Raw genomic sequence first — 48,928 nt, 5'->3', positions numbered from 1 at the left:
CTCCTCCGCCTTGCGATCCACGGCACCACGCGGACACCAGCCGCTGCCGCGGCGGGCGCTCCCTCATCCAGCCAGATCCAAACGAAAGACCCTAGGGCTTGTCGTCAAGGCGGCGCGGTCCGCCCGTGGGGGAGGGCCCGGTGACGGCGGGCATGGGCAGACGGACGGCGGGCGGATAGGGTCGAAGCGGCGCGACTGCCTGTTCGAGAGCAGAGGATTCGAAGTGACGGACGGAGCGGTAACCGAGGTCGCCCGCGTACTGATCGCGGCGGACAAGTTCAAGGGCTCGCTCACAGCGGTGCAGGTCGCGGAGCGTGTGACGGCCGGGCTGCACCGGGTCGCTCCCGAGGTGGCGGTCGAGACCCTGCCCGTCGCGGACGGCGGCGACGGCACGGTCGCGGCAGCCGTCGCGGCCGGTTTCGAACGGCGCGAGGTACGGGTCACAGGGCCGCTCGGCGACGAGCTGACCGCCGCCTACGCCCTGCGGGACGGCATGGCCGTCGTCGAGATGGCGGAGGCTTCCGGCCTCCAGCGTCTTCCGGCGGGGGTGTTCGCGCCCCTGACGGCGACGACCCACGGATCCGGCGAACTGCTGCGCGCCGCGCTCGACGCGGGCGCCCGGAGCATCGTCTTCGGAGTCGGCGGCAGTGCCACCACCGACGGCGGCGCGGGGATGCTCGCCGCGCTCGGCGCGCGCTTCCTGGACGCGGCCGGTCGGCCGATCGGGCCGGGCGGCGGCGGCCTGCGGGACCTCGCCACCGCCGATCTCTCCGGTCTGGACGGCCGTCTCGGCGCGACGGAGATCGTCCTCGCCAGCGATGTGGACAACCCCCTGACCGGGCCCAAGGGCGCCCCCGCCGTCTACGGCCCCCAGAAGGGCGCGAGCCCCGAGGACGTGGTCACGCTCGACGCGGCGCTCGCCCACTACGCCACGGTCCTGGAGACGGCCCTCGGCTCCCGGGCCGCCGATCTCGCGCTCTCGCCGGGTGCGGGCGCGGCGGGCGGAATCGGCTACGGCGCGCTGGTCGGCCTCGGCGCGGGCTTCCGCCCCGGCATCGAGGTGATGCTCGACGTACTGGGCTTCGCCTCGGCCCTGTCCCGGGCGACCCTGGTCATCACCGGTGAGGGCTCGCTGGACGAGCAGACGCTCCACGGCAAGGCTCCCGCGGGTGTCGCGGCGGCGGCCCGCGCGCGGAACATCGAGGTCATCGCGGTCTGCGGCCGGCTGGCCCTCCCGCCGGAGGCCTTGGGCCGCGCGGGGATCCGGCGCGCGTACGCCCTCACCGATCTGGAGCCGGACCCCGCGGTCTGTATGGCGGAGGCGGGACCGCTGCTGGAGCGCGTGGCGGCGAACATCGCCCGGGATTTCCTGGCCTGACCCGGCCGGCATCCACCAAGGGCGGGGAAAGGGGCGGGGGGACAGGGCTGTCCCCCTTGTCCCGCCCGCCCTCACGTGTGTCCTCTCCGGCCGTCGCGCGTGTCCGGACCCGCCCCCGCCCGTACGGCACGTATGACTAGAGGACTGCTGACCACAGGCCTGCGCGCCGAGCGAAGGAGCACTCTCCCATGGCTTACCGCCTGAAGACGATCAAACGTAAGGAACATCTGGCCTTCGTCGGAGCCAGACCCTCGATCAGTCCCATGCAGGTTCCCTCGTGGGGGGACGTGAAGCCGGACTGGCGGGCGGAGAGCATCGGATGGTTCGACGAGCGGGAGAGCATCATCGGCGCGGGGCTCGTCCTCTACCGGCCCGTACCGAAGATCAAGCGGTATCTCGCCTATCTGCCCGAGGGCCCCGCCATCGACTGGTTCGCCCCTGACCTGGCCCGGTGGCTCCAGCCGATGCTGGCCCATCTCAAGTCCCGGGGCGCGTTCTCGGTGAAGATGGGGCCGCCCGTCGTCGCCCGTCGCTGGACGGCGGACATGGTCAAGGCGGCCGTCGTGGACCCGGAGGTCCGTCGGCTGCGGGACGTCGAGCCCACCATGACCGACCCGCGCGCGCTCGCGGTCAGCGACCGGCTCCAGCGCATGGGCTGGCGGTGCAACGACGACGGCGCCGACGACGGCTTCAGCGCCGGACAGCCCCGGTACGTCTTCCAGGTGCCCTTCGCGGGGAGGTCGTTGGACGAGATCCAGCGCGGCTTCAACCAGCAGTGGCGGCGCAACGTCAAGAAGGCCGAGAAGGCCGGGGTGAAGGTGGAGCGGGGCGGCTACGAGGATCTGCCGGCCTTCTACGAGCTGTACCGGGAGACCGCGGAGCGCGACCAGTTCCTGCCGCGCCCCCTGACCTACTTCCAGGGCATGTGGACCGCGCTGACCAGCGAGGACCCCGACCGGATGCGGCTCTATCTCGCCCATCACGATGGTGAGGTCCTGTCCGCGGCCACGATGCTCACCGTCGGCGACCACGTCTGGTACTCGTACGGTGCCTCCACCGCCCGCAGACGTGAGGTGCAGCCGAACAACGCCGTCCAGTGGCGGATGATGTGCGACGCCCATGAACTCGGCGCCAGTGTCTACGACCTGCGGGGCATCACCGACACCCTGGACGAGAGCAACCATCTCCTCGGTCTGCTCCGTTTCAAGGCGGGCACCGGCGGTGAGGCCGCCGAGTATCTGGGCGAGTGGGACTATCCGCTCAACAAACTGCTGCACAAGGCACTCGACCTCTATATGGCCCGGCGCTGAACCGGACCCCGAGCCGGACCCCGAGCCGGACACCGCATCAGGCGCTGAACCAGAAGCTGGACGGCAGTGTGACGGAAGACCCTGGAGTCGGGGCCGTGCGGATACGGGCCGCGCGCCCCGACGAGGCGCGGGCACTGAGCGGCCTTGTGCTGCGCTCGAAGGCCCACTGGGGTTACGACGAGGCCTTCATGGCCGCCTGCCGCACGGAACTCGCGATCTCGGCGGCGGATATGACGGCCCGTCGGATGATGGTCGCGGAGGACGAGAGGTCCGGCGCCGCCCTCGGTGTCGCCTCGCTGGAGGGGAAGGCCCCCGACGGCACGCTCGGACTGCTCTTCGTCGAACCGCGCGCCTTCGGCCGGGGCATCGGCCGCACCCTGTACGCCCATGTCCTGGACGCGGCCCGGGACGAGGGCATCGAGCGGCTGACGATCGACTCCGATCCGCACGCGGTCGGTTTCTACCGGGCGCTGGGCGCGCGGCCCGTCCCCGGCGGCGCGCAGCCGCTGTCCCGGCTCCGGGTGGACGTACCCCCGCGCGCGAGCTGGGCACGGGCGTGGACGGGCGGTCGGCGCACCGTACAGCTCGGCAATGTCGCCGAGTTCCAGGCGCAGTTCATGTCCCCCTCCGGACGGCCGGAGACCGTCCGCCGGCCCGAGGTCTTCCGCCGCCCCGAGGTCTCCCACTGGCCCGAGGCCTCCCGCCGGGCGAGCGCCCACTACTCCTGTCTGGCCGCGCTGGGCAGCCCGTACCCCGCCGCGGTGGTCCTGCCCGGCACCGTCCCCGAGGGCTGGCTGGAGTTGCTGTCCCGCCAACTCGCATGGGAATCAGTGGAGTTGTACGACGGTCTCGGCACCGGCCCGGCGGGACTCACTGCCGAGATCCTGGACCGCCCGGCCCTCGTACGCTATCTGCGCGGCCTCGGGCTGCCGTTCGTACCGTGGGGCCGTACGGGTGCGACGGGCGAGCTGTCCGGGGAGCCGCTCCCGCCCGGGGCGCTGCGCTACGAGTCCAAGCGTGCGGCCAGTGTCCTCTTCCACGAGCTCGCCGCCGCGCATCCCGGGATCGTCGTGCCGGACCAGTGGCCGGTGGCCACGCGCCGCGCGGCGGCCCGGCGGATCCTGGCACGGGCCCGTTCCGGCGCGGGCAGTGTGGTCAAGACCGAGCACGGGGTGGGCGGTTCCGGGACCCATGTGGTCACTTCCGTATGGCGTCTGCTGCCGGTACTGCGCGCGCTGCCCCGGGGTCCGCTGCTCGTCGAGGAGTTCCTGAGCGCCGGCCCGGACGCCGTCCCGCGCGATCTCACCTACGACGGTCTGGTGGACACGGCGGGCGAGGTGCACGATGTCGGCGCCGCGCGGATGGATGTGGCGGGTACGGCGTACCAGGGAGCGAGCGTCGGTCCCGGCGCCGTCCCGGACGGGGCGGCGGCCGTTGCTCTGCGCTTCGGGCACGATGTCGGTCTGCGGCTCGCCGCGAGCGGCTACCGGGGCTGGTACGACGTCGACTTCGTGACCGCCCCGGCCGACCGGCCGGCACCGTCCCGGTCCGCCCCGCCGGACGGCCTCGCGCCGGCCCGGCTCGCAGCGGTCCGGCTCGCACCGACCGAGATCAATCTGCGGCTGACCGGCCCCTCGGTCGCCTTCGTCGTGAAGGCACGGCTGGACGAGACCCGGGGCGGCGACCATCTCGTACGCTCGCTGGACCGGGTCCCGCTCGGCGCCCGGCTCCCGGACGGCGAACTCATCACATGGCTCACCGGACTGACGGCCGACTGCGCGAGGACCGGGGCGGTGCTGGTGCCCTCGATCCCCACGGCGGCCTTCGACCCCGCCCCCTTTCTCGGGGTCCTGCTCGCCGCCCGTACGGCGGAACGTCTCGACGCGGCCGAGGCACTGGTCCGAACGGCGGGCGCGGACCTCGGCCGGCTGTTCGCCCCCGGCCGCCGGCCTCCGGCTACTCGGTCCGCCGCGCCGGTGGTGAGCCGATGACCGCCCAGACCACCACGATCCCCGCCGCGATCATCAGCGGCACATTGAACGTGTAGACGAGCGCGGCCTGTCGCGGCCAGTCCTGTCTGGCGGCCAGCCGGTAGAGATTGTCCTGCGGCCACCAGGCCACCAGCAGCCAGACGACCGCGAGATGGGCCGCGGTGGCCAGACCGCGCGGACCGCCCCGCCGCAGCATCGGTTTCCGTCCGGCCACCAGGAATCCGGCACCGGCCGCGAAGGAGACCACCTCGAAGGCGTAGAGGACGCCGAACAGTCCGTTCCACGGGCTCGGCACGCCGGTCAGATCGGTGGAGCCGGGCCAGAAGGTGTCGGTGAGGGCGGCGGCCAGGATGCCCGCGGCGATCGGCACCGCACAGCCGCCGACGGCCGCCGCCCTCTCCTCCCCGGTCATCCCGCCCTTGCCCGCGTGGCGCACGGCTCCGGGTACCGGCGGCAGCGGCAGCGCAGCGCGGTCCACCTTCCCGGCCGCGTTCCTCGGGAGCGAGGCGACCCGTACGACCGTTCCGGGGATATCGGCGGCCGGCACCAGACCGGTCAGCCGGGCCCGCAGGGACGCGGCGTCCGGCACGGCGCCAGGAGAGGTGTTCGGCGTGGCGCTCGGCGTGGCGCCGGGTGCGGCCTCGGCGTCCGATGCGGCGGGTGCCCTGCCTGACGGGGTGTCGGGGCCCGGTGCCACATAGGCGATCAGTGCGCCGCCGGTACGCCCGCGGTCCCCGGTGACGACGACCTCCCGGAGATCCGGATGGCCGGCCAGCGCCGACTCCACCCGGTAGGTGTCGACCGTCCTCCCGCCGATCTCGACCCGGTCGGCGATCCGGCCGCGGAACTCCAGCGGCCCTCCGCCGTGCCGCCGCCCCGCGTCGCCGGTGGGGACCGCGTCGCCGCCGTCCGGCGGAGTGAGCCAGATCCGCCCCTTGCGCAACTCCACCGCGCAGCCGGGGAACGGACGGCCGAGATACGCGGCGCGCTCCGGGTGCTCCACGGGCCCCGGCAACTGCTCGGGCTCGAACCAGGTACCGCATCCGACGACCTCCGCCGGACCGTACACACTCAGCACCCGGGCCCCCGGCACGGGCAGCAGCCCCTGGAGGCGTAGCTGTTCGTCGAGCCGCAGCGGTTCACCGCCCACCACCAGCAGCCGCAGGGCGGACGGTTCGCGCTCCGCCAGCCGGGCCGCGGCCGTCGGGTCCACCTCCGCGACGGTGACACCCTCCGACCCGGCCGCCCGTTCCGACAGCACCAGCGTGCCGCCCGAGCACAGGGCGCGTATCCAGCCACCGGTGAACTCGGTGGTCTCGGAGCCCGCCGTCACCAGCAGCCGGTCGTCCGCCGTCAGCGCGTAGACCTCGGCCCAGGCGGCGTACGCGGCGAGCCATCGGCCGTGCCCGGAGACAACCGCCCTCCGCTCACCCGTGGTGCCCGCCGTGAAGAGGACGGTGGCCCGCCGGTTCCCCGCCCCGCCCTCCGCGGGCGCCGCGTCGGAGTGGGCGGCGATCGCCTCCCCGTCGCCGTCCAGGCAGATCTCCGTACGGCGGCGGCCGTCATCGATCCGCGCCAGCAGCCTCCGATGGGTGATGACCACCTCCGCCCGGGTGAGCCCGAGCAGCCGGCGTGTCTCCTCGCGCGGAATCCCCGGCGCGACAACGGCGTACGCGTACCCCGACTTGAGCGCGGCCAGCATCGCCACCAGGGCGTCGAGCGGACGCTCCGTACAGATCGCCACGGTGGCACCGGACTCCGGCACCCCGGCCCGCGCGACGAGATACGCCGCCAGCCGGTTGGCCGAGCCGTCCAGCTCCTGATAGGTCAGCCGCGCGCTCTCGGTGATCACGGCGGTCCGGTCGGGTGCCTGCCGGACCTGATCTTCGAACAACTGATGTATGGATCCCCCGGTCATGACCGACGATCATTCCAGAGCCGGGCGACCGCCGACAGGCCGTCGGAACGAGCCGGGACAGGACCGTGACAACGCACGAGAGCCCGGGTGCGCCATGCACCCGGGCCCTCACGCTCAAGCCGTCAAGCCGTACTCAGGACGTGCGTCGGAACGGGACGTACTACGGAAGCTGCGCCGCCCGTGCCTCGCGACGGTTGTCGCGGAAGGTGTTCACCCGCCGGGCCGTGGCGAAGAGCGGAATGACCGCGCCCGTCACGACCTGGAGCGCACAGCCCGTCTGGAGCAGCAACTGACCACCGGGCGCGTCGAACGCCCAGGCCGCCAGCAGCCCCATCGCCGCCACGATCCAGCTCAGCATCGCCACCGCGAGAATTCCCCGCGGCTTCGGATACTCCACCCGGCTGACCATCAGCCACGCGACCCCGACGATCGCGAGCAGCGTCGGTACGAAGGGAAGCTCCAGCAGCACGATCGAGATGACCGTCAGCGCGCCGAAGGGGCTCGGCATGCCCTGGAACATGCCGTCCTTCAGGGTCACACAGGAGAATCTGGCCAGCCGCAGGACGACGGCCAGCAGCACCACCACCGCCGCCAGCGCCGAGACCCGCTGATGGGCGTCGTCCGCGACCATCCCGTACACCAGGACGAAGTACGCCGGGGCGAGGCCGAAGCTGATCAGGTCGGAGAGGTTGTCCAGCTCGGCGCCCATCGGTGAGCTGCGCAGCTTGCGTGCCACGAGCCCGTCGAACAGATCGAAGATCGCCGCGCACAGCATCAGGATCACGGCCGTCGCCGCGGAGTGCCGCGCCATACCGCTCTCGTCGCTGCCCGTGAGATGGGGGATGAGAATGCCGGTCGTGGTGAAGTAGACGGCCATGAAGCCGCAGGTGGCATTGCCGAGTGTGAGGGTGTCCGCTATCGACAGCCTCAGTGACAGCGGCATGTCCTCCGCGTCGTCCTCCGCTTCGGCCTCGGCCTCGGTGGCCCAGCCGGCTTGCGTATCAGGATCAATCACGGTCAATTCGAGTCACCCCTGCGGTCGTGGTCTGACCGACCTCGACAGCGACATCGACACCTTCCGGAAGGTAGATGTCGACACGCGAGCCGAAACGGATCAGGCCGATGCGCTCGCCCTGTTCCACCTTGGTTCCCTGGGGCAGATACGGGACGATGCGGCGGGCCACCGCACCCGCGATCTGCACCATCTCGATATCGCCCAGCTCGGTGTCGAAGTGCCAGACAACGCGCTCGTTGTTCTCGCTCTCCTTGTTGAACGCCGGAACGAATCCGCCGGGGATGTGCTCGACGGAGGTCACGGTCCCCGCGAGGGGAGCGCGGTTGACGTGGACGTTCAGCGGGCTCATGAAGATGGCGACCCGGGTGCGCCCGTCCTTCCACGGCATGATGCTCTGCACCACACCGTCGGCGGGCGAGATGACCCGGCCCTGCGTGATCTCGCGCTCGGGGTCGCGGAAGAACCACAGCATGCCCGCCGCGAGCGCGGTGGCGGGCACAGCGAGGACAGCGGCACGCCGGGAACGGCGCGCACGGACCAGCCCGATCGCCGCGGTGGCGACGGTGGGCAGGAGCCACGGCGATGCTCCGCGCGCGAGGCGGACCCGGCCGCGTGGTGCAGAGGTTTGGCTGTGGGGCATGGATGACCTTCGTAGCGGATGATGCCGCGCGGGTAACGGGGGACGGCGGCTTTCCAGCGATGGTATCGGTTGCGAGCAGCAACTGAGCAAGCCAGCAGCCGAGTCGAGCGGCTGGAAGCCGGTGGCACCCGTCGGCGGAGTGTGATCTACTTCGCGGCTAAACAAGATCAAAAGCGACAATCAGCCCTGCGAACGGTACTCCTCCAGCAGTCGGCGGCCAATGATCATTTTCTGGATCTCGGCGGTACCCTCGCCGATCAGCAGCATCGGTGCCTCGCGGTAGAGGCGCTCGATCTCGTACTCCTTGGAGAAGCCGTAACCGCCGTGGATCCGGAAGGCGTCCTCGACGACTTCCTTGCAGTACTCGGAGGCGAGGTACTTCGCCATCCCTGCCTCCAGGTCGTTTCGCTCCCCGGAGTCCTTTTTGCGTGCCGCGTTCACCATCATCGCATGGGCGGCTTCCACCTTGGTCGCCATTTCGGCCAGCTTGAACTGGATCGCCTGATGCTGCGCGATGGGCTTGCCGAAGGTATGACGTTGCTGGGCATATGCCACACCCAGCTCGAAAGCACGCTGTGCGACTCCACAGCCACGTGCGGCGACATTGACCCGCCCCACCTCGACCCCGTCCATCATTTGGTAAAACCCTCGGCCGGTGGTACCGCCGAGGACCCGATTGGCCGGAATGCGTAGTCCGTCCATGACCAGCTCGGTGGTGTCGACGCCCTTGTACCCCATCTTGTCGATTTTCCCGGGGATGGTGAGTCCGGGCCGCACCTCACCGAAGCCGGGTTCCTTCTCGACCAGGAACGTGCTCATCGACCGGTGCCGGGCCGTGCCCTCGGGATGGCCTTCGTCGGTACGGCACAACACCGCCACAAGGGTGGACGTACCGCCGTTGGTGAGCCACATCTTCTGGCCGTCCAGTACATACGTGTCGCCGTCCCGCACCCCCTTGGAGGTGATGGCGGAGACATCCGAGCCGAGAGCGGGCTCGGACATCGAGAAGGCGCCACGCACCTCGCCGGCCGCCATCCTGGGCAGGAAGGCGTCCTTCTGCTCCTCGGTGCCGTGCTGTCTGAGCATGTAGGCCACGATGAAGTGGGTGTTGATGATGCCCGAGACGGACATCCACCCCCGCGCGATCTCCTCCACACAGAGCGCGTAGGTCAGCAGCGACTCGCCCAGACCGCCGTACTCCTCGGGGATCATCAGTCCGAACAGCCCGAGTTCCTTCAGGCCCTCGACGATCCGCGCCGGATACTCGTCACGGTGCTCCAGCTCCGTGGCGACCGGGAGGATCTCCTTGTCGACGAAGTCCCTGACGGTCGCCAGGATCTCCCGCTGGATGTCGGTCAGCCCGGCTGTCTGGGCGAGTCGGCTCATGGCTCTGTCACTTCTCCCGGGGCTCGGGGCGGCCGGGCTGCTCGCCGCCGCGCTCCTTGACGTACTTCTCGGTGGGGACCATCACCTTGCGGCGGAACACACAGACGACCGTGGAGTCCTGCTTGTACCCCTTGGTCTCGACGTACACGATTCCGCGGTCGTCCTTGGACTTCGACGGAGTCTTCTCCAGCACGGTCGTCTCGCCGTAGATCGTGTCGCCGTGGAAGGTCGGGGCGATGTGCCGGAGCGACTCGACCTCCAGATTGGCGATGGCCTTCCCGGAGACGTCCGGCACCGACATGCCCAGCAGGAGTGAGTAGACGTAGTTGCCCACGACGACGTTCCTGCCGAAGTCGGTCGTCTTCTCCGCGTAGTTGCTGTCCAGGTGCAGCGGGTGGTGGTTCATGGTGAGCAGGCAGAACAGATGGTCGTCGTACTCCGTGACCGTCTTGCCGGGCCAGTGCTTGTAGACCGCCCCGACCTCGAACTCCTCGAAGGTCCTCCCGAACCGCATGGCTCACACCTCCGGGGCTTCGAAGGCGGTGGTGCGCCGCATCCCGGCGGCCCGGCCCTTGCCGGAGACGACCAGCGCCATCTTGCGGCTCGCCTCATCGATCATCTCGTCGCCGAGCATCGCGGAACCCTTCTTGCCGCCCGCCTCGGACGTGTAGTACTCGTACGCGTCGAGAATCAGCTCGGCGTGGTCGTAGTCCTCCTGGGAGGGCGAGAAGATCTCGTTCGACGCCTCGATCTGGCCCGGGTGCAGGACCCACTTGCCGTCGTAGCCGAGCGCCGCCGCGCGGCCCGCCACCTCGCGGTAGCCGTCCACATCGCGGATCTGGAGATACGGGCCGTCGATCGCCTGGAGACCGTGCGTACGGGCCGCCATCAGAATGCGCATCAGGATGTAGTGGTAGGCGTCCGCGCCATAGCCGGGCGGCTGCTGCCCGACCACCAGGGTCCTCATATTGATCGAGGCCATGAAATCGGCGGGACCGAAGACGATGGTCTCCAGACGCGGGGACGCGCCGGCGATCTCGTCCACGTTCACCAGGCCCTTGGCGTTCTCGATCTGCGCCTCGATCCCGATCCCGCCGACCTCGAAACCCATCGTCTTCTCGATCTGGGTGAGCAGCAGATCGAGGGCGATGATCTGCTGGGCGTCCTGGACCTTCGGCAGCATCACACAGTCGAGGTTGTGGCCCGCGCCCTCCACGACCGTGATCACATCGCGGTACGTCCAGTGCGTCGTCCAGTCGTTGACCCGGACGACCCGGGTCTTGCCGCTCCAGTCACCCTTGTTCAGCGCGTCGACGATGGTGTGCCGGGCGCCCTCCTTGGCGAGCGGCGCGCAGGCGTCCTCCAGATCGAGGAAGACCTGATCGGCCGGGAGCCCCTGGGCCTTCTCCAGAAAACGCGGGTTCGAGCCCGGTACGGCGAGACACGAGCGGCGCGGACGCAGCCGGCTGGCGGCGGCTCCCGCCGTCTCCGGCACCGTGGGCGGGACGGGCGTGGCAGGCGCGGTCATGCGGAGACCTCCAAGGGATCGAGCTTGTTCGCTTTCCTGATCTCGTCGACGATACGGCCGACGATCCCGGTGATTCCGAAGTCCTTCGGAGTGAAGACGGCGGCCACTCCGGCCGCGCGCAGCTCCTCGGCGTCGCCGTCCGGGATGATCCCGCCGACGATCACCGGGATGTCGCCCGCGCCCGCCGCACGCAGCCGCGCCAGTACGTCGGGCACCAGCGCGGCATGCGATCCGGAGAGGATCGACAGACCCACACAGTGCACGTCCTCGGCGAGCGCGGCACCGACGATCTGCTCCGGGGTCAGCCTGATGCCCTGGTAGACCACCTCGAAGCCGGCGTCGCGCGCGCGGACGGCGATCTGCTCGGCGCCGTTGGAGTGCCCGTCCAGTCCGGGCTTGCCGACCAGCAGCCGCAGCCGCCCCGACCGCAGTTCGGCCGCGGTCCGGGACACCTTCTCCCGTACGCTGGCGAGCGCGGTGCCCGTCTCGGCGCTCACCGCCACCGGCGCGCCGCTCACCCCGGTCGGCGCGCGGAACTCGCCGAAGACGTCCCGCAGCGCCCAGGACCACTCTCCGGTCGTCACCCCGGCCCGCGCGCACTCCAGGGTGGCGGGCATCAGATCGGCGGTGCCCGCCCCGGCCCTCTTCAGCGCGGCCAGCGCCTCGGTGGCACGGGTCTCGTCGCGGTCGTCCCGCCAGGTACGCAGGGCCGCCACCACCCGTGCCTCGTTCGCCGGATCGACCGTCATGATCGCGGTGCCGAGATCGGCGGTGAGCGGACTGGGCTCGGTGGACTCGTAGCAGTTGACCCCGACGATCCTCTCCTCGCCCGACTCGATCCGCGCCCGGCGCTCGGCGTGCGAGGAGACCAGCCGCGACTTGAGATAGCCGGACTCGACGGCCGCCATCGCCCCGCCCATGGCCTCGATACGGTCGATCTCCTCCAGACTCTCCGTGACCAGGGCCGTCACCTTCTCCTCGACGACCCGCGAGCCCTCGAAGATGTCCTCGTACTCCAGCAGATCGCTCTCGTGCGCGAGCACCTGCTGTATCCGCAGCGACCACTGCTGGTCCCACGGCCGGGGCAGCCCCAGCGCCTCGTTCCAGGCCGGGAGCTGTACGGCACGGGCGCGGGCGTCCTTGGAGAGGGTCACCGCCAGCATTTCGAGGACGATCCGCTGGACGTTGTTCTCCGGCTGGGCCTCGGTCAGCCCGAGGGAGTTGACCTGGACGCCGTAGCGGAAGCGGCGCTGCCCGGCGTCCTCGATGCCGTACCGCTCACGGGTGAGCGTGTCCCAGATACGGGAGAACGCCCGCATCTTGCACATCTCCTCGATGAACCGCACTCCGGCGTTGACGAAGAACGAGATCCGGGCGACCACGTCCCCCTTGCGCTCCTCGGGGATCCGCCCGGACGCGAACACCGCGTCGAGCACGGCGATCGCGGTGGACATCGCGTACGCGATCTCCTGCACCGGGGTCGCCCCCGCCTCCTGGAGGTGGTAGCTGCAGATGTTGATCGGGTTCCACCTGGGCAGGTGGTTCACCGTGTAGGCGATCATGTCGGTGGTCAGCCGCAGGCTCGGGGCCGGCGGGAAGACATAGGTCCCGCGCGAGAGGTACTCCTTGACGATGTCGTTCTGGGTCGTCCCCCGCAGGGCGGAGATGTCCGCGCCCTGCTCCTCCGCGACCACCTGGTAGAGCGCCAGCAGCCACATCGCGGTGGCGTTGATCGTCATCGAGGTGTTCGTACGCTCCAGCGGGATGTCCTGGAACAGCCGCCGCATGTCGCCGAGATGGGAGACCGGGACCCCGACCCGGCCGACCTCGCCGCGGGCGAGGAGATGATCGGGGTCGTAGCCGGTCTGCGTCGGAAGATCGAACGCGACGGAGAGCCCCGTCTGTCCCTTGGCGAGATTGCGCCGGTACAGCTCGTTGGACGCCTCGGCGGTCGAATGACCGGCGTAGGTCCGCATGAGCCAGGGCCTGTCCTTCTGACGGTCCGTCATGGCGCCGCCCTCAGGCCTCGGTTGTCACGGCGGCGGGCGGGCGGCCGTGGGTGCGCGGGCGTCCGTGCCGCTCCGCGGGCGTGTCGCGGAACAGGTTGATGGCGTCGATGTGCCGCGCGCGCAGCTCCTCGTCGCGTACGCCCAGGCCCTCGCGGGGCGCCAGCGCCAGCACACCGACCTTGCCCTGGTGGCGGTTGTCGTGCACGTCGTACGCGGCCTGGCCTGTGTCCTCCAGGGCGTACACCTTCGACAGGGTGGGGTGGATCCTGCCCTTGGCCACCAGCCGGTTGGCCTCCCACGCCTCACGGTAGTTGGCGAAGTGCGAGCCCACGATCCGCTTGAGGGACATCCACAGATAGCGGTTGTCGTACTCATGGGTGTAGCCGGAGGTCGACGCGCAGGTCACGATCGTGCCGCCCTTGCGGGTGACATACACACTCGCGCCGAAGGTCTCGCGCCCCGGGTGCTCGAAGACGATGTCCACGTCCTCGCCGCCGGTCAGCTCACGGATGCGCTTGCCGAAGCGCTTCCACTCACGCGGGTCCTGGTGGTGTTCGTCCTTCCAGAACCGGTAGCCCTCGGCGGTACGGTCGATGATCGCCTCGGCGCCCATCCGCCGGCACAGCTCCGCCTTCCGGTCGCTGGAGACCACACAGACCGGGTTCGCCCCGCCGGAGAGCGCGAACTGCGTGGCGTACGAGCCGAGTCCGCCGCTCGCGCCCCAGATCAGCACATTGTCGCCCTGCTTCATCCCGGCGCCGTTGCGGGAGACGAGCTGGCGGTACGCGGTCGAGTTGACCAGGCCGGGTGCCGCCGCCTCCTCCCAGGTCAGATGCTGGGGCTTGGGCATGAGCTGATTGGACTTCACCAGGGCCAGCTCCGCCAGACCGCCGAAGTTGGTCTCGAAGCCCCAGATCCGCTGCTCGGGGTCGAGCATCGTGTCGTTGTGGCCGTCGGACGACTCCAGCTCGACGGAGAGACAGTGCGCGACGACCTCGTCGCCCGGCCGCCAGGCGTTGACACCGGGGCCGGTGCGCAGCACGACACCGGAGAGGTCGGACCCGATGACGTGGTACGGCAGGTCGTGCCGCTTGGCGAGTTCGCTGATCTTGCCGTACCGCTCCAGGAAACCGAAGGTCGGCAGCGGTTCGAAGATCGAGGTCCAGACCGAGTTGTAGTTGACCGAGCTGGCCATGACGGCCACCAGGGCCTCGCCGGGGCCGAGCGCGGGCACCGGCACCTCGTCGAGATGGAGCGACTTGCGGGGGTCCTTCTCATGGGTGGGGAGACCGGCGAACATCTCCGTCTCGTCCTTGTGCACGGTCACCGCGCGGTACGAGGCGGGGACGGGCAGTGCGGCGAAGTCGGCGGACGTGGTGTCCGGCGATTGGATCGCGTCCAGGATTTCCTTCACGGTGGAGCCTCCGGCGAAGCTGGGGGAGCGAGATGCAAGGGGGCTGCTTGCTGCTGTGCGGGGGAGGGGTGCCGTCGGTTCGGCGAGTGCGGCTGATCAACGGGCGGAGCTGATCGTGCTGATCGGCGGCGCCGGGTGGGCGCGGAGGTTGCCTGTGACGCAGGCGTCCGGACCACAAACGAGACGGCTTGCGGGAACAGCCGGACAACCTCACGGTATGGCACGCCGTGACGCATGACAAGGCACTGAGTGCCAGGAATCTCTCTCATCTGTCATCGGTGCGACACGCATGAGCAATGTCTACCGCTCCCTCGGCGGGGAGTATCACCTCATGTGACCATATGGGCGCAGGGTGTACCGATGCGCGATCGCGGGGCCGAACGGGCGACGCGACGGGACCTGGGCCCGGAGACGGGACCCGCGCTCGGAGACAGGACCCGGGCCGGCCGGGGAAGCGTGCGGTGGCCGGGGGCGTGAGGTGTTCGGGAGGGGACGGGGAGGCTACGCGTCCCTGAGTGCCTGCTTGATCGTGCGCATGACCTCGTCCAGCGGGGCGTCCGTACGCGCCACCGTCACCAGGACATCCCCGCTGGTGCGGGCGGTGGCGGCGGCGTGCTGCGGCTTGCCGCCGATGGTCCGGCCCGAGCCGATACCGGAACCGAAGGTGTCGCGCACGATCGCGAAGGCGTGGTCGAGCTGTGCCTCCACATCACCCTTGCCGCCGGCCCGCAGCCAGCGGCGCAGCACATGGTTGTGCGCGGTGACGACCGCGGACGCGGCCACCTCCGCCAGCAGCGGGTCGTCATTGCCGTCGGTGTGGTCGCGCTCGTCGAAGTGCCCCAGCAGATAGCGGGTGAACAGCCGCTCGTAGCGGGCCACCGAGGCGATCTCGCGCTCGCGGAGCGTGGGCACCTCGCGGGTGAGGCGGTAGCGCTCCACGGAGACCGCGGGGGAGGCCGCGTACATCCGCATGACTTCCTTGATGCCCCGGCAGACCGTGTCCAGCGGGTGCTCGTGCGCCGGCGCGGCGTTGAGCACCGCCTCCGCCCGTACGAGCGTGTCGTCGTGGTCGGGGAAGATCGCCTCTTCCTTGGAGCGGAAGTGCCGGAAGAAGGTGCGGCGGGCGACCCCGGCCGCGGCGGCGATCTCGTCGACGGTCGTCGCCTCGTACCCCTTGGTCGCGAACAGTTCCATCGCCGCGGCCGCCAGCTCCCGGCGCATCTTCAGCCGCTGGGCGGCCGCGCGGGTGCCTGCGGCACTCTCCGGAACGTCGGACCTGGTGCTGGTACGGGAGGACTTGGCGGGCTGGGACATGAGGTGAACGTACTGCATCGGCGCGGGAGAGCGCGCCCATGGGGGCGGAGCGCCGGGCGCACCACCCGGCGCACCACCTGGTGTAACGCCCGGTGGACCGGTCCCTGACCCCGGTCCATGGGCCGGGACGCGGATCGAGGAGCCCGCTCAGCGCCGGGCGTATTCGCGGAAGCCGCGCCCTGTCTTACGGCCGAGGCAGCCCGCGGCCACCAGATGTTCGAGCAGCGGGGCCGGGGCCAGGCCCGGATCGCGGAACTCGCGGTGCAGCACCCTCTCGATGGCCAGCGAGACATCGAGGCCGACCACGTCGAGCAGCTCGAAGGGGCCCATCGGATAGCCGCCGCCCAGCTTCATGGCGGCGTCGATGTCGTCGAGCGACGCGTAGTGCTCCTGGACCATCTTGATCGCGTTGTTCAGATACGGGAAGAGCAGCGCGTTCACGATGAAACCGGCCCGGTCGCCGCAGTCCACCGGATGCTTGCGGACGGCCGTTGCCACCGCGCGCGCGGTGGCGTGGACATCGTCGGCGGTCAGGACCGTACGGACCACCTCGACCAGCTTCATCGCCGGGGCCGGGTTGAAGAAGTGCATTCCGATCACGTCCTGCGGGCGCGAGGTCGCCCTGGCGCAGGCGACCACCGGCAGCGAGGAGGTCGTGGTGGCCAGGACCGCGCCCGGCCGGCAGACCTTGTCGAGGGTGGCGAAGAGCTGCCGCTTGATCTCCAGATCCTCGGCCACGGCCTCGACGGCGAGATCCACCTCGGCGAGGGCGTCCAGGGAGCCGGCCGGGGTGATCCTCGCCAGGGCCTGGTCACGCGCCTCGGCGGTCAGCCTTCCCTTGTCCACGGAGCGAGCCAGGGACTTCGCGATCCGGGCCGTGGCGCCCTCGGCCTTCTCGGGGGTGCGGGCGGCGAGCACCACATCGAAACCTGCCTTGGCGAAGACCTCCGCGATCCCGCTCGCCATGGTGCCGGAGCCCGCGACACCGACCGAGCGGACGGGCCGGGCCTCGCTTCCGGACCGGTCGCGTGCGCCGGGGCCGCGTCCGGCGGCGTCCGGCTGGGCGGGCGTGTCCACGGGTGTGCGGGCGTGCGTCGGGTCGGGAGCTTCCGTCGGGTCGGGAGCTTCGGCTGGGGTGCGCGCGTCTGCCGGGGTCAGCGCGTCCGGCACCGTCGCGCCGCTGCCGGGGCCCTCGTACGTATAGAAGCCGCGCCCTGACTTGCGGCCGGTCAGCCCCGCCTCGCTGAGCTGTCTGAGGACCGGCGCGGGGGCGTGCAGCCGGTCGCGCGAGGCCGCGTACATCGCGTCCAGCACCGTACGGGCGGTGTCGACGCCGATCAGATCGAGCAGCGCGAGCGGTCCCATCGGCAGCCCGCAGCCGAGCCTCATCGCCGCGTCGATGTCCTCGCGCGAGGCGTACTTGGCCTCGTACATCGCGGCGGCCTGGTTGAGATAGCCGAAGAGCAGACCGTCCGCGACGAAGCCGGGGCGGTCACCCACCGCGACCGGCTCCTTGCCCAGCTCCCGGGCGAGCGCGGTGACGGCCGCCACGGCCCGTGGCGCGGTGAGGACCGAGGAGACCACCTCGACCAGCCTCATCGCCGGGGCCGGGTTGAAGAAGTGCAGACCGAGCACCCGCTCGGGGTGCGCCGAGTCGGCGGCCAGCCGGGTCACCGACAGCGCGTTGGTGCCGGTGGCGAGGATCGTCGAGGGACCGACGATGCCGTCCAGCGCGCGGAAGACCCGCTGCTTCGTCTCGTACGACTCCGGGACCACCTCGATCACCAGATCGGCGCCGGCGGCGGCGTGCGGATCGGAGAAGGTACGGAACCGCGCGAGGACCGTGCGCCGCTCCTCCTCGGTGAGCCGCCCGCGCTCCACGGCCCGCGCGGTGGACGCTTCGAGCGAGGCGACGGCCCGTGCGGCGGCCATGTCACTGATGTCGATGCCGACGACCTCACGGCCGGCGCGGGCGAGGACCTCGGCGATACCGGTCCCCATGGTGCCGAGACCGACGACGGCGATGGTGGAGAGAGGGATGTCCATCACGGGACTCCAGAGGATGAGTGACGACTGAGAGAAGGCGCCGGAGAGAAGAGGCGCGAAAGAGGAGGCGCGCGGAGGACGGCGCCGGAGCGCGGCGGGCGCGCTCGTGCTGAAGCGGATCGCGGCGGTGGGCGGCGGGCTCTGTTCCGGAGCCGCGCCGTACGGACGGTCCGGACGGGCCGGACCGCGAGGGTGCTGAACCGACAGCGCTCTCGACGGCTGCGTCACCAGGCCGTCGGGAGCCGCGGGGGTTGCCCGCTCATTTGAGATTAACCGACGGGTAACGAGCGCGCCATAGCTGGGCCGCTGTGCGCTGCGTCACGAAGCGCGGCGGCGGAGGCGGTCCCGCCGACGAGGCGGGGGGCTCCCGTACGCGCCGATACGCTGGCCGTATGGATGAGGACTTCCGCTCGCTCGTGGACCGGGTGCGGGACGAGTCCGGCGGCTCCGAGGCGTACGAGCGGCTCATCGCCACCGAGGACCCGGAAGAGCTGGCCGCCGTCCTCGTCGAGCGTGGACGGCCCCTGTGGGCACGGGAGATCGCCGCGTTCCGGCTGGGCCGCGCCGGTGACCGGCGGGCGTTCGAGACGCTGGTGCTGCTGCTCAACCACCGCGACCCCGAGCGCTGTGTCTCCGCCTCCCACGTCCTCGGCGGGCTCGGTGATCCGCGTACCCCCAGGGCCGCCGCCGCGCTCGCCGCCAACCGTCTCCGTACGGCCTACGCGCTGCATCCCGTACGGCTGCTGACCGCGTTGCGCGCCCCCGAGTCCGTGCCCGCGCTGATCAGCACGCTGGAGCGGCTGCTGGCTCCCGACGAGCCGCACTGGCGGGTGGCGCTCGCCTGTGTCGAGGGCCTTGGCCGCCTCGGCGACGGCCGGGCCCGTGCCGTACTGGAAGCCGCCCGGGATCATCCCCGGCTGGGCACCGCCGCCGAGGACGCGCTCAGCGCCCTCGCGTAGCGCACCTCGGACACCGTGGCCCCGCCCACCTCGAACGCCTCCGCCGCGCCGTCGGGTGCGAAACCCGCCTTCGCGTAGAAGCGGCGCGCGCGTTCATTGGCCGTGAGGACCCACAGGACCAGGACCGAAGCGCCCTCCGACACGGCCCTGGTGGTCAGCGCGTCCATCAGCGCCCTGCCGACCCCGGTGGAGACCTGCTCGGGCAGCACATAGAGCGCGTACACCTCCGCCGACCCGGCCGGCGCGTCCTCGTCGCGACTCGGGCCGCAGCAGCCCCAGCCGACCACCTGGCCCGCACGCTCCGCCACGAGATCGGCCACCCGGCCGTCACCCCTGGTCAGATACTCCCGGCGCTTGGCCGTCTCCTCCTCGACGCTCATCGCGTCCAGATACGCCCGCGGTATCAGTCCCGCGTACGCGTACTGCCAGCCGCGCACCCGGACCCTCGCGACGGCTTCGCAGTCGTCGGCGGTCATCTCACGGATCCGGACCGGGCCGGTCGTCGTCGTGCCGAGGGGCATGGCTTCAGCCCCGGCCGGTGCCGGAGTCGCCGTCCTGCCCGGGGCCGGTCTCCCGGACCAGGGCGAACGCCTCTATCTCCACGAGCAGTTCGGGCCGGAACAGGGCGGCGACCTGGACCGCCGAACTCGCGGGCGGGCGCGCGGTGTCGATCACCGCGTCCCGTGCCTCCCGTACCGCGGGCAGATGCGCCACATCGGTGACGAAGTACGTCAGCTTGACGACATCGGCGAAGGAGGCCCCGGCCGCGCCGAGACAGCGGCGCAGATTCTCGAACACCTGACGGGCCTGGGCGGCCGGATCGCCCTCGCCCACCACCTTGCCGTCCGCGTCGAACGCGCACTGGCCGGAGACGGCGACAAAGCGGCCTGTGCCCCAGACGGCGTGGCTGTAACCATGGCCGGGAGCGACACCGTCCGGCGCGCGCAGATGGGTCAGTTCACTCATGCGCCCATACTCGCCCATGCCACTGACAGCCGGCCAAGAGGTTTTCGCCGGGCGGTCACAGCAGCGTGAGCTGGGTGGCGTCCGGCCGGACGGGCAGATCGGGCCGGCCGGATTGGTCGGACTGGTCGGGCTGGTCGGGCTGGTCGGTCCGGTCCGGGTCCCCGGTGGGAGTGATACGCCGGGCCTCGCCCCGGCCCGCCGGTCCGATCCCGAACTCGTCGGCCAGTTCGTGCACCTGCCGGGTGATCCGCCGCTGGTACCACTTGGGCGCGTACGCGCCGTCCGCGTACAGCCGCTCGTACCGCGCCACCAGATACGGATGGTGCCGCTCCAGCCAGGCCATGAACCACTCGCGCGCGCCCGGCCGCAGATGCAGCACGAGCGGGGTCACGGAGGTGGCCCCGGCACCCGCTATCGCCCGTACCGTCGCCCTCAGCTGGTCGGGCCTGTCCCCCAGGAAGGGGATGACCGGCGCCATCAGCACCCCGCAGCCGATGCCGTTCGCGGCCATCGCGCGCACCACGTCGAGCCGCCGCTCGGGCGAGGGTGTGCCGGGTTCGACCGTGCGCCACAGCTCCTGGTCGACGAAGCCGACCGAGACCGAGATCCCCACCTCGGTGACGGAGGCCGCGTCCCGCAGCAGTTCCAGATCGCGGAGGATCAGCGTGCCCTTGGTGAGGATGGAGAAGGGGTTGGCGCGGTCGCGCAGCGCCGTGATGATGCCGGGCATCAGCCGGTAGCGCCCTTCCGCGCGCTGGTAGCAGTCGACATTCGTCCCCATCGCGATATGCGCCCCCTGCCAGCGGCGCGAGGCGAGCTGGCGGCGGACCAGCTCCGGCGCGTTGATCTTGACGACGATCTGGGAGTCGAAGTCCAGACCGGTGTCGAGATCCAGATAGCTGTGGGTCTTGCGGGCGAAACAGTAGACGCAGGCATGTGTACAGCCCCGGTACGGATTCACCGTCCATTCGAACGGCATCCGGGACGCGCCCGGCACCTTGTTCACGATCGAACGGGCGCGGACCTCGTGAAAGGTGATCCCGCGGAATTCGGGGGTGTCGAAGGTCCGGGTGGTCACCGCGTCCGTTCCGAAGAGCGCGATGTCCCCGTTCGCCCCCGGCCTTGAGGTGTTCTCGACCAGATTGTCCCAGCGCATGGGTACCTCCTCGGTAGCACTGGTCTCAGAATAGAACACATGTTCCCTTGATCGCATGTGACCCGGATTTGGGCGGGCGGACCGGAGGGTGGTTGGGTGGCCGCACCCCACCGAAAATCGAGTGCTGGAGGAAGAGCCATGGCGCAGGTCGAGGCCACGACGGAGCGAATCATCGCGGCGGACCCGGAGACAGTGTTCGATGCGCTGGCCGACTACGAGAACACCCGCGCGAAGCTGCTGCCCCAGCAGTTCAGCGAGTACGAGGTGCGGGAGGGCGGCGACGGCGAGGGCAGCCTGGTCCACTGGAAGCTCCAGGCCACGAGCAAGCGTGTACGTGACTGTCTGCTGGAGGTGACGGAGCCGAGCGACGGGCGGCTCGTGGAGAAGGACCGCAATTCCTCGATGGTCACCACCTGGACCGTCACCCCGGCCGGAGAGGGCCGTTCGAAGGCTGTCGTCACCACCGTCTGGGACGGCGCCGGCGGCATCGGCGGTTTCTTCGAGCGGACCTTCGCCCCCAAGGGCCTGGGGCGCATCTACGGCGTGATCCTCGAACGGCTCGCCGCCGAGACCGAGACCGCGTCGCAGTCCGGGAACGGCTCGGACACCGGGAAGTAGCGCACGGCTTTCCGTCCGCCTGCCTGTCCTGCCCGTCCGCTTCACCCGTCCTCGCGGATCCCGGCGACGGAATCCCGATGTCAGCACGACTCGTCTCGGCGGGTCTCGGCGTGTTGCCGCCGAGGTCACCGTTTCGAGTGGTTTTCCCCGCGGCGCCGTTGCGCGCCCCCCGCGTGACACGTCGCGGGAAAGCCCCTGATGAGCGCCATGGCGCAGGCTCTGCCGCTCAACCCGCCCCCGTCACCACCCCGTTCGGCGGGAAAGTCTTCCGCTTGCTCCTGCTTGGCGTGCAATGTGAAGAATGACGCCGCGCAGGTGCGACGAGGGGAGCAGTACGTGGGCGGGACCACTCTGGTCAAGGACGGCGAGCAGGGCATCGAACACGGCGCCGCGCCGGCCATGGCGCCGGCCGTGGCCGCCACCGCCGGACCACCGCCACCACCGCCCGTCGGCGGCACGGCGCCCGGGGAGCCCCTCAGCCCCCGCCGGGTGCGACTGGTCTTCCTCGGGCTGATGCTCGCCCTGCTGCTGGCCGCGCTGGAACAGATGATCGTGGCCACGGCGCTGCCGAAGATCGTCGGTGAACTCCAGGGCCTGGACCGGATGTCCTGGGCGATCACCGCGTATCTGCTCACCGCCACCATCGGGCTGCCGATCTACGGCAAGCTCGGGGATCTCTTCGGCCGCAAGGGCGTCTTCCAGTTCGCGATCGTCGTCTTCGTCATCGGCTCCGCGCTGGCCGGCTGGTCCCGCACCATGGACCAGCTCATCGCCTTCCGCGCCATCCAGGGCATCGGCGCCGGCGGACTCATGATCGGCGTCCAGGCCATCATCGCCGACATCGTGCCCGCCCGTGAGCGCGCCCGTTTCATGGGCCTCATCGGCGCCGCGTTCGGGCTGGCCTCCGTGGCGGGACCGCTGCTCGGCGGCTTCTTCACGGACCATGTCTCCTGGCGCTGGTGCTTCTACTTCAATGTGCCCTTCGGCCTGGTCACCCTCGCCGTCGTCACCGTGGTGCTCAGACTTCCCAAGCCCACCGCGCCCGCGCGGCTCGATCTCCTCGGCGCGCTGACGCTGACCGCCGCGTCCACCTGTCTGATCCTGCTGACCAGTTGGGGCGGGACCGAGTACGCCTGGGACTCCCGGGTCATCCTCGGTCTCGCGGCGGGCACGGTCGGAACGACCCTGCTGTTCCTGGTCGTCGAGCACTTCGCGACCGAACCGATCATCCCGCTGCGGCTGTTCCGCGACTCCGTCTTCAACATCACCAGTCTGGTCGGCGCGGTCGTCGGTGTGGCGCTGTTCGGCGCGGCCAGTTATCTGCCGACCTTCCTCCAGATGGTCGAGGGAGCCAGCGCCACCGAGTCCGGGCTGCTGATGCTGCCCATGATGGGCGGCATCGTCGTCGCCTCCCTCGTCTCCGGACAGCTCATCAGCCGTACCGGCCGCTACCGGATCTATCCGGTGCTCGGCAGCGCGCTCTCGGTGGCGGGCATGTGGCTGCTGTCGCGGCTGGAGACCGACACGTCCATGGCCGAGTGCGGTATCGCGCAGGCGGTGCTGGGCCTGGGCATGGGCCTGGTGATGCCGGTGCTCATCCTCGCCGTGCAGAACGCCGTACCGCCCGCCGACCTCGGCACCGCCACCAGCGCCAACAACTACTTCCGGCAGATCGGCGGCAGCGTGGGCGCCGCCGTCTTCGGCACCCTCTTCGCCAACCGGCTCGCCGACGCGCTCGGCGACCGCGTCCCCGCCGGGACGGGCCTGCCCGACGCCGAGTCCATCACCCCGCAGGCGGTCCACGCCCTGCCGCCCGCCGTCCGCGACGGCTATGTCCAGGCGTACGCGGACGCCATGCCGCGGATCTTCCTCTATCTCGTGCCGGTGCTCGTCCTCGGCCTGTTGATCGCCTTCTTCCTCAAGGAGAAACCACTGGTGTCCCAGAACGCCTCGGCCGCCGAGTCCGTCACCGTCCCCGGCGCGCGCACCGCTCCGGGCGCCCCGGCCGCCCCGCTCCCGCCGGCCCCTGCCCCGTATGTCTCGGGGGTGGCCGTCTGCGGCACGGTCCAGCACCATGACGGCTCCACCGTGCCCCGTGCCGCACTCACCCTCATCGATGTCCATGGACAGCAGATCGGACGCGGAGCGAGCGGGAGCGACGGGCGGTACGCGCTGAGCGTGCCGGGCGCGGGCTCCTATGTGATGATCGCGGCGGCCTCCGGACATCAGCCGCAGGCGGTCACGGTGACCGTCGGCGAACGGCCCGTCGAACTGGACGTGGTCCTCGGCGGCGCGGGCCGGCTGGCCGGGGCCGTGCTCACCGCCGACGGCACCCCGGTGCGCGACGCCGCCGTCACCCTCACCGACGTACGGGGAGAGGTCGTGGCGTCCACCCGCAGCGGACGCGAGGGCGCCTATGTCATCTCGGAGCTGGTCGCCGGGGAGTACACCCTCGCCGCGAGCGCCCCGGCCTTCCGGCCCGCGGCGCTGCCGGTCAGTGTGCAGGCCTCGCGCGAGACCCGGCAGGACATCGAGCTGGCCGGCGGCGCGGTGCTGCGCGGTACGGTACGCGCGGGCGGCGGGCGCCCGGTCGAGGACGCGCGGGTCACCCTGCTCGACGCCGCGGGCAATGTGGTGGACACCCTGACCACGGGGGCCGACGGCACCTTCCGGTTCGTGGATCTCTCCTCCGGTGAGTACACGGTGATCGCGGCGGGGTATCCGCCGGTCGCCACCGTCCTCCAGGTGGCGGGCGGTGGACGCACCGAACGCGATCTCCAACTGGGCCACGAAGATTGACTGAATTTCAGTCAATAGATGGTTGTGCGCGGGCGCGCGACCTATTAGTTCATTGCCCGGCGCAACCCCTGTGAGGGGCCGTACCGTGGAGGGCGGAGCCGCGAATTTTGGCGGCAGGGAAGGAGCCTTCCACCCATGGACAGTGGTGTTCCGCCGGGACTGCCGCAGCAGTTCGCCGCGGCCGGCCGGATTCCGCTCGCCGTGGTCGTCGTGGACGGTGACGGCCTCGTATCGCACTGGTCGTCGGGCGCACGGCGGCTTTTCGGCCATCCGAAGGAGGAGGCCCTCGGGCAGCCCGCCGGTGATCTGATGCCGGTCGCCGGAGCGCTCGCCGAGGAGGAGTGCGGGGTGGCGCACGGTACGTACGACGACTACGACGACCTGGGCCCAGGACTGCACGCCCGTGGCTCGTATCCGACGGCCGGTCGCGCGAAGGTCTCCCATCCCGAGCGCGGCCGGCTCGATGTCCTCTGGTGGGCCTATCCGCTGATCGGTCCGGGACCGGGGCGCCATCTCGTACTCGCCGCGGACGCGGGCCAGTTGCGGCCCGAGCGCGGGGAGAGCGACACGGACCTCCTCAGGATCGCCCCGGGTTTCGCCCATCACACGGAGTTCGCCGACTCGGACGCGCTGGCCCGGCGGCTGCCGGACATCCTGCCGAACATAGGCCCGGCCGAGTCCAGCCGGATCATCGCGCAGGTCCTCGAACTGGGCTATCCGGTGCTGGAGTTCAGCCGCCACGACCGGGTGCCGGTCACCCCCGACTGGGGTGTGCCCAGACGGGCTCCCGGACGGCCCGGCGGCCCCGGGCCCGGTCCGGGGCCGACCCTGCCGGAACGAGAGGCGGGGTGGCCGGAACGAGAAGCGGCACGGTCCGGAGGGGGTGCGGCACCCCGGCCCGAACTCGACCTCGAATACGCGGCGGTGCGCGAGCGGCTGGAGTTTCTGAACGAGATCAGCGGCCGTATCGGTTCGTCGCTCGATCTGGCCCGTACGATCCGTGAGGTCACCAGCGCCGCCGTGCCCCGCTTCACCGACTTCGCGGGGACGCATCTGCGGGCGGCGGTCCTGGCCGGTGAGGGATTCCCGGACGGCCCGCCCGATGTGACCACCATCTGGCACCGGGTGTGGGTCGAGCACAACGACGAGCCGGGGCGCTGGGACGACACCGTGCCGGTCGGCGAGGCCATCGCGTTCCCGGAGCACACCCCGTTCTTCCAGTGCATGGTCACCGGAGAGCCCGTGCTCATCCCCCGGCTGAGCGAGGAGGCGGGAAACCGTATCTCCGGCGAGTTCGAGAAACGGGATCTGCGTCCGCTCATCAACAACCGCTCCCTGCTGCTCGTACCGCTGAAGGCACGGGACGTGGTGCTCGGTTTCATGGTGCTGATGCGGCGGCCGGAGCGTGCGCCGTTCGACGACATGGACCGGACGACCGGCGCCGAACTCGCCGCGCGGGCCGGGCTCGTACTCGACAACGCGCGGATGTACACGTACCAGGAGAATGTCGCGGAGACACTCCAGGACAGCATGCTGCCACAGGTCCCGCCGCGGATGGCCGGCTGTGACATCGCCACCCGGTATCTGCCCGGCACCCGGCTCGGCCGGATCGGCGGTGACTGGTTCGACGCCGTCAAGCTGCCCGGCTCGCGTACCGCGCTGGTCGTCGGCGATGTGATGGGCCATGGGCTCAACTCCGCCGCGATGATGGGCCAGTTGCGCACCGCCGTCCAGACGATGGCGACCATGGAGATGCCGCCCGCCCAGCTGCTCCGCAATCTGGACGACCTGGCGCAGCGGCTCGGCGAGCAGTATCTGGCGACCTGTCTGTACGCGGTGTACGACCCGATCAGATCCGAGGTCCAGATCGCCAACGCCGGTCATATCCCGCCCGTGCTCGTACGCGCCGAGGACGGCAGCGGCGAAGTGCTCGGCATCCCGACCGGAGCGCCCATAGGGGTGGGCGGAGTGGCCTTCGAGACGGTGACCGTACGGGTCGGGCCGGGCGACCGGCTGGTGCTGTGCACCGACGGCCTGGTCGAGGTGCGCGGCGAGGACATCGGGGACGGCCTGGCCGCGCTCTGCGCGTCCGCCGCGCACCCCGCCGCCTCGATGGACGACGCCTGCGACACCATCATCCGCGCGCTGAACACCCGTGGTGGCCGCAAGGACGATGTGGCGCTGCTGATGGCCAGACTGAACGGCATCCCGGACAGTGATGTGGCCGAGTACGAACTCGCCGTGGATCCACGGGAGGTGGGCAGAGCGAGACGGATGGTGCGCGAGCGGCTGCTCGGCTGGTCGCTTCCGCACGCGGTGGAGACGGCCGAACTGATGGTCAGTGAGCTGGTCACCAACGCCCTGCACCACGCGCGCGCCCATCGGGTCGGGCTGCGACTGGTCCGTACGGACGCCCTGCTGTGCGAGGTCACCGATGACGAGCCGGCCCCCGCGACCCTGCTGGACGCGGGCCGTGACGACGAGTCCGGACGTGGTCTGCGTGTGGTGAGCAGTCTGGCGCGTGAGTGGGGGACGAGCAGTACGGCACACGGCAAGACGGTCTGGTTCGAACAGTCCCTGACGCGGAAGGCGCCCGCCCGCTACCACGGCTGAGGAAAGAAATCCCCTTTCCCCTTGCCCACGGAACCGCGGGGACGGTAGGCCGGACCGTACAACTCGCCTCCGGCGGGCCGGATCCGGGGAGGGCCGTATGGACGTGTCACAGCGTTACCGCGAGGCGTGGGAAGGCTACTGGCGGGAGACGTCGGACGCTCCCGGCGAGGCGATCTGGGACGCCGACCCGTCGCTGACCGCGATACCCCACAGCGAACTGCTGCTGCCGTACGCGGACGTCTCGCTTCCCGTGGTCGATCTGGGGTGCGGCAACGGCACCCAGACCCGCTATCTGGCCACCCGGTTCGCCCGTGCGATCGGGGTCGACCTGTCCCACGCGGCGATCGAGCACGCGCGCCACGCGGACACCGCGAAGACCGCCGAGTTCGACCAGCTCGATCTGGTCGACCAGGACGCGGTGCGCGCGCTGCGCGACCGGATCGGTGACACCAATGTGTATATGCGGGCGGTCATCCACCAGAGCGAGCCGCAGGACCGCCCCGTGGTCGCGGGGGCCGTCGCGGAGCTGCTCGGTGAGCGCGGCCGGGCCTTCGTGGTGGAGCTGACGCCCGCGTCGAAGGCGGTGCTCCAGCAGGCCGCGTCGGGACCCGGCGGACCGCCCGCGAAGCTGCGGCGGGTCTTCGACCACGGCCTCAAGCCGGCCGGTGCCACGGACGCGGAGGTGCCGGCGCTGCTGCGGGCGGCGGGTCTGACGGTCCTGGCGACGGGGGACACCGCGCTCGCCCAGACGGAGCAGATGCCGGACGGGTCCCGTATCGATCTGCCGGCCAGATGGTTCGTGCTGGCGAGGGAGTGAGCGGCCCGGCGGAGGGCGAGCGGGCCGGCGGGGGAGTGAGAGCCCTGGCGGAGGGCGGGCGAACCGGCGGCGCGGGGCGCGGTCCGACCGGGGAGTGAGCGGCCCGGTCGCGCGCGCGGTCCCTTCCCGGGCCCCGTCCCGAAATGTGGACGGGCGGGGGCCGGGAGTGGGATTCCCGGTGTCACGGGTGAGACTTCCGTCATGACACCTCAACCGACGCTCGTGATCGGCGGCACCGGCAAGACGGGCCGCAGGGTCGTGGCCCGGCTGCGCGGGCGGGGCGTTCCCACGCGCGCCGCCTCGCGCTCCGGGGACACGCTGTTCGACTGGGAGGACCGCGCCACCTGGAAGGCCGCGCTGGACGGCGTGGGGGCGGTGTACATCGTCCCCGTGGACACCGCCCCGTCCCGGACCCCCGCCCTGGTGGAGCAGGCCGTGGCGGGCGGGGTCACGCGGCTGGTCCTCCTCTCGGCCCGGGGGGCCGACGTCCCCGGTTACTTCGGCCCGGCCTTCGACGGCGGACCCCATGTCGAGGGCGAGCGGGCGGTACGGGCCTCGGGTGCGGCCTGGACGATCCTGCGCCCCGGCTGGTTCGCGCAGAACTTCAGCGAGGGCGCCTTCCGTGACGAGGTGATCGCCGGTGAACTCGCGCTGTTCGCCGGGGACGGGGCGGCGTCCTTCGTGGACGCCGAGGACATCGCCGAGATCGCGGTCGCCGCGCTCACCGAACCGGGCCACGACGGCCGGAGCTACGAACTGTCCGGGCCGCGCGCACTGACCGTCGACGACTGTCTGGCCGAGATCGGGAGGGCCACGGGCCGCCGGGCACGCTATGTCCCGCTGGACGAGGCCGCGTACCGCGCGCGTCTGATCTCCCGGGGAGTGTCCGAGGACGAAGCAGCGACCTGGGCCGACGCGCTGAAGCCGATCAGGACGAGTCAGGAGGCGCCCGTGCTCGACGGTGTCGTACGCGCCCTTGGCCGGCCGCCGCGCGATTTCGCGGAGTTCGCGCGCGCGGAGGCCGCGGCGGGCGCCTGGCATGTGTGACCGCCTGGCATGTGTGACACGCCCGGCATGTGTGAAACCAGTGGCATGTGTGACACAGGTGGTCTGGACCGCCGGTGGTTGTCCACAGGGCTGGCAGGGCGGGGCGAGGACGCGTACGGTTTCCAGCCATGAAGATCTTGATCAGCGCCGACATGGAGGGCGCCACCGGTGTGACCTGGCCGGCGGACGTTCTGCCGGGCACACCGCAGTGGGAGCGGTGCCGTTCCCTGTTCACGTCCGATGTCAACGCGGCGGTGCTCGGCTTTCTCGACGGCGGCGCCGATCAGGTGCTCATCAACGAGGCGCACTGGAGCATGCGCAATCTGCTGCTGGAGCGGCTGGACGAGCGCGCGCAGATGATCACCGGGCGGCACAAGTCGCTCTCCATGGTCGAGGGCGTGCAGCACGGTGATGTGGACGGGATCGCCTTTGTCGGCTATCACACCGGTGCCGGTACGGAGGGCGTGCTGGCGCACACCTATCTGGCCAACTCGCTCACCGGTGTCTGGCTGAACGGCGCACGGGCGAGCGAGGGACTGCTGAACGCCCAGGTGGTCGCGGAGTACGGCGTTCCGGTGGTGCTGGTCACCGGTGACGATCTGACCTGCGTGGACGCCGACGGGTATGCGCCGGATGCGCGCAAGGTGGCGGTGAAGGACCACGTCTCGCGGTACGCGGCGGTGTGCAGGACCCCGGCGCGCACGGCCGGCGACATCCGCGCCGCCGCCAAGGAGGCCACGGCGCTCGCCGGGCGGTACGAACCGGTCAGGGGCGGCCCCTTCACGCTTGAGCTGGAGTTCGACGCGGCCCATCTCTCCGACGCCGCCACGGTCGTGCCGGGCGTGACCCCGAGCGGAGAGCGGCGGGTGACGTACACCAGCGGGACGATGTATGAGGCCATTCGTACCTTCAAAGCGGTCACCACGATCGTTTCGGCCGCGGTGGAGGAGCAGTATGGCTGACATGACGCCCATCGACACGAGTGCGGCTCCTGATACGGCGGCGTTCGACGAGGTGGTCACCTTCACCTCGGAACTGATCCGTATCGACACCACCAACAGGGGCGGCGGGGACTGCCGGGAGCGGCCCGCCGCCGAGTATGTCGCCGAGCGTCTCGCCGACGCGGGGATCGAGCCGACGCTGCTGGAGCGGACCCCCGGCCGTACCAATGTGGTGGCCAGGATCGAGGGCACGGACCCGTCCGCCGACGCGCTCCTCGTCCACGGCCATCTCGACGTCGTGCCCGCGGAGCCCGCCGACTGGACCCTGCCCCCCTTCTCCGGGGAGGTCAGGGACGGTGTGGTCTGGGGCCGCGGCGCGATCGACATGAAGAACATGGACGCGATGGTCCTGTCGGTCGTGCGGGCCTGGGCCCGGTCGGGAGTCCGGCCCCGCAGGGACATCGTGATCGCCTACACCGCGGACGAGGAGGCCAGCGCCGCCGACGGCTCGGGCTTTCTCGCCGAGCGGCACCCCGAGCTCTTCGAGGGGTGCACGGAGGGCATCAGCGAATCCGGGGCCTTCACCTTCCACGCGGGTCCCGGAATGGCGCTCTATCCGATCGCGGCGGGGGAGCGCGGCACCGGCTGGCTGAAGCTCACCGCCCACGGCAAGGCCGGCCACGGTTCCAAGGTGAACCGCGCCAACGCGGTCAGCAGGCTCGCCGCGGCCGTCGCCAGGATCAGCGAACACCCCTGGCCGGTCAGGCTCACCCCGACGGTCAGGGCGGCCCTCGCCGAACTCGCCGCGCTGAACGGCATACACACCGATGTCAACGCCGAGGACTTCGACCCGGACGGGCTGCTGGGCAAGCTCGGCCCGGCCGCCGCACTGGTCGAGCCGACGATAAGGAACAGCACCAATCCGACCGTTCTGGAGGCCGGTTACAAGGTCAATGTGATTCCGGGCCAGGCCATCGCCTATGTCGACGGGCGGATGGTGCCCGGCGGCGAGGAGGAGTTCCGCACCACCCTGGACCAGCTCACGGGACCGGATGTGGAGTGGGAGTTCCACCACCGTGAGGTCGCGCTCCAGGCACCGGTCGACTCACCGACCTTCGCCAAGCTGCGCGCCGCCGTCGAGCGCTTCGACCCCGCCGGGCATGTCGTGCCGTACTGCATGTCCGGCGGCACCGACGCCAAGCAGTTCTCCCGGCTCGGGATCACGGGCTACGGCTTCTCGCCGCTCAAGCTGCCCCCCGGCTTCGACTACCAGGCGCTCTTCCACGGGGTGGACGAGCGGGTGCCCGTCTCGGCGTTGCACTTCGGTGTCCGTGTCCTCGACCACTATCTGAAATCCGCTTAGGAGCCCTGACGATGCCGATCACGCGGTCCGTGGACCCCTACGGGACGTGGCCGTCACCGATCGACGCCACGCTGGCCGCCTCGCACGACGGGCGCCCCGAGTATGTGGGGGCGGTCGGCGACGAGGTGTGGTGGACGGAGCCGCGTCCGGCGGAGGAGGGCCGGCGCGCGCTCGTGCGGCGGCGCGCCGACGGGCGTGAGGAGTCGGTGCTGCCGGCTCCCTGGAATGTCCGCAGCCGTGTGATCGAGTACGGCGGTGTGCCCTGGGCCGGTGTCACCCGGCCCGGCGGCGGCCCGCTGATCGTCTTCGTCCACTTCCCCGACCAGCGGCTGTACGCGTACGAGCCGGACGGCGCCGGCGGCCCATGGCCGCTCACCCCGGTGTCGGCGACCGGCGGCGGACTGCGCTGGGCCGATCCCCGGCCGTATCCGGAGCGTGGTGAGGTCTGGTGCGTGCTGGAGGAGTTCACCGGCGAGGGGCCCACCGATGTACGGCGGGTGATCGCGGCCGTCCCGCTGGACGGCTCGGCCGCCGAGGACCGTTCGGCGGTACGGGAGCTGTCCGACGACCGGCACCGCTTTCTCACCGGGCCCCGGCTCTCGCCCGACGGACGCCGGGCCGCCTGGCTCGCCTGGGACCATCCGCGGATGCCCTGGGACGGCACGGTGGTGATGCTGGGCGAGGTGACCGAGGCCGGTCCGTTCGCGGAGGCCGGGCCGGTGGCGGGGGACATCGACGAGTCGGTCGCGCAGGTCGACTGGGCGCCGGACGGCTCGCTGCTCTTCGTCTCCGACATCGGCGGCTGGTGGGAGCTCCGGCGCATCCGCCCCGAGGCGCTCGGCCCGGACCGGGCACCGGGCGTCATCTCGAGCACCAGCCTCTGTCCCGGCCGGCGGGAGGAGTTCGGCGGCCCGCTCTGGAAGATCGGCCTCCAGTGGTTCCACCCCATGGAGAACGGGCTGATCGCCGTGCTCCACGGCAGGGGCGGTACCGCGCTCGGCGTTCTCGACCCGGCGACCGGTGAGCTGGTGGACGCCGTCGGACCCTGGACGACATGGGCGCCCACCCTGGCCGTGCGGGGCGACCGGGTGACCGGGGTCGCGGCGGGTCCGCGCGGCGCGTACGAGATCGTGGAGCTGGACACCGCCACCGGACACACCCGGGTGATCGGCGCGGAGCACCGGGACGCGGTGGACCCCGCGTACTACCCCGAGCCCCTGGCCCGTACGTTCACCGGGCCCGGGGGCCGCGAGATCCACGCCCATGTCTATCCGCCGCACCACCCGGAGCGCCGCGCGCCCGACGGTGAACTGCCGCCCTATGTGATCTGGGCCCATGGCGGGCCCACCAGTCATGTGCCGCTCGTCCTCGACCTGGAGATCGCCTACTTCACCTCGCGGGGCATCGGTGTCGCCGAGGTCAACTACGGCGGCTCCACCGGCTACGGACGGGCCTACCGCGAGCGGCTGCGCGAGCAGTGGGGCGTGGTCGATGTCGAGGACTGCGCGGCCGTCGCCGAGGCGCTCGCCGCGGAGGGCACCGCGGACCCGGCCCGGCTCGCCGTGCGGGGCGGCAGCGCGGGCGGCTGGACGGCGGCGGCTTCGCTCACCACCACGGATGTCTACGCCTGCGGCACGATCATCTATCCGATCCTCGATCTGCTCGGCTGGGCGACCGACGAGACCCATGACTTCGAGTCGCGGTATCTGGAGTCGCTGATCGGACCGCTCGCGGAGGTCCCCGACCGCTACCGCGAGCGTTCGCCGCTGCACAACGTCGACCGGATCACCGCGCCCTTCCTGCTGCTCCAGGGGCTCGACGATGTGATCTGCCCGCCCGCGCAGTGCGAGCGGTTCCTGGAGCGGACGGCCGGACGCGGCATCCCGCACGCGTATCTGGCCTTCGAGGGGGAGGGCCATGGCTTCCGCAGGGCCGACACCATGATCCGCGCCCTGGAGGCCGAACTGTCGCTGTACGCGCAGACCTTCGGCATCGACCGGACCGACATCCCGCGGCTGGAGCTGATGAAGTGACCGCCACACCTCGGAGTTCACCGGCCTCACCCACGCCGCCCACCGGTCTGCCGCCGCTGACCAGGCCCGCGCGGCTGCGTCCCGGGGCCAGGGTCGCGGTGGTGGCACCCAGCGGGCCCGTACCGCCGGAACGGCTCGAAGCGGGCCTCGACATCCTGCGCGGCTGGGATCTCGACCCCGTCGTCGCCCCGCATGTCCTGGACATCCATCCCCGGCTCGGTTATCTCGCGGGCACGGACGAGGACCGCGCCCGCGATCTCCAGGAGGCGTGGTGCGACCCGTCCGTCTCCGCGGTGCTCTGTGCGCGCGGCGGCTACGGAGTCCAGCGCATGGCCGATCTGCTCGACTGGACGGCGATGCGGGCGGCGGGGCCCAAGGTCTTCGTCGGCTACAGCGACATCACCGCGCTGCACGAGGCGTTCGCCCGGCGGATGGGTCTCGCCACCCTGCACGGCCCGATGGTCGCGACCGTGGCCTTCCTGAAGGACGCCGCCACCCAGGAGTCGCTGCGCGCCACGCTCTTCCACCCCGAGTCGGTACGGACCCTCGGCCGGGACACGGCCCGCGCGCTCGTCCCCGGCCGGGCCCGGGGCGTCACGCTCGGCGGCTGCGTCAGCCTGCTCGCCGCCGATCTCGGCACCCCCTACGCACGCCCCTCGGCGGCCGGGGGACTGCTGCTGATCGAGGACGTGGGCGAGGAGCCGTACCGCCTCGACCGTATCCTCACCCAGCTCACGCGCTCCGGCTGGCTGGACGGCGTCGCGGGTGTCGCGCTCGGATCCTGGACGGAGTGCGGTCCGTACGACGCCCTGCGGACACTGTTCCTCGACCGGCTCGGCGGGCTGGGTGTCCCGGTCGTGGAGGAGCTGGGCTTCGGGCACGGCGAGTCGGCACTGACGATGCCGCTGGGTGTGCCGGCGGTCCTGGACGCGGAGAGCGGCACCCTCACCCTGGAGCTGCCCGCGCTGGTCTGACCTCGCGCGGTCCGACCTCGCGCTTGCCTGACCTCCCGCTGAGCCGGCCGGTTGCTGAACCGGCCCCGTGGCCGTCCGGTCCTGCGCAACCCCTGTCCCCCCGGTCCCGCAGGCCCCCGGGTCCCGTCGGCCGCCCGGTCTAAGCTGACGCGATGCCCGACACGCACATCCCGCTCGCCGAGGGCCCCCACGTCCTCGTACGTTCCTTCCGCCACGAGGACGCCGAAGAGTTCACCGCGCTCGCCCGCGACAGCAAGGCCCTGCACCACCCCTGGCTCTTCCCGCCGGGGACCACGGAGGCATACGCCGAGTACGCGCGCCGGCTCATCGAGGACCCCACCCGGGCGGGCCATCTCGTCTGCGCCCGCGACGACGGCCGGATCGCGGGCTTCATCAACATCAACAACATCGTCCGGGGCGCCTTCCTCTGCGGAGCCCTCGGATACGGCGCGTTCGCGCACGCCGCCGGGCGCGGACTGATGGGCGAGGGGCTCGGACTGGTGGTGCGCCATGCCTTCGGCCCGCTCGGACTGCACCGGCTGGAGGCCAACATCCAGCCCGGCAACACCGCCTCCATCGCGCTCGTACGGCGTGCGGGCTTCCGGCTGGAGGGTTACTCGCCGGACTTCCTGCTGATCGACGGCGCCTGGCGCGACCACGAACGCTGGGCGATCACCAAGGGGATGCCCGGCACGGCCTCCGAGTGAGCGGCCCCCGAGTGAGTGTCCGCCGAGTACGCGCCCGCGGAGTACGCGTCCGCCGAGTGAGCGCCCGGCGGACGGGTGGGCGGATGACCGGCCCCGGGGTCAGCGGCCCTTGCGGTTGATCTTCATGGTGTCCATGTCGGTCACGGTGGACCGCAGCTCGCCATGGCCGTACCCCAGCGTCTTCAGCGCCGTCCCGGCCCGGTCCTCGGCGAGCGCCCCCGCCATCTCCTCGCCGTCCGCCGCGTCCGAGACGACCACATACCGGTAGCTGAAGTGCTTCAGCGTCCGGTCGTAGGTGAGCGAGCCCTCGGGGGTGAACCGCATCTCCGTCAGACCGTGCTGGTCCACCTCCCCGAGCAGCCGGGCCCTGGTCCCGTCCGTCAGCCCCTCGAACGTCCCCCGCACGATCACCCGGTAGGTATGCCGTGTGGTCATCCCGTCGCCCGCCTTCCGTTCTTGCTTCCGCTCTCGCCGAAACCGCTTGGAGTTGGAGAATACGACGGTGAGGATGGCCCGCATGCGGAATATCGTGGTGATCGACGCCCCCTCCAACCTGGGGCTGCGTCCCCCGGCGCCCGGTGCGGTACCGGGCTGTTACAAGCTCGCGGGCGCCCTGCGTGAGCAGCGGATCGTCCAGCGGCTCGGCGCCTTCGAGGGCGGGGTCGTCGTCCCGCCGCGTTATGACCGGGGTGACTGGAAGGAGGGCGACGGCGTCTTCAACGCGGCTGCCATCGCCCGCTACACACCCCGGCTCGCCGACCGGATCGAGCACCATGTCAGGGCGGGGGACTTCCCGCTCGTGCTGGGCGGCGACTGCTCCATCCAGCTCGGCGCGTCGCTCGCGCTGCGCCGGATCGGACGGTACGGCCTGGCCGCCATCGACGGTTCCGCGGATTTCCGGCACCCCGGCAACTCCGGGCACGTCGGCGCGGCGGGCGGCGAGGAACTGGCGATCAGCACCGGACGCGGCCAGCGCGATCTGACCGATCTGGAGGGGCTGCGGCCGTATCTGCGCGACGAGGACGTACGGCTCTTCGGGATCAGGGACTACGACACGGACCGCGAGGAGCTCGCCCGGCTGAGGATCCCCGCCCTGTCCGTCGGCGAACTGCGCGAACGGGGCGTCGCGGAGATGGCGGGAGCCGTGCTTCGGACACTGGAGGTTCCGGTCACCGAGGGATTCTGGGTCCATCTGGACGCGGATGTGCTCGACCCGGAGGTCATGCCGGCCGTCGACAGCCCGGACCCCGGCGGTCTGCTGCCCGCCGAACTCGGCGTACTGCTGCGGACCTTGGTGCGCTCGGAGCGCTGTGTGGGCCTCAATGTGACGATCTACGACCCGGACCTCGACCCGGAGGGCACGGCGGGCGCGCTGCTCGCGGATCTGATCGTGGGCGCCCTCGGCGACGACCACCCCGGTCCCAAGAGCGGCGCCGGTTCTGACGGCTCGCCCTGAGGGCCGGGCAGCCCGGCCGCCGCGCCTGGGCGTGCGTGCCAGGCGGCGGGGGCCAGGTGGCGGGGCCAGGCGGCGAGGGCCAGGCGGGACTTTCGAAACACGCCCTGGTCCTCCTGACACGCCCTGGTCCTCCTGATCAGCCGAGTCCCCCTGGTCAGCGGGGCGTCCACCGTGTTCCATGGTCATCGGGCCGCCGGCCAAAGGAGCTGCCGGCCGCCCGCGCGAACGAAGCGAGGTTGCCGTGGCCACGACCGTGCGACGTGCCGTACTGACCCTGCCCGCCGCCCCCCTGGGGCCGGAGAATCCGCTGCCGGCCCTGCGGACCCTCGACGAGGCGCACACGGTCGACGAACGAGCCAGAAGGAAACTGCCGAGCGACATGGCACGGCAGATCGGCTATGAACCGCTGCGCACCCCGCTGCCCGTCCGGATTCTGGACGGATACGGACGGGAGCGCCGCGAGACCGATATCGACGCGATCGTGATCGAGAACGACCGGCTGCGCGCCACCGTGCTGCCCGGCCTCGGCGGCCGGATCCATTCGCTCCACCACAAGCCGACCGGACGCGAACTGGTCTACCGCAACCCCGTGCTCCAGCCCGCCTGCTTCGCCCTCAACGGGGCGTGGTTCTCCGGCGGTATCGAGTGGAACATCGGCGCCACCGGCCACACCACCCTCTCCTGCGCGCCGGTGCACGCCGCGCTCGTACCCGCGCCCGACGGCGGTGAGATGCTCAGACTCTGGGAGTGGGAGCGGCTGCGCGATCTGCCGTTCCAGGTGGATCTGTGGCTGCCCGACGGCTCCGACTTCCTCTACGCCGGCGCGCGGATCCGCAATCCCCACGAACGGACCGCGCCCGTCTACTGGTGGTCCAACATCGCGGTCGAGGAGGACGAGGGAACCCGGGTGCTCGCCCCGGCGGAGTCGGCCTGGCACTTCGGGTACGAACGCAGGCTGCGCGAGGTGCCGGTGCCGGTGGCGGAGCCCGGCGGTACGGACCACACCTACCCCACGCGCGCCGGGTTCCCGGCCGACTACTTCTACGAGGTGCCCGGCGGGGCGCGGAAGTGGATCGCCTCGCTCGACGCGCGCGGCACGGGCCTCGTACACACATCGACCGACACTCTGCGCGGGCGCAAGCTGTTCCTGTGGGGCACGGGCCGTGGCGGGCGCAACTGGCAGCGGTGGCTGACCGAGCCGGGCACCCCGGGGTACGCGGAGATCCAGGCCGGGCTCGCCCGTACCCAGCTCGAACACATCCCCCTCGAAGCCGAGGGCGAGTTGAGCTGGCTGGAGGCGTACGGACCGCTCACGGCGGACCCGGAGGCGGTCCACGCGGACGACTGGGACAGGGCCCGTACCGAGGTCACGGAGCGGCTCGAAGCGGCGCTCCCGCGCGCGGACGTCGACGCCGCGTACACGGCGTGGCTGCCGTACGCCGACGCCGAACCGGGGGAGCGGCTCGCGGCCGGCTCCGGCTGGGGCGCGCTCGAAGTGCTCCGCGCCGGGTACAAGCTTCCGGGCACGCCTTTCGAGGAGTCCACGCTCGGCGCGGAGCAGGAGCCCTGGGTGGAGCTGCTGACCACCGGCATGCTGCCGGTGCCGGACACCGCCGTACCGCCGGGGCCCACCCTGGTGGCCCCGCACTGGCGGGACATGCTGGAGACCGCCCTGGACGAACCGCTCACCGAGTACCACCTCGGTGTCGCGCAGTGGCACGCCGGGGATCTGGCCCAGGCCGTACGGAGCTGGGAGCGCGGGCTGCGCCGGGCGGCCTCGCGGTGGCCGCTGCTGCGCTGCCTCGCCGTCGCGGACCAGCAGGGCGGACACCCGGGCCGCGCCGCCGACCACTACGCGGCGGCCTTCGACAGCCTGTACGAGGAGAGCGGCTCGCGCGGTCTTCGGGAGAAGGGGACCGGGGGCGCGGACGGCGGTGACGCGGACGGCCTCGCGGACGGCGGTGACGCGGCCGGGGTCACGGACGGCGGCGACCGTGAGGCATGGACCGCGGCGACCGCCGCGCTCGGGCGCGAGGCGATCCCGGCGCTGCTCGCGGTGGACCGTACCGCCGAGGCGCGCGGGATCTGGGACCGGCTGCCCCCGGAAGTACGGCGGCGCGGCGCCTTCCGGCTCGCCGAGGCCCAACTGCTGCTCGCCGAGGGGGAGAAGGCCGCCGCCCGCGCGGTCTTCGACGCCGGTTTCGAGGTGCCGGATCTGCGGGAGGGCGCCGAGACACTCGGTGAGGTGTGGGCGGCGCTGACGGACGATCCGCTGCCGGACGCGTACGAGTACCGGATGCGGCCGAAGGGCTGAGCCGCCGGCGCTGCCCGGTTCATCGGTCCGGGCAGGGCCGGTCGGCGGGCCGTCAGTTCCGGACGGCTCCGCGGTCGACGTACTCGAAGATCGAACCGTCGGGGTGTACGGCGATCAGATTGCGGCCCACCGGGGTCGGCACCGGCCCCACGAGGACCTGGGCGCCGACCTCGGTGAGGGTCGTGACCGCCTCGTTCACATCCTTGACGGCGATGGTCGCGGTGACCTTGCGCAGGACGTCGATCTCGGACGCGGGGCCGCTCATCAGAAGGAAGCAGCCGACAGCGGCGACCGAGACTCCGCCGCGCTCGTAGCGGAGCGCGGAACTTCCGGTGAGTCGTTCGTAGAACACCACCGAGCGGTCCAGGTCGTCGACGCAGATGCGCAACGTGGTTCCCAGGATTTCCATACGGATCAGGTTAGTTGGCGACGCCGGGAGAGGAGATCGATTCGAGCGGCGGAAGGCGGACTCATACGCGGCAGAGGATCTCGCCGTGCGGGACCATGAACCAGCCGTCCTCGTCGGCGCCCCACTCCCGCCAGGCCCCGGCGATCTCCGCGAGCCGGGCACGTGTGGCGTGTCCGCCGCCGACCGCCAGTTCGCCGTAGCGCGAGGCCGTCGTACGGTCGGCCCACAGCCCGCTCCACCAGGCCCGCTCCTCGGGGCTGGTGAAGCACCAGTTCGTCGCGGTCGCGGTGATGCCGGAGTCGGCGAAACCGGCGCGGCGTGCCCAGGAGAGCAGCCGCCGCCCGGCGTCCGGCTCACCGCCGTTGGCGCGCGCCACCTCGCGGTACAGCTCCTGCCAGCCGTCCAGCCCCGGTACGGCCGGGAACCAGGTGAAGGCGCCGTAGTCCGCGTCACGCGCCGCGACGACACCGCCCGGTCTGCACACCCGGCGCATCTCGCTCAGGGCCCGTACGGGATCGCCGACATGCTGGAGGACCTGATGGGCGTGGACGACGTCGAAGGAGTCGTCGGGGAAGTCCAGCGCGTGGACATCGGCGACCGCGAAGCGGACCTGTGCCACGCCTGCCGCCGCCGCCGTCTCTCGCGCCTGGTCGAGGACGGACTCGGAGGCGTCGACCGCCGTCACCGTCCCCGAGGGGGCGACGAGCGCGGCCAGATCGGCGGTGATGGTGCCGGGGCCGCAGCCCACATCCAGCACGTCCTGCCCCGGCCGCAGTTCGGGAAGCAGATACGCGGCGGAGTTGGCGGCGGTACGCCAGCGGTGCGAGCGCAGCACGGACTCGTGGTGTCCGTGGGTGTAGACGGCGGTCTCCTTCGGCATGGCCGGACTCCCTCTCGCGAAGTGGTCAGGCCACGGTACGCCGCGATGTCGGATGATGAGACCCGTGTCTTACGATGTGGGCGGCTCCGGGTGCCGGGCGCGGGCCGGGCCGAACGAGGGCGGGGCGCGCCGAGCGGGGCCGGGGCGGGCCGGGCCGGACGCGGGCCGGGCCGAGGACCTCAGAGCAGCGCCTGCGGACGGTAGACCGTCAGCGACTCCGCCGCCTTGTCCAGGACCAACTCCGTCGGTGCCTCGGCCACTTCACCGTCGAACGCCAGCGGTGTGCCCGGAGCGATGCCCTTGATGCGCAGCCGGCTTCTGCGCTCCGCCGCGTGGACCGGAGAGCGGCTCAGCGGGCCGGCCAGTGCGGCGGCGAGCAGCCGCAGGCCCGGGGCACGGCCGCCGTGCACCACGCGTACATCGAGCAGACCGTCGGCGAGATGGCGCCGGTGACCGGGGGTGGGGCCCATCCGCTCGTAGAGGGAGTTCCCCGCGAACAGCAGCCACAGCGAGCGCTGTCGGCCCTCGAACTCGGCCTCCAGGGGATGTCCCTCGCGGAGCACCTTCAGCGAGGCGAGGATCCCGGCGGGCCAGCCGCCGATCCGGGGCGCCCAGTGTTCACGCACCCGTACCAGCTCCGGATAGACGCCCAGACTGAAGGTGTTGAGGAAGTGGCCCGTGTCGGCGCCGTCGGGACCGGGGGTGAAGCGTCCCAGATCGACCCGGATCGCGTCGCCCGCCGTCAGCGCCCGGCAGGTGTCCTGGACGGTCTCGTTCCCCAGGTCGTACGCGAAGTGGTTGAGCGTGCCGCCCGGGAAGACGGCCAGCGGCAGACCGTAACGGAGGGCGGTCCCGGCGGCCCGGTTGACCGTTCCGTCACCGCCGAGCACACCGAGGGCCCGGCAGCGGCCCGCCGCCTTCTCCAGCTCGGTGCCGACCTCTTCCGGCGCGCACTCCACGATCTCCGCGTGCGGCAGCGCGTCACGCACCTGCGCGGCGGTGTCCGACGAGCCGGAGGCCAGATTGACCACGACGGTCAGCCCCCGGCCGCCGGGCAGCGCGGGCGCCTCGGCGTAGGGGCGGCCGGGCGCGGGGAGCTGCGAACGGGTCGGTACGAGCCCGCGTACGGCGTAGGCGGCCCCGACCCCGAGCGCCGCCCCCGCCAGCACATCGCTCGGATAGTGCACCCCGGTGTAGACCCGGGAGAGAGCCACGGCGGCGGCCAGCGGCGCCACCACCGCGCCCCAGCCCTTGGACTCCAGCGCCACGCCCGTCGCGAAGGCCGCCGCCGAGGCGGCGTGTCCGGACGGGAAGGACGTGGTGAACGGCTGGCGGTTCAGCCGCCGTATCACCGGGACGCCGTCGATCAGGGGCCGCGGACGGCGCACCGCGCGCTTGCCCACCGTATTGATGGTGGCCGACGCGAGCCCGAGCGACACCACACCCCGCAGGGCGGCCCGGCGCGAGCGTGCGCCGCGCCCCAGTACGGCGATGCCCGCGGCGGCGCCGAACCAGAGCAGACCGTGGTTGGCGCCGCGGCTGAGCCGGGGCAGCACAGGGCCCGCGCCCGGCCAGTGCCGGGTGGCGACGGAAGTGAAGGCCCGCTCGTCCCAGGAGCTGAGCAGCGCCGCGATCCGGGCACGGGTCCCCGGGGGCACCTGGCCGTGGAGCGGGGAGCTGGTGAACGTCGCAGAGGTGGGGAACATGGAACGCGGGTACCCCGCGAGCGGCGTGGTCAAGCAGGCCGGCGGGACGGTGTCCCGGGAAGCACCCGGGAAGCACCCGGGAAGCACGGAGCCGCGAACCTCCGTATAAAGGGCTGGGAAGGGCTGAAAAGGGATGGAAAAAGCCCGGATCGCGACGGGCCGGATCGCGAGGTCCGGGCCGCAGGAGTCCGGGCCGCGGGAGTCCAGGGCCGCGGGAGTTCAGGCCGAGAGAGCCCAGGGCCCAGGGCCCGGACGGCGGACGGCGGACGGCTGTGGGAGGTGGCGCTATGGGACGGCGGAGTGCTCCTGAGGGCCGCGTACCCGTCCGGTTCGCCCCGCCCGTCCCCGAGGCGGGGCTGCCCGCCCTGCCCGGACTGGCAGGCGCGTGCGCCGGAGCCGCCCTGCGGACCGAGCCGGAGCCGCCCGGCGGCGGCGGGGTCCTGCGACGTGCGGCGTGCGGCTACTGGTCGCGGCGCGGACTGCACGGCGGCCCCGACGACATGGTGGCGGCGCCCGGCGGGCAGCCGCTGCTGTTCGCGCTGCTCGCCGCGTACGGCGGGGACGTGCTGATGCCACGGCCCTGCCCCGCCTGGTGGGCCCCGCAGGCGCGGCTGCTGGGACGGCCCGCCTACCAGGTGCCGGCCCCGGCGGAGACGGGCGGAGTGCCCGATCCCTACGCCCTGCTGGAGACGGTCCGCAGGGTACGGGCCGAGGGCGGCACCCCCCGGGTGCTGCTGCTCTGCCCCGCCGACGACCCCACCGCCACCGTCGCCCCGCCCGAACCGGTCCATGAGGCCTGCGAGGCGGCGGTCGGGGAAGGGCTGCACATCATCAGCGACGAGACCTGGCGCGACACCCTCTTCAGGCCGCACGAGACCGTGCTGTTCAGCCCGGCGGAGATGTGGCCCGACGAGGTCGTCGTCGTCCATGACGCGGCGGGCTCACTCCTTCCCGCCGCCTGGCCGATGGCCGTCGCCCGCTGTCCCGCGACCGCGGAGGGCGCCGCCCTGCGGGCCAGGACGCTCGACATCCTCACCGCGCTCGGCGCGCTGGTCGCGGGGCCCGTGGCCGGGGCCGCCGCCCTCGCGCTCGACGAGCCGGAGACGGTGACCCGGCGGACGCGGGCCATGGCCGAGCTGTACGGGAGGGTCGCCGTGGCCGCCCACCGCGCGGTGCTCGCGTCCGGCGCCCTCGCCAGACCTCCGGAGGCGGGCCGTCATCTCTACGCCGACCTGGGGCCCCTCCGCGCGCGGCTGGCGGAGCGGGGGGTCACCGACTCCATGGAGCTGGAGAACCATCTCGGCGCGCGTCTCGGGACCCCCGCCCCCGGCGGCCACCGGTTCGGGGACGAGCTGGGCGCCCTGCGCGTACGTCTGTCGACCGCGGCGCTGCTCGGGGCCACCCCGGAGCGCCGTCTGGAGTCCCTCATGGCGGCGGAGCCCCTGGAACTGCCGTATGTCGCGCGGGCGCTCACCGACTTCGCGTCCGCCTTCGCCGAACTGCGCTGAGATGCCGGCGGTCTCGGCTCAGGTCTCCTGTCCCTCCGGGCCCCGCGGCCCCTCGGCGCACTTCCGTCCCGCCGCGTCCCGCCGTCCCTTCCGGCCGGGGCCACTCCCGTCAGGACCGTCCGTACCGTCCGACCGATCCGGTCCGACGGCCGTACCGTCCGACCGGTCCGGTCCATCTGTCCCGTCCGGTCCATCTGTCCGGTTCGGTCCGCCTGCCCGGTCCGGACGTCGCACCCTGTGCCAGAGCGCGGGGGCGCCGCTCAGCACGACCGTCAGCACCACCGCGGCGAGTACGCCCTCCCAGGGCTCGGCGAAGAGCGAACCGCCGAGCACCCCGATGAGCTGGTATGTCACCGCCCAGGCCAGACAGGCCGGTACATCCCCCCGGGCGAACCGGCGCAGCGGCCAGTCCGCGAGCAGACAGGCCAGCATCACCGGAATCCGCCCGGCGGGCACCAGCCGGGAGAGCACCAGCACCGTCACCCCGTGCTCGCGCAGCTTGACCTGGGCCTGCTCCAGCCGGTCGGGCGGGGCATGCCGGCGCAGCGCGGCCAGCCAGCGCGAGCCGTTCTTCGAGCCGACCCCGCGCTTGCCCAGCCAGTACAGCGCCACATCGCCGAGAAAGGCCGAGAAGGCCGCGACCAGGAACACATAGACCATGGAGAGCGGTGACGTCTGATGGAACGCCACCACCGCCGCCGAACTCACCACCGCGCCCGTCGGCACCACCGGCACCAGCGCGCCCAGCGTCACCAGCAGAAAGACCGACGGATAGCCGACGGCCTGCTGGGTCGACTCGGGCGGCAGCTCGGCGAGGCGGGATATGAGCCCGTCGATCACACCCCCACCCCCGGGCGCACGCTCTCGCCGTGCCGCAGCAGATGCACGGCCACCCCGGGAGCGAGCCGGGCCGCCTGCCGGACGAACTCGTCGCCCGGCGCGTAGAACTCATGGGGCCGTACACCGTCCAGGCCGATCGGCCAGTACGTGCCGAAATGCACCGGTACGGCCGCGCGCGGCGCCAGTTGGGTCAGTGCCTGGGCCGCGCGCCCGGCGTCGAGATGGTCCGGCCCGAGATGGGGTCCCCAGCCGCCGACCGGCAGCAGTGCCACATCGACCGGACCCACGGCGTCCGCCATCCCGTCGAAGAGTCCGGTGTCACCGGCGAAGTAGGTCCGTGACTCACCGCTGATCACATAGCCGAGCGCCGGGGAACGGTGGGGTCCGACCGGCAGCCGCCGGCCGTCGTGGCGCGCGGGCACGGCCCGTACCCGCAGCTTCCCGATCTCCATCTCGTCGCCCGCGTCGACCTCGGTGATCCGCAGTCCCGCCGGGTTTCTGCGGGCGTCGAGCCGTCTGAGCGCCGGAACCGACCGGTCCGCTCCACGCGGCACGATCAGCCGGGTACCGGGCCTGAGGCGGCTCAGCGAGCGCGGATGGAGATGGTCGGAGTGGAGATGGGAGACCAGGACGGCGTCGGCGACCGTCGCCTCCGGCGGTGGCACCGGTCCGAGCCGGCGGCGCAGATGCGCCAGCCTGCGCACGAAGAGCGGGTCCGTCAGCACCCGGACCCCCGAGTCCTCGACCGTGCAGGTGGCATGGCCCCACCAGGTGATGACAGTTCCCAACCCGACCTCAGCTCCGACCTCGGCACCGTCCGGCCGGCTCAGGCCACCGGCTTCCTCCGTCCGCCCCGCGGACGCGATCTCCGCACTCAGCGTACGGCGGTGGCGGGGCGGCCGGGGCGGCCTGGCGGCGGCCAGGCGCGCGGGCCGGATGCGCCCGGTCGCGCGCCCCTTGCCCGCCGCCTACGCGCCTGCCCGGCGGGGGCGCCCGCGGAGTAGGGTCTGCGCACGGGGCCGAGTGCGGGGAGCGGTGGGGGACAGCCATGGACGATGTACGGGTGGCCGCGATCGCCAGCCTGACCCCGCTGGAGGAACTCGACAGCGACCCCTTTCTGGTGGACACCCGTGGCCAGCACACGATGTGCGCGCGCTGGGCCGAGGACAAGGGCTATGTCGTCACGAGACAGCTGCTCCTCTACGGACTGCGGCCCGACCACCGGGGACTGTGGGTCGATGTCGACGCGGGGGTGGTGGACCTGTTCGTCGCCGCCAATGAGCGGGTGCTCGACCGGGCGTTCACATCGGTGCGGGCCTTCGCCGAGGAGTGCGAGCGCAGAGGCGTACGGCTGGAGACCGTCGGGCTGGACGAACCTCGCTATGACGCCGCGATGAAGGCGGGTGTCCACCGCAGGCTGTCGATGCCGACGGCCGGATACGACGGCCGCTGACGCCCGGCCGCTGACGCCCGGCCGCAGACACCTGGCCGTAGGCGCCCGGACGCAGACCACCTGACCGTAGGCGCCCGGCCGCTGACGCCCGGCCTTAGACACCTGGCCGTAGGCGCCCGGCCGTCGGCACCAGGCCGCTGACACCAGGCCGTCGGCGCTCGGACGCAGGCACCTGGTCGGGGCGTAGGCGCCCGGCCGTCGGCGCCCCGTCCCGTCCCGGGCGCTGAGCGTCCGGATCCCGCTCCGCCCGGAGCCCGGCCGCGGCTGTGCGAGGCTGGGCCGGAGCCCGTGGAGGTGCACGGGCCCGGACATGAGGTGGCAGGGGAAGTGCTCCAGGGGCGGTGGCGTACGACGGGCGGGGCCCTGCTGCGGGTGATCGTCGTGTGGGCGGTGTCCTCACTGACCATGCTGGTGCTCGCCGGGATCCTGCCGGACTTCCGGCTCCAGTCGGGCGACGGCGAGAGCGTCACCAAGGTCGCGCTCACCGCGGCCTGGGGCGCGGGCGCCTTCGGTCTGCTCAGCGCGCTGGTCTGGCCCCTGCTGGTACGGGCGCTGCTGCTGGTGCCCGCGCTGGTCCTCGGTCTGCTGGTGTTCTTCCTCAACGGCTCGCTGCTGCTGTTCGCGCTCTGGATCATTCCCGTCGGCCAGGGCGCGGCCAACGCGGAGACGGCGGTGGTGGTCGCGGCCGTGATGTCCGCCGTCGCCTCCGCGACCTCCACCGGACTCGCGGTCGGTGACGACGACGCCTACCGGCGCAGGCTCTCGCGGCTCGCCGACCGGCGGCGGCGCAGAAGCGGCGAGGACGGCCGGCACGCCGGACAGCCCGGCACGGTCTTCCTCCAGCTCGACGGGGTCGGCCACCGGGTACTGGAGGACGCCGTCGCCGGGGGCGTGATGCCCCATGTCGCCGCGTGGCTCGGGGAGAACCCGACCCACCGGCTGACCCCGTGGCGCACCGACTGGTCCAGCCAGACCGGCGCCAGCCAGCTCGGCATCCTGCACGGCACCAACCACGACGTCCCGGCCTTCCGCTGGTACGAGAAGGACAGCGGCCGGATCATGGTCAGCAACCGGCCCGTGAGCGCGGCCGTGCTCCAGCGCCGGGCCATCGAACGCACCGGTGACGGCGGGCTGCTCACCTTCGACGGCGCCAGCCGGGGCAATCTCTTCAGCGGCGGTGCCGACCAGCTCGCCCTGGTGCTCTCGATCGCCGCGCGGCGCGGCAGGGCCAACCGCTCCCGCGCCGGCTACTTCGCCTACTTCTCCGACCCCGCCAACGCCGTCCGTACGGTGGTCTCCTTCGTCGCCGACGTCGGCCGTGAGATCGGGCAGTCGACCCGGGCGCGGCTGCGCGGCGACCGGCCCCGGGTGGGCCGGGGCGGGCTCTATCCGCTGATCCGGGCCTTCGCGACCGTCGTCGAACGCGATGTGGTGGTCGCGGCGGTGCTGGGGGACATGCTGGCGGGACGGACCGCCGTCTACGCCGACCTCGTCGCGTACGACGAGGTCGCCCATCACTCGGGACCGCACAGCAAGGACGCCCTCCAGGTCCTCCGGCGGCTCGACCGCTCGGTCGGGCTGATCGCCAGGGCGGCCGAGCACGCGCCGCGCACCTACCGGATCGTGCTGCTCTCCGACCACGGCCAGAGCCCGGGGGCGACCTTCGAACGCGTCTACGGACTCACGATCAGGGATCTGGTCAGAGCGGGCTGCGGACTGCCCGTACCGCGCAGGGCCCAGCGGACGAGGAGCGGGGCCGAGGCGCGCGACGCCGCACGCCACGCCGTGCGCTCCGCACTCCACCGGCCGGAGCGGGTGGGGCGGGAGGAGACGGCGGAGCCGGGCTCGGACCCGGTGGTGCTCGCCTCCGGCAATCTCGCGCTGATCTCCTTTCCCGACGTACCGGAGCGGATGAGCCGCGAGCAGATCGACCGGCGCCATCCGGCGCTGCTGCGCACCCTGGCCAGCCATCCGGGCATCGGCTTCCTGCTGGTACGGAGCGAGGAGCACGGTTCGGTGGTGCTGGGGCCCGGCGGGGCGGAGGTGCCGGTCGGCGAGCTGGACGACACGGGGCCGCTCGCCCATATGGGTCCCGGCGCGGCCGACGCCGTACGCCGTACCGACTCCTTCCCGCATGTCGCCGACATCATGGTCAACTCGATGTACGACCCCGCGACCGGGCAGGTGCACGCCTTCGAGGAGCAGATCGGCTCGCACGGCGGGCTCGGCGGCGAACAGTCACGGGCCTTTCTGCTCTCGCCGCTGGTGCTCTCCGCGCCGGTTCCCGCGCCGAGCGAGGACGGCGGGGATGCGGGCGGTGAGGGCGGTGAGGGCGGCCGGGACGGTGGCGGTGACGGCGGTGAACTCGTCGGCGCCGAGCGCGTGCACCAGGTGTTCAGGCGCTGGCTCCGCGAGGGCGGCGGACCTCAGGTGCCCGTGGGAACGCTGAGCGGCGGTATCGCGAACGTGTGGTCCACCGAGGCACGAACTGCCGAGGGCGAACGGGACTCGGCATAGGCATCATCCCCCATGCGAGCGATTTCCGCCGGTAGCAGGACGCGCCACGGCGGTACCTGGGCAGAGGACGCATGTCCAGGAGGTCGTGCCCATGTACCATGCCGCGCCCGCTGTTACCCGTGCCGCAGCCGCCCGCGCTGCCGCCGCGCGGCGGGCCGGGCTGGTGACGCTGCTGGTACTGATCGCGTTCCTGGGCATGTCGCTCGGACCGGGTGTCCCGGCGGTGCGGGGCGCGGAGCCCCCGCCCCCCGCCTCGGCCACCCGTGAACCCGCGGGTGAGGGACAGCAGGACCCGGCCGAGACCGAGCTGAAGACCGCTCCCGGCAGGACGGAGCGGATCGGCGGGCCCCGGGTGCACCCGGGGCCCCACGGCGGACCGCGCGGGACGGCGCCGACTCCGTACACCGACCGGTGCGCCCCGGCAGGACCGCCGCGCGAACCGGCGTTCCCCCGCTGTGTGGTGCTGCGCTGCTGACAGGTTCCGGCACCGCGTGCGTTCCGCGCGCCAAGTGCCCTTCGGACGTCAGCAGTTGATTCAGCCCCATCTCACAGTGAGGACACAGCCATGCCTATTGACCCCTTCGCCGCACTGAACGCCCTGCTGCGCGCCGAGGCCGCCCGCGCCGACGCGTCCCGTCGCCGCGCCGCGGCCTCGGGCTCGGGAAGCTCCGTGGGTTCGGGAGGTGCCGAAAGTTCGGCAAGCTCGGGAAGTTCGGGAAGTCCGGCCCGGTCGGCGGCCTCCGCGCGCCCGGCGGGCGCCGGGCGGGACGCCGAGCCCGTACCCGCCGTGGACCGCGCGGCCACGGACAGGAAGAGGATGAGGATCGGCAGGCGCGCGTAGCGGTCCGGCTCGCCAAGTGGCCGGGTCGCGTCCGCCCCTTGAGGCCGCGACCGGCCGTACGG

General features: G+C 71.9%; 38 protein-coding genes and 2 pseudogenes. 20 read left to right on the top strand and 20 right to left on the bottom strand.

All coding sequences use genetic code 11. From position 1 onward, the window contains the following. Positions 1-223: 223 nt before the first annotated feature. From ACWGDX_RS32120 to ACWGDX_RS32110, 3 genes are all read left to right on the top strand, one after another. Positions 224-1,378 (top strand): glycerate kinase, encoded by a 1,155-nt coding sequence (locus ACWGDX_RS32120; RefSeq protein ID WP_453631286.1) that lies wholly within the window; start codon positions 224-226, stop codon positions 1,376-1,378. Between the two features lie 188 nt (positions 1,379-1,566). After that, positions 1,567-2,688 carry a lipid II:glycine glycyltransferase FemX gene (locus tag ACWGDX_RS32115; protein ID WP_453631284.1) on the top strand — a complete coding sequence of 374 codons (1,122 nt, stop codon included), beginning with the start codon at positions 1,567-1,569 and terminating at the stop codon, positions 2,686-2,688. A gap of 68 nt (positions 2,689-2,756) precedes the next feature. Beyond that, positions 2,757-4,679, top strand: a complete 1,923-nt coding sequence (locus tag ACWGDX_RS32110; RefSeq protein ID WP_453631283.1) for a GNAT family N-acetyltransferase — start codon at positions 2,757-2,759, stop codon at positions 4,677-4,679. Here ACWGDX_RS32110 and ACWGDX_RS32105 read toward each other — a convergent pair. The 10 genes from ACWGDX_RS32105 to ACWGDX_RS32060 all read right to left on the bottom strand — a co-directional run bounded on the left by ACWGDX_RS32105 (position 4,645) and on the right by ACWGDX_RS32060 (position 17,949). Continuing rightward, entirely contained in the window at positions 4,645-6,597 is a 1,953-nt protein-coding gene (locus tag ACWGDX_RS32105) for an AMP-binding protein (protein WP_453631281.1), read from the bottom strand. The two genes, ACWGDX_RS32110 and ACWGDX_RS32105, sit on opposite strands and share 35 nt — an antisense overlap. 160 nt (positions 6,598-6,757) lie before the next feature. Continuing rightward, on the bottom strand, positions 6,758-7,612 hold the full coding sequence (pssA, locus tag ACWGDX_RS32100) for a CDP-diacylglycerol--serine O-phosphatidyltransferase (protein ID WP_363080774.1): 855 nt from the start codon (positions 7,610-7,612) through the stop codon (positions 6,758-6,760). Beyond that, positions 7,605-8,252: a phosphatidylserine decarboxylase gene (locus ACWGDX_RS32095; protein WP_066943027.1), complete on the bottom strand. Its 648-nt coding sequence runs from the start codon at positions 8,250-8,252 to the stop codon at positions 7,605-7,607. Before ACWGDX_RS32095 ends, pssA begins: the two co-directional genes overlap by 8 nt. A 180-nt stretch (positions 8,253-8,432) precedes the next feature. Next, positions 8,433-9,638 carry an acyl-CoA dehydrogenase family protein gene (locus tag ACWGDX_RS32090; protein ID WP_453631278.1) on the bottom strand — a complete coding sequence of 402 codons (1,206 nt, stop codon included), beginning with the start codon at positions 9,636-9,638 and terminating at the stop codon, positions 8,433-8,435. 7 nt (positions 9,639-9,645) lie between these two features. Further along, positions 9,646-10,152, bottom strand: a complete 507-nt coding sequence (locus ACWGDX_RS32085; protein WP_365901660.1) for a MaoC family dehydratase — start codon at positions 10,150-10,152, stop codon at positions 9,646-9,648. Positions 10,153-10,155: 3 nt separating this feature from the next. Then, positions 10,156-11,166, bottom strand: coding sequence for an HpcH/HpaI aldolase/citrate lyase family protein (locus ACWGDX_RS32080; protein ID WP_453631277.1), 1,011 nt, complete (start codon positions 11,164-11,166; stop codon positions 10,156-10,158). Next, positions 11,163-13,175 carry a protein meaA gene (locus ACWGDX_RS32075; RefSeq protein ID WP_453631275.1) on the bottom strand — a complete coding sequence of 671 codons (2,013 nt, stop codon included), beginning with the start codon at positions 13,173-13,175 and terminating at the stop codon, positions 11,163-11,165. The genes ACWGDX_RS32080 and ACWGDX_RS32075 overlap by 4 nt, the downstream gene beginning before the upstream one ends. Before the next feature lie 10 nt (positions 13,176-13,185). Then, positions 13,186-14,589, bottom strand: a complete 1,404-nt coding sequence (ccrA, locus tag ACWGDX_RS32070; protein WP_453631273.1) for a crotonyl-CoA carboxylase/reductase — start codon at positions 14,587-14,589, stop codon at positions 13,186-13,188. A 501-nt stretch (positions 14,590-15,090) separates the two neighbouring features. After that, positions 15,091-15,903, bottom strand: a complete 813-nt coding sequence (locus ACWGDX_RS32065) for a TetR family transcriptional regulator (protein ID WP_453631271.1) — start codon at positions 15,901-15,903, stop codon at positions 15,091-15,093. A 147-nt stretch (positions 15,904-16,050) separates the two neighbouring features. Next, positions 16,051-17,949 (bottom strand): 3-hydroxyacyl-CoA dehydrogenase family protein, encoded by a 1,899-nt coding sequence (locus tag ACWGDX_RS32060; protein WP_453631269.1) that lies wholly within the window; start codon positions 17,947-17,949, stop codon positions 16,051-16,053. A 392-nt stretch (positions 17,950-18,341) separates the two neighbouring features. Between ACWGDX_RS32060 and ACWGDX_RS32055 the strand changes: the two genes are divergently transcribed. Continuing rightward, positions 18,342-18,908: an adenylosuccinate lyase gene (locus ACWGDX_RS32055; RefSeq protein ID WP_453631267.1), complete on the top strand. Its 567-nt coding sequence runs from the start codon at positions 18,342-18,344 to the stop codon at positions 18,906-18,908. Here ACWGDX_RS32055 and ACWGDX_RS32050 read toward each other — a convergent pair. From ACWGDX_RS32050 to ACWGDX_RS32040, 3 genes are read right to left on the bottom strand one after another with little or no spacing between them, the layout of a single operon-like run. Beyond that, positions 18,857-19,429 carry an N-acetyltransferase family protein gene (locus ACWGDX_RS32050; RefSeq protein ID WP_453631265.1) on the bottom strand — a complete coding sequence of 191 codons (573 nt, stop codon included), beginning with the start codon at positions 19,427-19,429 and terminating at the stop codon, positions 18,857-18,859. The two genes, ACWGDX_RS32055 and ACWGDX_RS32050, sit on opposite strands and share 52 nt — an antisense overlap. Positions 19,430-19,433: 4 nt before the next feature. Further along, positions 19,434-19,874, bottom strand: a complete 441-nt coding sequence (locus ACWGDX_RS32045; protein WP_453631264.1) for a RidA family protein — start codon at positions 19,872-19,874, stop codon at positions 19,434-19,436. A 55-nt stretch (positions 19,875-19,929) separates the two neighbouring features. After that, on the bottom strand, positions 19,930-21,030 hold the full coding sequence (locus ACWGDX_RS32040) for an Rv2578c family radical SAM protein (protein WP_453631262.1): 1,101 nt from the start codon (positions 21,028-21,030) through the stop codon (positions 19,930-19,932). A 138-nt stretch (positions 21,031-21,168) separates the two neighbouring features. On the opposite strand from ACWGDX_RS32040, the gene ACWGDX_RS32035 reads away from it, so the two are divergent. From ACWGDX_RS32035 to ACWGDX_RS31990, 10 genes are all read left to right on the top strand, one after another. Continuing rightward, the gene (locus ACWGDX_RS32035) at positions 21,169-21,648 is read left to right on the top strand and encodes an SRPBCC family protein (RefSeq protein WP_382851715.1); all 480 of its coding nucleotides are present in this window, start codon (positions 21,169-21,171) and stop codon (positions 21,646-21,648) included. Positions 21,649-21,984: 336 nt separating this feature from the next. Then, the gene (locus tag ACWGDX_RS32030; RefSeq protein ID WP_453631260.1) at positions 21,985-24,447 is read left to right on the top strand and encodes an MFS transporter; all 2,463 of its coding nucleotides are present in this window, start codon (positions 21,985-21,987) and stop codon (positions 24,445-24,447) included. A 135-nt stretch (positions 24,448-24,582) separates the two neighbouring features. Continuing rightward, positions 24,583-27,060: an ATP-binding SpoIIE family protein phosphatase gene (locus ACWGDX_RS32025; RefSeq protein WP_453631258.1), complete on the top strand. Its 2,478-nt coding sequence runs from the start codon at positions 24,583-24,585 to the stop codon at positions 27,058-27,060. A 97-nt stretch (positions 27,061-27,157) separates the two neighbouring features. Beyond that, positions 27,158-27,877: a class I SAM-dependent methyltransferase gene (locus tag ACWGDX_RS32020; RefSeq protein WP_453631256.1), complete on the top strand. Its 720-nt coding sequence runs from the start codon at positions 27,158-27,160 to the stop codon at positions 27,875-27,877. 201 nt (positions 27,878-28,078) lie between these two features. Beyond that, positions 28,079-28,924: an NAD(P)H-binding protein gene (locus ACWGDX_RS32015; protein ID WP_453631254.1), complete on the top strand. Its 846-nt coding sequence runs from the start codon at positions 28,079-28,081 to the stop codon at positions 28,922-28,924. Between the two features lie 128 nt (positions 28,925-29,052). Beyond that, positions 29,053-29,886 carry a M55 family metallopeptidase gene (locus ACWGDX_RS32010; RefSeq protein ID WP_453631252.1) on the top strand — a complete coding sequence of 278 codons (834 nt, stop codon included), beginning with the start codon at positions 29,053-29,055 and terminating at the stop codon, positions 29,884-29,886. A 1-nt stretch (position 29,887) separates the two neighbouring features. Then, the gene (locus tag ACWGDX_RS32005; RefSeq protein ID WP_453631289.1) at positions 29,888-31,228 is read left to right on the top strand and encodes a M20/M25/M40 family metallo-hydrolase; all 1,341 of its coding nucleotides are present in this window, start codon (positions 29,888-29,890) and stop codon (positions 31,226-31,228) included. An 11-nt stretch (positions 31,229-31,239) separates the two neighbouring features. Next, positions 31,240-33,261, top strand: a complete 2,022-nt coding sequence (locus ACWGDX_RS32000) for a prolyl oligopeptidase family serine peptidase (protein ID WP_453631250.1) — start codon at positions 31,240-31,242, stop codon at positions 33,259-33,261. Further along, positions 33,258-34,235, top strand: coding sequence for a S66 peptidase family protein (locus ACWGDX_RS31995; protein ID WP_453631248.1), 978 nt, complete (start codon positions 33,258-33,260; stop codon positions 34,233-34,235). The genes ACWGDX_RS32000 and ACWGDX_RS31995 overlap by 4 nt, the downstream gene beginning before the upstream one ends. A 152-nt stretch (positions 34,236-34,387) precedes the next feature. Continuing rightward, entirely contained in the window at positions 34,388-34,942 is a 555-nt protein-coding gene (locus ACWGDX_RS31990; protein ID WP_453631246.1) for a GNAT family N-acetyltransferase, read from the top strand. A gap of 99 nt (positions 34,943-35,041) precedes the next feature. On the opposite strand, the gene ACWGDX_RS31985 is transcribed toward ACWGDX_RS31990, so the two are convergent. Next, positions 35,042-35,377 (bottom strand): DUF6204 family protein, encoded by a 336-nt coding sequence (locus ACWGDX_RS31985; protein WP_363079624.1) that lies wholly within the window; start codon positions 35,375-35,377, stop codon positions 35,042-35,044. A gap of 82 nt (positions 35,378-35,459) precedes the next feature. Here ACWGDX_RS31985 and ACWGDX_RS31980 point away from each other — a divergent pair, with 82 nt between their 5' ends. Together ACWGDX_RS31980 and ACWGDX_RS31975 are read left to right on the top strand one after the other, a co-directional pair. Continuing rightward, the gene (locus ACWGDX_RS31980; protein WP_453631244.1) at positions 35,460-36,398 is read left to right on the top strand and encodes an arginase family protein; all 939 of its coding nucleotides are present in this window, start codon (positions 35,460-35,462) and stop codon (positions 36,396-36,398) included. Between the two features lie 241 nt (positions 36,399-36,639). After that, complete coding sequence (locus tag ACWGDX_RS31975) at positions 36,640-38,712, top strand: DUF5107 domain-containing protein (protein ID WP_453631242.1); 2,073 nt, start codon at positions 36,640-36,642, stop codon at positions 38,710-38,712. Positions 38,713-38,764: 52 nt separating this feature from the next. Here ACWGDX_RS31975 and ACWGDX_RS31970 read toward each other — a convergent pair whose 3' ends face one another. The 3 genes from ACWGDX_RS31970 to ACWGDX_RS31960 all read right to left on the bottom strand — a co-directional run bounded on the left by ACWGDX_RS31970 (position 38,765) and on the right by ACWGDX_RS31960 (position 41,707). Then, positions 38,765-39,121 carry a VOC family protein gene (locus ACWGDX_RS31970; RefSeq protein WP_453631240.1) on the bottom strand — a complete coding sequence of 119 codons (357 nt, stop codon included), beginning with the start codon at positions 39,119-39,121 and terminating at the stop codon, positions 38,765-38,767. A 61-nt stretch (positions 39,122-39,182) separates the two neighbouring features. Then, on the bottom strand, positions 39,183-40,001 hold the full coding sequence (locus ACWGDX_RS31965; RefSeq protein ID WP_453631238.1) for a methyltransferase domain-containing protein: 819 nt from the start codon (positions 39,999-40,001) through the stop codon (positions 39,183-39,185). A 179-nt stretch (positions 40,002-40,180) separates the two neighbouring features. Further along, positions 40,181-41,707: a phosphatase PAP2 family protein gene (locus ACWGDX_RS31960; protein WP_453631236.1), complete on the bottom strand. Its 1,527-nt coding sequence runs from the start codon at positions 41,705-41,707 to the stop codon at positions 40,181-40,183. Between the two features lie 287 nt (positions 41,708-41,994). Between ACWGDX_RS31960 and ACWGDX_RS31955 the strand changes: the two genes are divergently transcribed. Then, a complete protein-coding gene (locus ACWGDX_RS31955) occupies positions 41,995-43,215 on the top strand; it encodes an aminotransferase class I/II-fold pyridoxal phosphate-dependent enzyme (RefSeq protein ID WP_453631234.1) in 1,221 nt (406 codons plus the stop codon). Positions 43,216-43,440: 225 nt separating this feature from the next. Here the strand turns inward: ACWGDX_RS31955 and ACWGDX_RS31950 are convergent. After that, a pseudogene (locus tag ACWGDX_RS31950) lies at positions 43,441-44,052 on the bottom strand (DedA family protein); the annotation flags it as partial. Then, a complete protein-coding gene (locus tag ACWGDX_RS31945) occupies positions 44,052-44,843 on the bottom strand; it encodes an MBL fold metallo-hydrolase (protein WP_363079618.1) in 792 nt (263 codons plus the stop codon). The gene ACWGDX_RS31945 and the pseudogene ACWGDX_RS31950, both read right to left, overlap by 1 nt. 260 nt (positions 44,844-45,103) lie before the next feature. Between ACWGDX_RS31945 and ACWGDX_RS31940 the strand changes: the two genes are divergently transcribed. From ACWGDX_RS31940 to ACWGDX_RS31930, 3 genes are all read left to right on the top strand, one after another. Further along, the gene (locus tag ACWGDX_RS31940; RefSeq protein ID WP_453631232.1) at positions 45,104-45,508 is read left to right on the top strand and encodes a hypothetical protein; all 405 of its coding nucleotides are present in this window, start codon (positions 45,104-45,106) and stop codon (positions 45,506-45,508) included. A gap of 327 nt (positions 45,509-45,835) precedes the next feature. After that, on the top strand, positions 45,836-48,025 hold the full coding sequence (locus ACWGDX_RS31935; protein ID WP_453631287.1) for a phage holin family protein: 2,190 nt from the start codon (positions 45,836-45,838) through the stop codon (positions 48,023-48,025). Positions 48,026-48,116: 91 nt separating this feature from the next. Continuing rightward, entirely contained in the window at positions 48,117-48,500 is a 384-nt protein-coding gene (locus ACWGDX_RS31930) for a hypothetical protein (protein ID WP_453631230.1), read from the top strand. Positions 48,501-48,571: 71 nt separating this feature from the next. Here ACWGDX_RS31930 and ACWGDX_RS31925 read toward each other — a convergent pair. Further along, positions 48,572-48,928, bottom strand: a pseudogene (locus tag ACWGDX_RS31925) (hypothetical protein); the annotation flags it as partial.

It is taken from the genome of Streptomyces sp. NPDC055025 (assembly GCF_053608565.1).
Note: the sequence above shows the minus strand (reverse complement) of the source record. Positions and strands in the feature narration are given on the sequence as shown.

What these genes read in the sequence shown, in the direction of transcription:
- ACWGDX_RS32115 (WP_453631284.1), top strand. Translation starts at nt 1,567, where the DNA reads ATGGCTTACCGCCTGAAGACGATCAAACGTAAGGAACATCTGGCCTTC.
- ACWGDX_RS32105 (WP_453631281.1), bottom strand. Translation starts at nt 6,597, where the DNA reads ATGACCGGGGGATCCATACATCAGTTGTTCGAAGATCAGGTCCGGCAG.
- ACWGDX_RS32095 (WP_066943027.1), bottom strand. Translation starts at nt 8,252, where the DNA reads ATGCCCCACAGCCAAACCTCTGCACCACGCGGCCGGGTCCGCCTCGCG.
- ACWGDX_RS32090 (WP_453631278.1), bottom strand. Translation starts at nt 9,638, where the DNA reads ATGAGCCGACTCGCCCAGACAGCCGGGCTGACCGACATCCAGCGGGAG.
- ACWGDX_RS32085 (WP_365901660.1), bottom strand. Translation starts at nt 10,152, where the DNA reads ATGCGGTTCGGGAGGACCTTCGAGGAGTTCGAGGTCGGGGCGGTCTAC.
- ACWGDX_RS32080 (WP_453631277.1), bottom strand. Translation starts at nt 11,166, where the DNA reads ATGACCGCGCCTGCCACGCCCGTCCCGCCCACGGTGCCGGAGACGGCG.
- ACWGDX_RS32075 (WP_453631275.1), bottom strand. Translation starts at nt 13,175, where the DNA reads ATGACGGACCGTCAGAAGGACAGGCCCTGGCTCATGCGGACCTACGCC.
- ACWGDX_RS32065 (WP_453631271.1), bottom strand. Translation starts at nt 15,903, where the DNA reads ATGTCCCAGCCCGCCAAGTCCTCCCGTACCAGCACCAGGTCCGACGTT.
- ACWGDX_RS32060 (WP_453631269.1), bottom strand. Translation starts at nt 17,949, where the DNA reads ATGGACATCCCTCTCTCCACCATCGCCGTCGTCGGTCTCGGCACCATG.
- ACWGDX_RS32055 (WP_453631267.1), top strand. Translation starts at nt 18,342, where the DNA reads ATGGATGAGGACTTCCGCTCGCTCGTGGACCGGGTGCGGGACGAGTCC.
- ACWGDX_RS32050 (WP_453631265.1), bottom strand. Translation starts at nt 19,429, where the DNA reads ATGCCCCTCGGCACGACGACGACCGGCCCGGTCCGGATCCGTGAGATG.
- ACWGDX_RS32045 (WP_453631264.1), bottom strand. Translation starts at nt 19,874, where the DNA reads ATGAGTGAACTGACCCATCTGCGCGCGCCGGACGGTGTCGCTCCCGGC.
- ACWGDX_RS32040 (WP_453631262.1), bottom strand. Translation starts at nt 21,030, where the DNA reads ATGCGCTGGGACAATCTGGTCGAGAACACCTCAAGGCCGGGGGCGAAC.
- ACWGDX_RS32035 (WP_382851715.1), top strand. Translation starts at nt 21,169, where the DNA reads ATGGCGCAGGTCGAGGCCACGACGGAGCGAATCATCGCGGCGGACCCG.
- ACWGDX_RS32025 (WP_453631258.1), top strand. Translation starts at nt 24,583, where the DNA reads ATGGACAGTGGTGTTCCGCCGGGACTGCCGCAGCAGTTCGCCGCGGCC.
- ACWGDX_RS32020 (WP_453631256.1), top strand. Translation starts at nt 27,158, where the DNA reads ATGGACGTGTCACAGCGTTACCGCGAGGCGTGGGAAGGCTACTGGCGG.
- ACWGDX_RS32015 (WP_453631254.1), top strand. Translation starts at nt 28,079, where the DNA reads ATGACACCTCAACCGACGCTCGTGATCGGCGGCACCGGCAAGACGGGC.
- ACWGDX_RS32010 (WP_453631252.1), top strand. Translation starts at nt 29,053, where the DNA reads ATGAAGATCTTGATCAGCGCCGACATGGAGGGCGCCACCGGTGTGACC.
- ACWGDX_RS32005 (WP_453631289.1), top strand. Translation starts at nt 29,888, where the DNA reads ATGACGCCCATCGACACGAGTGCGGCTCCTGATACGGCGGCGTTCGAC.
- ACWGDX_RS32000 (WP_453631250.1), top strand. Translation starts at nt 31,240, where the DNA reads ATGCCGATCACGCGGTCCGTGGACCCCTACGGGACGTGGCCGTCACCG.
- ACWGDX_RS31990 (WP_453631246.1), top strand. Translation starts at nt 34,388, where the DNA reads ATGCCCGACACGCACATCCCGCTCGCCGAGGGCCCCCACGTCCTCGTA.
- ACWGDX_RS31985 (WP_363079624.1), bottom strand. Translation starts at nt 35,377, where the DNA reads ATGACCACACGGCATACCTACCGGGTGATCGTGCGGGGGACGTTCGAG.
- ACWGDX_RS31980 (WP_453631244.1), top strand. Translation starts at nt 35,460, where the DNA reads ATGCGGAATATCGTGGTGATCGACGCCCCCTCCAACCTGGGGCTGCGT.
- ACWGDX_RS31970 (WP_453631240.1), bottom strand. Translation starts at nt 39,121, where the DNA reads ATGGAAATCCTGGGAACCACGTTGCGCATCTGCGTCGACGACCTGGAC.
- ACWGDX_RS31965 (WP_453631238.1), bottom strand. Translation starts at nt 40,001, where the DNA reads ATGCCGAAGGAGACCGCCGTCTACACCCACGGACACCACGAGTCCGTG.
- ACWGDX_RS31960 (WP_453631236.1), bottom strand. Translation starts at nt 41,707, where the DNA reads ATGTTCCCCACCTCTGCGACGTTCACCAGCTCCCCGCTCCACGGCCAG.
- ACWGDX_RS31955 (WP_453631234.1), top strand. Translation starts at nt 41,995, where the DNA reads ATGGGACGGCGGAGTGCTCCTGAGGGCCGCGTACCCGTCCGGTTCGCC.
- ACWGDX_RS31940 (WP_453631232.1), top strand. Translation starts at nt 45,104, where the DNA reads ATGGACGATGTACGGGTGGCCGCGATCGCCAGCCTGACCCCGCTGGAG.
- ACWGDX_RS31930 (WP_453631230.1), top strand. Translation starts at nt 48,117, where the DNA reads ATGTACCATGCCGCGCCCGCTGTTACCCGTGCCGCAGCCGCCCGCGCT.